The organism is Nocardioides sp. (assembly GCF_041913365.1).
Classification (GTDB): domain Bacteria; phylum Actinomycetota; class Actinomycetes; order Propionibacteriales; family Nocardioidaceae; genus Nocardioides.
Genome location: NZ_JAYSFM010000003.1, coordinates 445,030 through 491,465 on the forward strand (window position 1 = coordinate 445,030; position 46,436 = coordinate 491,465).

41 protein-coding genes and 1 pseudogene are annotated in these 46,436 nt (G+C 67.2%); 27 read left to right on the forward strand and 15 right to left on the reverse strand.

Annotated features, from left to right (window positions below; all coding sequences use genetic code 11):
• Positions 1 to 184 precede the first annotated feature (184 nt).
• The 11 genes from ACE3QY_RS10555 to ACE3QY_RS10605 all read left to right on the forward strand — a co-directional run bounded on the left by ACE3QY_RS10555 (position 185) and on the right by ACE3QY_RS10605 (position 12,938).
• The gene (locus tag ACE3QY_RS10555; RefSeq protein ID WP_374455973.1) at positions 185 to 1,273 is read left to right on the forward strand and encodes an ABC transporter permease; all 1,089 of its coding nucleotides are present in this window, start codon (positions 185 to 187) and stop codon (positions 1,271 to 1,273) included.
• A 1-nt stretch (position 1,274) separates the two neighbouring features.
• Positions 1,275 to 2,117, forward strand: coding sequence for an ATP-binding cassette domain-containing protein (locus tag ACE3QY_RS10560; protein ID WP_374455974.1), 843 nt, complete (start codon positions 1,275 to 1,277; stop codon positions 2,115 to 2,117).
• Between the two features lie 147 nt (positions 2,118 to 2,264).
• Positions 2,265 to 3,443 carry a Gfo/Idh/MocA family protein gene (locus tag ACE3QY_RS10565; protein WP_374455975.1) on the forward strand — a complete coding sequence of 393 codons (1,179 nt, stop codon included), beginning with the start codon at positions 2,265 to 2,267 and terminating at the stop codon, positions 3,441 to 3,443.
• A 138-nt stretch (positions 3,444 to 3,581) separates the two neighbouring features.
• Positions 3,582 to 4,592: a sugar phosphate isomerase/epimerase family protein gene (locus ACE3QY_RS10570; RefSeq protein WP_374455976.1), complete on the forward strand. Its 1,011-nt coding sequence runs from the start codon at positions 3,582 to 3,584 to the stop codon at positions 4,590 to 4,592.
• Between the two features lie 87 nt (positions 4,593 to 4,679).
• Positions 4,680 to 6,176, forward strand: a complete 1,497-nt coding sequence (locus ACE3QY_RS10575; RefSeq protein WP_374455977.1) for a CoA-acylating methylmalonate-semialdehyde dehydrogenase — start codon at positions 4,680 to 4,682, stop codon at positions 6,174 to 6,176.
• A 30-nt stretch (positions 6,177 to 6,206) separates the two neighbouring features.
• Complete coding sequence (locus ACE3QY_RS10580; RefSeq protein ID WP_374455978.1) at positions 6,207 to 7,073, forward strand: sugar phosphate isomerase/epimerase family protein; 867 nt, start codon at positions 6,207 to 6,209, stop codon at positions 7,071 to 7,073.
• A 22-nt stretch (positions 7,074 to 7,095) separates the two neighbouring features.
• Positions 7,096 to 8,061, forward strand: coding sequence for a 5-dehydro-2-deoxygluconokinase (gene iolC / locus ACE3QY_RS10585; protein ID WP_374455979.1), 966 nt, complete (start codon positions 7,096 to 7,098; stop codon positions 8,059 to 8,061).
• On the forward strand, positions 8,058 to 9,008 hold the full coding sequence (locus ACE3QY_RS10590) for a hypothetical protein (protein WP_374455980.1): 951 nt from the start codon (positions 8,058 to 8,060) through the stop codon (positions 9,006 to 9,008). Before iolC ends, ACE3QY_RS10590 begins: the two co-directional genes overlap by 4 nt.
• Positions 9,005 to 9,997 carry a 5-deoxy-glucuronate isomerase gene (gene iolB / locus ACE3QY_RS10595; protein WP_374455981.1) on the forward strand — a complete coding sequence of 331 codons (993 nt, stop codon included), beginning with the start codon at positions 9,005 to 9,007 and terminating at the stop codon, positions 9,995 to 9,997. The genes ACE3QY_RS10590 and iolB overlap by 4 nt, the downstream gene beginning before the upstream one ends.
• Positions 9,997 to 11,904 carry a 3D-(3,5/4)-trihydroxycyclohexane-1,2-dione acylhydrolase (decyclizing) gene (gene iolD, locus ACE3QY_RS10600; protein ID WP_374455982.1) on the forward strand — a complete coding sequence of 636 codons (1,908 nt, stop codon included), beginning with the start codon at positions 9,997 to 9,999 and terminating at the stop codon, positions 11,902 to 11,904. The genes iolB and iolD overlap by 1 nt, the downstream gene beginning before the upstream one ends.
• On the forward strand, positions 11,901 to 12,938 hold the full coding sequence (locus ACE3QY_RS10605) for a Gfo/Idh/MocA family oxidoreductase (RefSeq protein WP_374455983.1): 1,038 nt from the start codon (positions 11,901 to 11,903) through the stop codon (positions 12,936 to 12,938). Before iolD ends, ACE3QY_RS10605 begins: the two co-directional genes overlap by 4 nt.
• A gap of 159 nt (positions 12,939 to 13,097) precedes the next feature.
• Here ACE3QY_RS10605 and ACE3QY_RS10610 read toward each other — a convergent pair whose 3' ends face one another.
• On the reverse strand, positions 13,098 to 13,799 hold the full coding sequence (locus tag ACE3QY_RS10610; protein ID WP_374456016.1) for a LysR family transcriptional regulator substrate-binding protein: 702 nt from the start codon (positions 13,797 to 13,799) through the stop codon (positions 13,098 to 13,100).
• Between the two features lie 33 nt (positions 13,800 to 13,832).
• Positions 13,833 to 14,144 (reverse strand): annotated as a pseudogene (locus ACE3QY_RS10615) (LysR family transcriptional regulator); the annotation flags it as partial.
• 18 nt (positions 14,145 to 14,162) lie between these two features.
• Here ACE3QY_RS10615 and ACE3QY_RS10620 point away from each other — a divergent pair.
• On the forward strand, positions 14,163 to 14,966 hold the full coding sequence (locus tag ACE3QY_RS10620) for a hypothetical protein (RefSeq protein WP_374455984.1): 804 nt from the start codon (positions 14,163 to 14,165) through the stop codon (positions 14,964 to 14,966).
• A 25-nt stretch (positions 14,967 to 14,991) separates the two neighbouring features.
• On the opposite strand, the gene ACE3QY_RS10625 is transcribed toward ACE3QY_RS10620, so the two are convergent.
• Positions 14,992 to 15,858, reverse strand: coding sequence for a MurR/RpiR family transcriptional regulator (locus ACE3QY_RS10625; RefSeq protein ID WP_374455985.1), 867 nt, complete (start codon positions 15,856 to 15,858; stop codon positions 14,992 to 14,994).
• Complete coding sequence (locus ACE3QY_RS10630; protein WP_374455986.1) at positions 15,848 to 17,230, reverse strand: aromatic amino acid lyase; 1,383 nt, start codon at positions 17,228 to 17,230, stop codon at positions 15,848 to 15,850. The genes ACE3QY_RS10625 and ACE3QY_RS10630 overlap by 11 nt, the downstream gene beginning before the upstream one ends.
• Positions 17,231 to 17,518: 288 nt before the next feature.
• On the opposite strand from ACE3QY_RS10630, the gene ACE3QY_RS10635 reads away from it, so the two are divergent.
• From ACE3QY_RS10635 to ACE3QY_RS10660, 6 genes are all read left to right on the forward strand, one after another.
• Positions 17,519 to 18,574 carry an ABC transporter ATP-binding protein gene (locus ACE3QY_RS10635; protein ID WP_374455987.1) on the forward strand — a complete coding sequence of 352 codons (1,056 nt, stop codon included), beginning with the start codon at positions 17,519 to 17,521 and terminating at the stop codon, positions 18,572 to 18,574.
• A complete protein-coding gene (locus ACE3QY_RS10640; protein ID WP_374455988.1) occupies positions 18,574 to 19,242 on the forward strand; it encodes an ABC transporter permease in 669 nt (222 codons plus the stop codon). Before ACE3QY_RS10635 ends, ACE3QY_RS10640 begins: the two co-directional genes overlap by 1 nt.
• Positions 19,239 to 19,979 (forward strand): ABC transporter permease, encoded by a 741-nt coding sequence (locus tag ACE3QY_RS10645; protein WP_374455989.1) that lies wholly within the window; start codon positions 19,239 to 19,241, stop codon positions 19,977 to 19,979. The genes ACE3QY_RS10640 and ACE3QY_RS10645 overlap by 4 nt, the downstream gene beginning before the upstream one ends.
• A gap of 98 nt (positions 19,980 to 20,077) precedes the next feature.
• On the forward strand, positions 20,078 to 20,959 hold the full coding sequence (locus ACE3QY_RS10650; protein ID WP_374455990.1) for an ABC transporter substrate-binding protein: 882 nt from the start codon (positions 20,078 to 20,080) through the stop codon (positions 20,957 to 20,959).
• A gap of 39 nt (positions 20,960 to 20,998) precedes the next feature.
• Entirely contained in the window at positions 20,999 to 22,255 is a 1,257-nt protein-coding gene (locus ACE3QY_RS10655; RefSeq protein WP_374455991.1) for an allantoate amidohydrolase, read from the forward strand.
• Between the two features lie 149 nt (positions 22,256 to 22,404).
• Positions 22,405 to 23,535, forward strand: a complete 1,131-nt coding sequence (locus ACE3QY_RS10660) for an S-(hydroxymethyl)mycothiol dehydrogenase (RefSeq protein WP_374456017.1) — start codon at positions 22,405 to 22,407, stop codon at positions 23,533 to 23,535.
• Positions 23,536 to 23,574: 39 nt separating this feature from the next.
• Here ACE3QY_RS10660 and ACE3QY_RS10665 read toward each other — a convergent pair whose 3' ends face one another.
• From ACE3QY_RS10665 to ACE3QY_RS10675, 3 genes are read right to left on the reverse strand one after another with little or no spacing between them, the layout of a single operon-like run.
• Positions 23,575 to 24,477 carry an acyl-CoA thioesterase gene (locus ACE3QY_RS10665; protein WP_374455992.1) on the reverse strand — a complete coding sequence of 301 codons (903 nt, stop codon included), beginning with the start codon at positions 24,475 to 24,477 and terminating at the stop codon, positions 23,575 to 23,577.
• A 48-nt stretch (positions 24,478 to 24,525) separates the two neighbouring features.
• Complete coding sequence (locus tag ACE3QY_RS10670; RefSeq protein WP_374455993.1) at positions 24,526 to 25,674, reverse strand: acyl-CoA dehydrogenase family protein; 1,149 nt, start codon at positions 25,672 to 25,674, stop codon at positions 24,526 to 24,528.
• 1 nt (position 25,675) lies between these two features.
• Entirely contained in the window at positions 25,676 to 26,737 is a 1,062-nt protein-coding gene (locus ACE3QY_RS10675) for an alcohol dehydrogenase catalytic domain-containing protein (protein ID WP_374455994.1), read from the reverse strand.
• Positions 26,738 to 27,161: 424 nt separating this feature from the next.
• Here ACE3QY_RS10675 and ACE3QY_RS10680 point away from each other — a divergent pair, with 424 nt between their 5' ends.
• Positions 27,162 to 28,262 (forward strand): hypothetical protein, encoded by a 1,101-nt coding sequence (locus tag ACE3QY_RS10680; RefSeq protein ID WP_374455995.1) that lies wholly within the window; start codon positions 27,162 to 27,164, stop codon positions 28,260 to 28,262.
• A gap of 120 nt (positions 28,263 to 28,382) precedes the next feature.
• On the opposite strand, the gene ACE3QY_RS10685 is transcribed toward ACE3QY_RS10680, so the two are convergent.
• From ACE3QY_RS10685 to ACE3QY_RS10705, 5 genes are all read right to left on the reverse strand, one after another.
• Positions 28,383 to 29,045, reverse strand: coding sequence for a TetR/AcrR family transcriptional regulator (locus ACE3QY_RS10685; protein ID WP_374455996.1), 663 nt, complete (start codon positions 29,043 to 29,045; stop codon positions 28,383 to 28,385).
• A 68-nt stretch (positions 29,046 to 29,113) separates the two neighbouring features.
• Positions 29,114 to 29,926, reverse strand: coding sequence for an enoyl-CoA hydratase/isomerase family protein (locus tag ACE3QY_RS10690; RefSeq protein ID WP_374455997.1), 813 nt, complete (start codon positions 29,924 to 29,926; stop codon positions 29,114 to 29,116).
• Positions 29,913 to 30,467, reverse strand: a complete 555-nt coding sequence (locus ACE3QY_RS10695) for a hypothetical protein (RefSeq protein WP_374455998.1) — start codon at positions 30,465 to 30,467, stop codon at positions 29,913 to 29,915. Before ACE3QY_RS10695 ends, ACE3QY_RS10690 begins: the two co-directional genes overlap by 14 nt.
• Positions 30,468 to 30,772: 305 nt before the next feature.
• A complete protein-coding gene (locus ACE3QY_RS10700) occupies positions 30,773 to 32,740 on the reverse strand; it encodes a pyruvate dehydrogenase complex E1 component subunit beta (protein ID WP_374455999.1) in 1,968 nt (655 codons plus the stop codon).
• A 26-nt stretch (positions 32,741 to 32,766) separates the two neighbouring features.
• Complete coding sequence (locus ACE3QY_RS10705; protein ID WP_374456000.1) at positions 32,767 to 33,531, reverse strand: SDR family NAD(P)-dependent oxidoreductase; 765 nt, start codon at positions 33,529 to 33,531, stop codon at positions 32,767 to 32,769.
• Between the two features lie 272 nt (positions 33,532 to 33,803).
• Between ACE3QY_RS10705 and ACE3QY_RS10710 the strand changes: the two genes are divergently transcribed.
• The 6 genes from ACE3QY_RS10710 (at position 33,804) to ACE3QY_RS10735 (ending at position 39,288) form a co-directional block, all read left to right on the forward strand.
• Positions 33,804 to 35,339 carry a Re/Si-specific NAD(P)(+) transhydrogenase subunit alpha gene (locus tag ACE3QY_RS10710; RefSeq protein ID WP_374456001.1) on the forward strand — a complete coding sequence of 512 codons (1,536 nt, stop codon included), beginning with the start codon at positions 33,804 to 33,806 and terminating at the stop codon, positions 35,337 to 35,339.
• Positions 35,340 to 35,341: 2 nt separating this feature from the next.
• Positions 35,342 to 36,781, forward strand: coding sequence for a Re/Si-specific NAD(P)(+) transhydrogenase subunit beta (pntB, locus tag ACE3QY_RS10715; RefSeq protein ID WP_374456002.1), 1,440 nt, complete (start codon positions 35,342 to 35,344; stop codon positions 36,779 to 36,781).
• A gap of 62 nt (positions 36,782 to 36,843) precedes the next feature.
• Positions 36,844 to 38,184, forward strand: coding sequence for a crotonyl-CoA carboxylase/reductase (gene ccrA / locus ACE3QY_RS10720; RefSeq protein WP_374456003.1), 1,341 nt, complete (start codon positions 36,844 to 36,846; stop codon positions 38,182 to 38,184).
• Between the two features lie 10 nt (positions 38,185 to 38,194).
• Positions 38,195 to 38,440 (forward strand): hypothetical protein, encoded by a 246-nt coding sequence (locus ACE3QY_RS10725; RefSeq protein WP_374456004.1) that lies wholly within the window; start codon positions 38,195 to 38,197, stop codon positions 38,438 to 38,440.
• Positions 38,441 to 38,537: 97 nt separating this feature from the next.
• On the forward strand, positions 38,538 to 38,984 hold the full coding sequence (locus ACE3QY_RS10730) for a DUF2000 family protein (RefSeq protein WP_374456005.1): 447 nt from the start codon (positions 38,538 to 38,540) through the stop codon (positions 38,982 to 38,984).
• A gap of 112 nt (positions 38,985 to 39,096) precedes the next feature.
• Entirely contained in the window at positions 39,097 to 39,288 is a 192-nt protein-coding gene (locus ACE3QY_RS10735) for a DUF6527 family protein (protein ID WP_374456018.1), read from the forward strand.
• A 96-nt stretch (positions 39,289 to 39,384) separates the two neighbouring features.
• Here ACE3QY_RS10735 and ACE3QY_RS10740 read toward each other — a convergent pair whose 3' ends face one another.
• The gene (locus ACE3QY_RS10740) at positions 39,385 to 40,350 is read right to left on the reverse strand and encodes a DMT family transporter (protein WP_374456019.1); all 966 of its coding nucleotides are present in this window, start codon (positions 40,348 to 40,350) and stop codon (positions 39,385 to 39,387) included.
• A 77-nt stretch (positions 40,351 to 40,427) separates the two neighbouring features.
• Between ACE3QY_RS10740 and ACE3QY_RS10745 the strand changes: the two genes are divergently transcribed.
• Entirely contained in the window at positions 40,428 to 41,345 is a 918-nt protein-coding gene (locus ACE3QY_RS10745) for a LysR family transcriptional regulator (RefSeq protein ID WP_374456006.1), read from the forward strand.
• A 353-nt stretch (positions 41,346 to 41,698) separates the two neighbouring features.
• Here the strand turns inward: ACE3QY_RS10745 and ACE3QY_RS10750 are convergent, their stop codons facing one another.
• Together ACE3QY_RS10750 and ACE3QY_RS10755 are read right to left on the reverse strand one after the other, a co-directional pair.
• Entirely contained in the window at positions 41,699 to 43,213 is a 1,515-nt protein-coding gene (locus ACE3QY_RS10750; RefSeq protein ID WP_374456007.1) for a serine/threonine-protein kinase, read from the reverse strand.
• Between the two features lie 91 nt (positions 43,214 to 43,304).
• The gene (locus ACE3QY_RS10755; protein WP_374456008.1) at positions 43,305 to 44,678 is read right to left on the reverse strand and encodes a serine/threonine-protein kinase; all 1,374 of its coding nucleotides are present in this window, start codon (positions 44,676 to 44,678) and stop codon (positions 43,305 to 43,307) included.
• A gap of 72 nt (positions 44,679 to 44,750) precedes the next feature.
• Between ACE3QY_RS10755 and tyrS the strand changes: the two genes are divergently transcribed.
• Positions 44,751 to 46,016 (forward strand): tyrosine--tRNA ligase, encoded by a 1,266-nt coding sequence (tyrS, locus tag ACE3QY_RS10760; RefSeq protein ID WP_374456009.1) that lies wholly within the window; start codon positions 44,751 to 44,753, stop codon positions 46,014 to 46,016.
• The last annotated feature ends 420 nt before the right edge of the window (positions 46,017 to 46,436 follow it).

The window sequence follows — 46,436 nt, forward strand, 5'->3', positions numbered from 1 at the left end:
GCGGCGCGCCCGCCCCCACACCAACACCCCCCCGGGGGGGGCTGGGGGGGGGGCGGGGGGGGGGGGGGGGGGCCGCCCCCCCCCGGGGGGGGGGCCCCCCCCCCCCCCCCCCCCCCACCGCGAGTCCACCCGGACTCACTCCCCAGAAGCACTACTCACCATCTCGAACGAAGGGTCACCAGCCATGGCAGTCCATGCGACAGAACCCGCCGCCGGCAAGAACGACAGCCAGAAGGACGCCCCGAAGTCCAGCGGCAGCACCACGCCCACCTCGTCAGGAGTCTCGCTCGGAAACCTCATCAGGCGTCCCGAGGCCGGAGCGCTCATCGCAACGGTTGCCATCTACATCTTCTTCGCGGTTTTCGGCGGCTCGTCGTTCACCGCGAGCGAAGGCACCGCGACCTGGCTCAACCCGGCCGCCGAGCTCGGCATCATCGCAATCCCGGTGGGCCTGCTCATGATCGCCGGTGAGCTCGACCTGTCCGTCGGCTCGGTCCTGGCGTCCAGCTCGATGACCCTGGCCATCGTCTCCGGACACTGGGAGCAGCCCATCCTCCTCGGTGTCGTCATCGCGCTCGGCCTCGGCCTGGTCACCGGATTCCTCAACGGACTCATCGTCGTCCGCTCCCAGGTGCCGTCCTTCGTCGTCACCCTCGCGACCAACTTCGGTCTCGCCGGACTGGCCCTGGGCCTGACTCGCGCGATCACCGGCTCCACGAGCGTGTCCGTCGACCCGGAGCCGTGGGCGAAGACCCTCTTCGGCTCCTACTTCGGCGGTGGATTCGAGGTGGCGATCTTCTGGTGGCTGGGTGTCGCGCTCGTGGTCGGCTGGATCCTTCACTACTCCAAGTACGGCAACTGGATCTTCGCCGTCGGCGGCGACCTGGTCAGCGCCCGCGCCACCGGTATCCCCACCGACCGCGTCAAGATCGCACTGTTCATGTCCAGCGCCTTCGGAGCCGCACTGGTGGGCGTCATCCAGACGATCCTTTACAACAGCGCGCAGGTCGCCAACGGCCAGGCCTTCGTCTTCAACTCGATCATCGCCGTGGTCATCGGCGGCGTCCTGCTCACCGGCGGCTACGGCTCCGTGGTTGGCGTCGCGTTCGGCACCCTCACCTTCGCCATCGTCGGTCAGGGCATCTACTACACAGGCTGGAACCCCGACTGGGCCAGCCTCTTCCTCGGGGTCCTGCTCCTCATCGCGGTCCTGATGAACAACACCTTCCGCCGGATGGCCCTGTCCTACGGGCCGCGCAAGAAGAAGGCCTGACATGACCCAGCCACTGCTCAGCTTGACCAACATCAACAAGTCGTTCGGCACCACCGACGTCCTCACCGACATCAACCTCGAGGTGCAGCCCGGAGAGGTCCTGTGCCTTCTCGGCGACAACGGCGCCGGCAAGTCGACCCTCATCAAGATTCTCTCCGGCTTTCACGAGCCGACCACGGGCGAGATGCAGATCGACGGTCAGACCGTCGTCTTCAAGTCGCCCCGCGACGCCAGCGACCGCGGCATCGCCACCGTCCACCAGTTCGGCGGCACCTTCCCGCTCATGACGATTGGCCGGTCCTTCTTCGTCGGCGCCGAGCCGACCAAGGGCTGGGGTCCGCTCAAGCGCCTGGACAACAAGTTCGCCGGACAGGTCGCGGTCAAGGAGATGCAGAGCCTGGGCATCACCCGCATCACCGACGGCAACCGCCTCGTCGGCGGGCTGTCGGGAGGTGAGCGGCAGGCACTGGCCATCGGACGCGCGGTGTACTTCGGCGCCAACATCCTCATCCTCGACGAGCCCACCGCCGCCCTCGGCGTCAAGGAAGCCGCCCACGTCCTGCGCATCATCATGCAGGCGAGGCAGAAGGGCGTCGCCGTCATCCTCGTGACCCACAACGTCACCCACGCGATGACCGTCGGCGACCACTTCGCTGTCCTCATCCGGGGCGCGCTCGCTGCCGACTTCCGCAAGGGCGAGCGCACCCGCGAGGAGATCACCGACCTCATGGCCGGCGGTGAGGCCATGGCCGAGCTCGAGGCCGAGCTCGAGGCCTACCAGCGCGAGCACCACGGCCACCCGCCGAGTGACCCGTCCGAGCTCACCACGAAGTCCACCTCCTGAGCTCACCAGCCGAGTGGTGCTGAGACGCGGGACGACCGCCTCCAGAACCCGACGCACTCAGCGCCACTCGGCCCGCTGTCCGGAGCACGAAACGCCCGGCCCGAAACAGACATCTGACCACCTTCGTCACCACACAGGAGCACACGCATGTCCAGCAACTCCCTCGGCGTCGCCGTCATCGGCGCCGGCATGGTGGGCCGCGCCCACGCCGCCGGTTACCGCGCCGCCACCCAGCTCTACGACCTCGACCTGCCCGAGGTGAACCTCGTGGCCATCGCCGACGCCCACGAGCCCTTCGCCACCGACGCCGCCAAGCGATTCGGCTACCAGCGCGCCGAGACCTCCTGGGGGGCCATCGTGGAGGCCGACGACATCGACGTCGTCTCCGTGGCCATCGCCAACGAGCTCCACCGACCCGTCACCGAGGCCCTCCTCGCCGCCGGCAAGCACGTGCTCTGTGAGAAGCCCCTCGCTCCCACCGTCGAGGACGCCAAGGCGATGGTCGTGGCCGCCGAAGCCGCCAGCACCCAGTCCGGCGTCGGTTTCTCCTTCCGCCGCACCCCCGGCATCAACGCCATCCGCGAGCAGATCCAGCAGGGCGCCATCGGCGACGTGCGCCACTTCAACGGCCACTACTGGTGCGACTACGCCCAGAACCCCGACAACCCGATCAGCTGGCGCTACAAGGGCGGCCCCGGCACCGGAGCCCTCGCCGACATCGGCAGCCACATGATCGACCTCGGCGAGTACCTGTGCGGTCCCATCGTCTCCGTCAGCGGCGGCACCTTCCAGACCTTCACCACCGAACGCGCCGTGCCCCTCGGCGCCACGGTCGGACACTCAGGCGGCGCGGTCAGCGACATCAATGAGCCGGTGGAGAACGAGGACATCGCCACCTTCACCGCGACCTTCACCAACGGCGCCGTCGGCACCTTCTCCATCTCGCGCATCACGCACGGGCTGCCGAACGGGCTGGGCTTTGAGGTCTTCGGCGCCACCGGTGCCGCCGGTTTCGACCTCAATCGCCCCGGCGAGTTCAGCTTCGCCGACCACGGCACCGACGGACGCACCAACGGCTACCGCAGCGTCCTCCTCGGCCCCCAGCACCCCGGCCTGACCAAGGGGCTGGCGATGGACTTCCCGTCCGTCGGCTACGGCCAGAACGATCTCTTCGCCTGGCAAGCCCGCGCCTTCCTCGACCAGGCGGCTGGCCTGGGCCGCCTCGAGCCCCTCCCGTCGCTGGCCCACGGCCTCCACAACATGGAGATCCAGGCAGCCGTCACCCAGTCCGCGCTCAACGGCGGACAGGCCGTGACCCTCGCCTGAAGGTCCAGCCGAACCACAGATCCAGACACCACCCAGTTCAGACCTCCCAGACCTCCCAGACCTCCCAGACCTCCTAGACCTCCCAGACCTCCCAGACCTCCTAGACCTCCCAGACCTCCCAGACAAAGGAACGCTCCCATGAAGCTCGGCGCCTACACCGCCTGCCTGCACGACAAGACCCTCGAAGAGACCCTGAGCATCCTGCGTGACCTCGGCCTCGACAGTGCCGAGATCAACGCCGGCGGGTTCATCGGCACCCCGCACCTGCCCGTCGACGAGCTGCTGGCCAGCCCCGAGGCCCGCGAGGAGTACCTCGCCATCTTCCCCAAGTACGGCATCGAGCTCACCGCCCTGAACTGCAACGGCAACCCCCTGCACCCCGACCCCGAGGTGCACCACGGCGAAGACCTCAAGCGCACCATCAAGCTGGCTGGCCTGCTGGGCATCAAGACCGTCATCACGATGTCGGGGCTCCCGGCCACCGAGCCTGGTGCGACGCGCCCGTCGTGGACGGTCATCCCGTGGGACAGCGTGTACAAGGAGACCCTCGACTACCAGTGGAACGAGGTCGCGGTCCCCTTCTGGAAGGAGATCCAGCAGCTCGCCGCCGAGAACGACGTGCAGGTTGCCATCGAGATGCACCCGCACAACCTCGTCTTCAACCCTGCCACGCTCAAGCGACTCGTCGAGCTGACGACCCCCGAGGGCGGCACCAACCACGTCGGCGCCGAAATGGACCCCAGCCACCTGTTCTGGCAGCACATCGACCCGGTCGCCGCCGTCGAGGACCTCGGCGACCTCGTCTTCTTCGCGGCCGCCAAGGACACCCTCATCCACGAGACCGCCGCCATCAACGGCGTCCTGGACGACCGATTCGAATGGATCCCGGCCGAGGAGAACCCTCTCGGGCTCGGCGGCCACTACACCGTCACCCGCTGGCCCGCGGTCCCCGGCTGGTCGTTCGTCGCCGTCGGTCGTGGCCACGACGTCGACTTCTGGACGCGCTTCCTCGCCGCGCTCAAGAAGCACACGCCGGTCACCGCCGTGAACATCGAGCACGAGGACGCCACCTTCGGTCAGGTCGAGGGGCTCGAGTACGCCGCCAACAACCTGGTCAAGGCGGCCGAGCAGTCCGGCGTCCGGCCCTGAAGTCCGCTGGGTGGGCGCGTGCGGCGCCCACCCAGCACTTCATGTAAGAATGTAAAGACAAAGTCCGCCATCATCGAGGAGACCCTCATGCGCACGATCGAGCACTGGATCGCCGGCAAGCCCACTGCCGGTACGTCCGAGCGCACCGCACCCGTCTACAACCCGGCGACTGGAGCTCAGAGCGCCACAGTGGTCCTGGCCACGACGACCGACGTGGAGTCCGCCATCGCGGCAGCTCGTGACGCGTACGCAGAGTGGTCCCAGACCTCGGTCAGCAAGCGCGTCAAGATCCTCTTCGCGTTCCGAGAGCTGGTCAACAACCACGCCAAGGACCTCGCCGAGCTCATCACCGACGAGCACGGCAAGGTGCTCTCCGACGCACTTGGCGAGGTCCAGCGCGGACTCGAGGTCGTCGAGTTCGCCTGCGGAATCCCGTCCCTGCTCAAGGGGGACTACTCCGACCAGGTGTCCAGCGACGTCGACACGTTCTCGTTCAGGGAGAGCCTGGGCGTCTGTGCCGGCATCACCCCGTTCAACTTCCCCGCAATGGTCCCGATGTGGATGTTCCCGGTAGCGATCGCGTGCGGCAACACCTTCGTCCTCAAGCCCAGCGAGCGCGACCCCTCCGCGTCCCTGTTCATCGCCGAACTGTGGCAGCGGGCCGGCCTACCGGACGGCGTCTTCAACGTCGTCCACGGCGACAAGGTCGCCGTCGACGCGATCCTCGACTCCCCGGACGTCGCTGCAGTGTCGTTCGTCGGCTCAACCCCGATCGCCAAGTACATCCACGAGCGGGGCACCGCCAACGGCAAGCGGGTCCAGGCCCTGGGTGGCGCGAAGAACCACGCAATCGTGCTCCCCGACGCCGACGTCGAGTTCGCCGCAGATCACCTCGCCGCCGCTGCTTTCGGGTCCGCGGGCGAGCGGTGCATGGCAATCTCAGTCGCCGTGGCTGTCGGTGATGCCGGCGACCGCATCCGCGACGCGGTACGTCAGCGCGCCGAGGCAGTCAAGGTCGGCTCCGGCCGTGACGCCGACAGCGAGATGGGACCGGTCGTCACCAAGCAGGCCCAGGAGCGCATCCTCTCCCTCATCGACACCGGTGAGGCCCAAGGCGCGACGGTCGCCGTCGACGGACGCGGCTACACCGTGCCCGGACATGAGGACGGCTACTTCGTCGGCCCCACCGTGATCGACGACGTCACCACCGACATGGACGTCTACGCGGAGGAGATCTTCGGACCTGTCCTCTCCGTCGTCCGCGTCGACACTGTCGACGAGGCCATCGCACTCATCAACGCGAACCCCTATGGCAACGGCACCGCCATCTTCACCAGCAGTGGCGAAGCTGCCCGTCGGTTCCAGCGCGGGGTTCACGTCGGGATGATCGGCATCAACGTGCCCGTCCCGGTCCCGATGGCCTTCTACTCCTTCGGCGGCTGGAAGGACTCACTCTTCGGCGACAAGCACATCCATGGCCCCGAAGGCGTCAGCTTCTACACCCGCGCCAAGGTCGTCACCGCCCGCTGGCCGCACCGCAGCCACGCAAGCGACGCCTCCTTCCACTTCCCGACCTCGAAGTAGTCCCGGCCCGCCGGAACGAAAGGCACGACGATGAAGATCGCCCTCGACCCCTACATGCACCGCAGCACCCCATTGCTGGAGCTCCCCGGCCTGGTCGCCGACCTCGGCTACGAGCACATCGAGCTCTCGCCGCGCGAGGATTTCATGCCCTTCTTCCGGATGCCTCGCGCCGACGACGCCAAGGTCAAGGCGTTCAAGAAGGCCCTCGACGCAGCGGGCGTGAGCATCGCCGCGAACCTGCCTCTCTACCGGTGGTCCGGGCCGGACGAGGACCAGCGCCAAGCGGCCGTGCGCTACTGGAAGCGCGCCATCGAGATCACAGTCCAGCTCGACTGCAACGTGATGAACTCCGAGTTCAACGGGCGTCCCGAGAACGCTGAAACCAGCGAAGGCATGTTCTGGAAGTCCATGGAGGAACTCCTACCTGTCTTCGAGAGGGAGGGAGTCGAGCTGCGCCTGGAGCCCCATCCCGACGACTTCGTCGAGGACGGCATCACCGCCGTCGACATGGTGCGCGGCATCAACAGCAACCTCGTCTCCTACCTCTACTGCGCCCCCCACACCTTCCACATGGGCGGCAACATGGTCGAGATCATGGAGTACGCCGGCGACCTGCTCACCCAGGTGCACCTCGCCGACTGCTTCGACCACACCGCATCCTCCGGCCTGCGATACATCACCAACCCACCCGGCAACACGGTCCGTGTGCACCAGCACCTCGACATCGGCCAGGGCGAGGTGAAGTGGGACGACTTCTTCGCCACCTTGAACAAGCTCGGGTTCGGCTCCAACGACCGGGCGATCATGACCTCCTGCGTGTTCGCCTGGGAGGACCGCGCCGAGGAATCCAGCCGTTTCATGCGGACCACCGTCGACTCCTACGTCAGCCAGTGGTGAGCACACCATGACTGCATCTGAGATGACTGAGCTGGAGCTGCTCACCGTGGGCCGGGTGGGGGTCGACATCTACCCGCTGAACACCGGCCCGCTCAAGGACGTGAAGACGTTCCAGCGATTCCTCGGGGGTACCGCCACGAACGTCGCCGTCGGCGCGGCCCGGTTGGGACGCCGCACCGCGGTGCTGACCAAGGTCGGGCCCGACGGGTTCGGCGACTTCGTCCGCGAGGCCCTCGCCGGCTTCGGAGTCGACCCGCAGTACGTCGGCACAGCCGAGAACCTGCTCACTCCGGTTGTCTTCTGCGAGCTGAATCCGCCCGAGGACCCGCCGCTGCTCTTCTACCGACTCCCGGTCGCACCTGACCTCACGCTCGAGGCCGAGGACGTACCTTGGCAGGCCGTCGCCGACGTGCCGGTCTTCTGGGTCACCGGCACCGGACTCAGTGTCGAACCATCCCGGTCGACCCAGCTCGAGATGCTCGTGCGGCGCACCCGTCCAGTCGTGGGCTCCGGTCGCCACACGGTGTTCGACCTCGACTGGCGGCCCATGTTCTGGGACTCGCCCGAGCGTGCGCAGGCGGAGTACGCGGCGATGCTGGATCACGCGACGGTCGTGGTCGGCAACCGCGCCGAGGTCGAGGTCGCCGTCGGAACGCGACACCCCGACAAGGCCGCCGACCTGCTGCTCGAACGTGGAGTGCAGCTCGCCATGGTCAAGATGGGAGGCGACGGTGTCCTGGTCGCCACGCCCGAGGCTCGGCAGGTCGTGGCTCCCCACCCCGTCGAGGTCGTGTGCGGTCTCGGCGCCGGCGACGCCTTCGGCGGTGCTCTTGTCCACGGCCTCCTCGCCGGGTGGGAACCCGTCCGCATCGCCCAGTACGCCAACGCTGCTGGCGCCCTGGTCGCCTCACGCCTCGCCTGCGCCGATGCCATGCCCACCACCGCCGAGCTCGACGCTCTGGTGGCCACCCAAGGAGCACACGCATGACCACCTCCCCGGCACCTGCCGCCCCCGCTGGCCCCGACCTGACCGACGAGCAGTGGACGACCCTCGTCCGAGCCCGCGCCACGGACCCGCAAGCCGTCGCCAAGGCCTACGCGGCACGCACCCGCCCAGCACCGCTGCTCTCCCAGAAGGACACCCTGTTCCTGGTCGCGGCAGACCACCCCGCCCGCGGTGCCCTGCGCTCAGGTCCCGACCCGATGGCCATGGCAGACCGCCGTTCCCTGCTCGCCCGCATGGTCACCGCCCTGGACAACCCCGAAGTCGACGGAGTGCTCGGTACCCCCGACGTCATCGAGGAGCTCCTTCTGCTGGGTGCCCTCGAAGGCAAGGTCGTCATCGGATCGATGAACCGAGGCGGCCTCGACGGCGCCACCTGGACGATGGACGACCGGTTCACCGGCTACGACGCCGCGAGCATCGCAACGAACGGCCTCGAGGGCGGCAAGATGCTGCTGCGCATCGACGACCGCGACGCCGCCACAGCCGGCACGATCGAGGCCTGCGCGGACGCCGTCACCGAGCTCGCGACTCACGGACTCATGGCGATGGTCGAACCCCTGCCCTACCACCGCGAGGACGACGGCTCGCTCACCCTGCTCAAGGACACCCCCTCCCTGGCCCGCGCCGTCACCATCGCCAGCGGCCTCGGCACCACCAGCGCATACACCTGGCTGAAGATGCCCTCCTGCGACGACCCCGAGACCGTCTTCGGCGCCACGACGCTCCCGTGCGTCGTGCTCGGCGGCGTCCCCAGCCCCGACCCCGCCCAGGACCTCGACTCCTGGGGCCGCGCCCTGGTTCAGGCCACGGTTCGCGGCCTGGTCGTCGGACGTGCCCTGCTGTACCCACCCGACGGCGATGTCGCATCGGCCGTCGAGGCTGCCGCGGTCGTTCTCCGCGCCGCTCACGCAGGCGAGGACGCCGCGTGACCACACTGCACCACCCCCTGGCCGCCGGCCCGGACGCCGACACCGGCGCCCGGATCGTCGACCTCACCCCGCACGAGGCCGGCTGGGAGTACAGCGGTCTACGTGTGGTGGGCCTCGCGGCCGGCGAGTCCCGCACCCTCGGAACCGACGACGCCGAGACGTTCGTGCTACCGCTCAGCGGCGGCGTCAGCATCACGGTCCAGCACGACAACGGCGACGACCTCGGCTCCTTCGACCTCCACGGCCGGGAGTCGGTGTTCACCGCCGTGACCGACTTCCTCTACGTCGGCCGCGACAGCCAGATACGGCTCACCGCCGGCGAGACGCCCTGTCAGCTCGCCCTTCCGTCCGCCCGGTGCGACCAGCACCTCCCACCCCGCTACGGCCCTGCCGATGCCGTGCCGGTCGAGGTCCGAGGGGCGGGCACGGCGACCCGGCAGGTCACCAACTTCGGGGTCCCCGGCGTGTGGGACCACGCGGAGAAGCTGATCTGCTGCGAGCTCATCACGCCGCCCGGGAACTGGTCGAGCTACCCGCCGCACAAGCACGACGCCTCCGAGCCGTGCAGCGTCGTCAACGAGGAGATCTACTACTACCGGATCGCGGGCGAGGACCAGATCACTCCCTCACGGCAGGGGATGGGCTACCACCAGACCTACACCGGCCCCGAGCACGACAAGGCCGGTCTCGAACCGCTGGGCGTGCTTCTGGAGGTGCGTGACCACGACGTCGTCGTGGTGCCCCACGGGTATCACGGCCCGTGCATCGCCGCCCCCGGGTACCCGATGTACTACCTCAACGTCATGGCTGGCCCCGCCCAGGGCCGCGAGCTCGCGTTCTGCGACGACCCCGACCACGCATGGGTCCGCGACTCCTGGAACACCATGGACACCGACCCGCGATGCCCAGTCACCTCGGCCACCGGGCGCCTCGACGGCCTCTCCGCCGCAATCCTCACCGCACCCAGCCCACGGGAAAGGCACACGTGATGACGCAGACCGTTCGACTCACCACAGCCCAAGCGCTCGTCCGCTGGATGCTCGCGCAGCGCTCGGAGCTCCTCGACGGCACCGAGGTGCCGCTGTTCCCGGGCGTGTTCGCGATCTTCGGTCACGGCAACGTGCTGGGACTCGGAACGGCGCTGTACGACGTCCGCGACGAGCTCCCGACCTGGCGCGCTCAGAACGAGCAGGGCATGGCCCTGGCCGCCGTCGCGTACGCACGTGCCGTCGACCGTCGCCAGGTCATGGTCGCCACCACCTCGGTCGGACCCGGCGCCCTGAACATGGTGACCGCTGCCGGTCTGGCGCACGCCAACCGGCTCCCCGTGCTGCTGCTTCCCGGTGACACGTTCACCAGCCGCGCGCCTGACCCGGTGCTGCAGCAGGTCGAGCACTTCGGCGACCCGACGATCTCGGTAAACGACGCGTTCCGGCCGGTGGCGCGCTACTTCGACCGCATCACCCGTCCCGAGCAGCTCATCTCCACGCTCCCGCAGGTTGCCCGCGTGCTGACCGACCCGGCCGACTGCGGACCGGCCGTGCTGGCCCTACCTCAGGACGTGCAGGCTGAGGAGTTCGACTTCCCGGCAGCGATGTTCAAGACGACGCTGCACCGAGTGCCCCGTACGCGACCGGACACCGTCGATCTGGACCGCGCGGCTCAGGTACTGCAGGCGGCCGAGCGTCCCCTTCTCGTGCTCGGTGGAGGTGTCCGCTACTCCGGTGCCGCCGCGGAGGCACTCGCCCTCGCCGAAGCCCACCGAGTGCCGATCGTGGAGACGGTTGCAGGTCGCACCCTGGTACCGCACGACCACCCGCTCTTCGGTGGCGCGCTCGGCATCATCGGATCCACCTCCGCCAACACGCTCGCTGCCCAAGCCGACGTCATCGTGGCCGTCGGCACACGCTTGCAGGACTTCACCACGTCGTCGTGGACCGGGTTCCACGAGGCCGTGCAGATCGTCACCATCAACGCCGCCCGCTTCGACGCGGTCAAGCACGGCGCCCTTGCGGTCGTCGGCGACGCCCGCGCGACGCTCACCGAGCTCGACAGCGCGCTGAACGCTTGGACCTCACCCACGGCGTGGGCCGACCTCGTCCCGGACCTGAAGGGCAGCTGGGATGACCACGTCGACGCGCTGCGTGCCGGCGACGGCCAGCCGGAAAGCCTCCTGACCTACGCGCAAGTGACCGGCGTCGTCAACGACGTCAGCACACCCGACGACTACGTCCTCACCGCGTCCGGAGGCATGCCCGGCGAACTCCACGGCGGCTGGCGCACAGGCGAGGTCAAGCACGGCCTCGGAGCCACCTCCGGCGCCACCATGGACCTGGAGTACGGCTTCTCGTGCATGGGCTACGAGGTCGTCGCGCCCTGGGGCGCCGCCATGGCGCGCGAGCGCACCCACCCCGAGGGTCTGGTCACCTCGATCTTCGGTGACGGCTCCTACCTGATGCTGAACTCCGAGATCTACTCCGCAGCCTTCGCCGGACACCCCTACGTCGCCGTGCTCTGCGACAACGGCGGCTTCGCCGTCATCCACAGGCTCCAGACCAACCAGGGCGCCGACGGGTTCAACAACCTGCTCGCCGACTCCCGCGGCCCCGGAGCAGACGGGTCCGTGCACGTCGACTTCGCCGCCCACGCCGCATCGCTGGGTGCACACGTGGAGGACGTCCGCGACAGCTCGGATGTGGCCGCCCTTCGTGCCGCATACGTCCGCGCCCGAGAGGCGGCACGGTCCCAACGTCGCCCTGCCGTCGTGGTCTGCAACGTCCAGCAGTCCTCATGGACGGAGGCCGGTGCGTGGTGGGAGACCGGCACGCCGAAGTCCCTGTCCGGACGCACGACACTCGACGAGGCCAAGACACGTCAGCTGCGATGGCTGTCATGAACGCGCCGGTCAAGCTCGGTGTCGTCGGGTACGGCGCCGGTGGCCGGTTGTTCCACACCCCATTCATCGCCGCGGCCGAGGGCATCGAGCTCGCCGGCGTCGTCGCACGGTCCCCCGAGCGCATCGCCGAAGTTCGCGCGGACTGGCCGCAAGTTCCCGTGTTCAGCTCACTCGAGGAGATGCTCGACCACGGGGTGGACGCCGTCACCATCACCACCCCACCGAACACACACGTCGACCTGGCGGCGACCGCCATCGACCGGGGCGTTCACGTGGTGGTGGACAAGCCGTTTGCGCCCTCCGTGGCAGAGGCCAAGACGCTGATCGACGCCGCCGCCGAGGCCGGCGTGCTCCTGTCGGTCTACCAGAACAGGCGATGGGACTCCGACCTGGTGACCCTCGCCGAGGTCCTGGCATCTGGAAGGCTCGGAGAGGTCTGGCGGGTCGTGTCTCGCATGGATCAGGACAACTTCGCGTCCGTGCACCCCGGTCGCGGCAACGGACTGCTGCTCGACCTCGGCACCCACCTCATCGACCAGATGGTGTGTCTGCTCGGACCCATCTCGGCAGTGACCGCGAACCTGTACTGGGTCGACCTTCCCGGCGGCCGAGCCGAGGCAGCGTTCACGCTCACCCTTCAACACGTGAACGGCGTGTTGTCCACGGTCGAGTCCACCAAAGCACACCGGCTCGCGGCCCGTGAACTGCGTGCGCTCGGAGCAGCCGGCGCCTACTCGGCACGCGGAACTGACGTGCAGGAACGTGCCATCAAGACCGGCCTACGGCCGAAGGTCGCCGACGCGGGCTGGGGCTTCGAGCCGCCCGAGGCATGGGGAGTGCTGACCGACGCAGGCGGTGAGCACGCGGTCCCGTCTGAGCAGGGTCGGTGGCACGACTTCTACTCCCAGTTCGCGGCAGCCACACACGGCCTTGGGAAGCAACCGGTCCCGGCCGTGGAGGCGCTTCACATCTTGGAGGTCATCGAAGCTGCCAAGGCGAGCGACTCACACAAGGTAACGGTCCGCGTGGGGTAGCCCGTGACAAACGTGAACCACATTGGGACAACGACGTTCGCGTTGCAATGGCGCTCAGCTGGGCGCGATCGCGTCCGGCGATGCCTGTGCGTTCGCTATGCTGCGAAGGCCGAATACGACACTGGACTCGCGGCGGCGCCTCGACGGCTCTGATCTGCCTTACGACTCAAATCGGAATTGGGTGCCGAGCTCGGATACGACCTGTTCCAACGCACGCACGAAGCCGGACGCTGGCTCGCTCAGGGGCCGATGACGATGCCACGCCATGCCGACGATTCGAGGGCTCACGCGCCGCAGCGGCAAGATCGCCAGGCCCGCGGGCGCGGGTAGCACTGCGAGGCGGGGGAGCACCGCGGCCACATGGCCTCGTCGCACGAGGCTGAGCAGTGTGGAGTTCTGGTTGCTCCGGAAGACGATCCTGTTGCTGTATGCGGGTCTTCCCAGCCGGTTCTCAATCGCATGGACCTCACGCATCGCGCCGAACCCGACTAGCGGCACCTCCGGGTAGTCATCAAGATCGACGGCGCCATCGATCCCCGCCATGGATGAGTCCTCGGCGACGACGAGCACGTAGGGGTCCTCGATCAAGGCGTGCGACTCGAATGCCCCTGGGGCCAGCGGAAAGACCACGAAACTGAGATCCAGCTCGTCGGCGTCGAGTTGTGACATCAGTTCGCCGTCGTCGGCCAGCTCGGTCAGGACGACCCGGACATGCGGGTAGTCCTGGAGAAACGACTCGAGCGCGGCCGGCAGCAAGCTGCTGCCAACGCTCTCGAAGCACCCCACGCGCAGCACGCCTCCGAGGCCTTGCGACAAGGCGGCGACGTCGGCCGCAAGACGCTGCATCGTGGTCGTCAGCACGTCGGCATGCTGGAGAAGGACGCGCCCAGCGGGGGTGAGAGAAACCGCACGACCGCCCGAGGTCCTGTTTACGACGGGGTACCCCACCACGCGTTCCAGCCGTTGGATCTGCTGACTGACGGCGGATTGCGTGTAGCCCATGGACTCCGCGGCGGCCGTGAACGATCCGGCCCTGACAACCTCTGACAAGGCGATGAGGTGACGGACGTCGAGGCGCGTCCATAGCGGTGATGACACGCTCAAGACATTACACACTCTTTTGATGCGTATCAGATATCCGCGCTTGCCGTAATGGCAGTGGCCGCGAAAACTGGTGACACCTGGTCGCTGGCATAAGCGACCCATCCCGGAAGGATCCACGACATGGCCGACCTCGACGCCGTCAGCGACGTGATCGATCTCGATCGCTATCCCATCCACGAGCTCGACAGCGAGCGTGGGAAGGCCCTGGTCGCCTTCTGTCGAGCATCGCTGGATTTCGAGGGCGCGTGCCAGCTACCCGGCTTCATCAAGCCCGCTGCCGTTACTGCGCTCGTCGACGAGGCGCTGGCGAAGCAGGAGCAGGCCTGGCGCACGGACGACAAGCACAACGTCTACTTCGAGAAGGTCGAGGACGCGGCAACGGGCTCCACCAAGTCCCTCCTGCAGCACACCTCTAAGTCTGCGGTCGCGTGGGACCTGGTCGACCAGGAGTCGCCGCTGCGTCGTGCCTACGAATGGGACGGCCTCACCAAGTTCCTCGGAAGCGCCCTCGGCATCGATCCCCTCTATCGGTACGCCGACCCGCTGGGCGCCGCATCGCTGATGATCTTCGAGGCCGGCGACGAGCTCGGTTGGCACTTCGACCGTTCGCCCTTCGCCGTCACGGTCATGCTCCAACCGGCCGCAGCGGGTGGCGAGTATCAGTACCACCATCACCTCCGCACCGGAACGGACGAGAACGAGGCCGGAGTGGTTGCGGCGCTCGACGACCGGCAGCCCGGCCGCATCACGCTGCCGAACCCCCCAGGTGCGCTGAGCATGTTCCGCGGGCAGTACTCGATGCACAGGGTCACCCCGATCGAGGGACCGGAGCGCCGGATCAACGCGGTCCTTGCCTACTCGGAGCGGCCAGACGACGTCATGAACGAGCTCACGCAGAAGCTCTTCTACGGACGCACCGCATAGGCGTCAGTGCGTCGGGCCGGCGAGCTCACCGGTCGTCGGCCCGATGCACCCACGTGGCAACCAGGCTCTCGTGCGTCTCGAGACGATCCTGCGTCTGTGCAGGTCGGCGCGACGCAACTTGGTCGAGCAGCGTCATCACCAGCACGATGGGCGCAGGGTGAGAGTCGAAGACCTGATCGGAGTCTACCGGCGCCACCAGCACGTGGTCGGCCAGCCCTGCGAAGTCGGCCGACGCGGTGTCGACGACGAGCACGGTTCGCGCACCGATCGCCTTAGCGTATGTCAGTGACCGGACGGTCGAAGCCGGGTACCGCGGCATCGCAATTACCAGCACTGCCGCCGTTCCCGCCCGCGTCGCCCGGTGCAACGAATCGGCCGCAGTGTCCGCGTCGGTGACGAGCCGAACGTCGTCGAGGATGTGCGAGGCGAAGAACCCGACATGCGCAGCGAGCGCAGCCGAAGCGCGCATCCCGACTATCGACAGGCTGTCTGCGCCCGCGATCATAGAGGCCGCGGCATCCATGGCCGGCGAGTCGAGCGTCGCTCGTAGTCGCTCAAGACTGCTTACGGCTGCATCTACCGGGCTCGGAACGGCGTCGTCCGGCAGATCTACTGTGCGCTCACCCAGCACCACCTCGCGCAAGGTCGCCTGGAAGTGCGCGTACGTCGCGAAACCGAGCGCGGCTGCGAACCTGGTCACCGTGGGCTGGCTCACGCCTGCCCTCGCCGCGGCCTCCATGGTCGACAGGAACGCGCCGTCAGGCATCGAGTCGATGTAGAAGCGGGCGACACGTCGCTGCGATGGAGACAGGCGTTGCCGGTGGCACCTGTCCGCAAGCCACTGGCGGGCCGCGCCTTGCACCACCGTGGGCACCTCGACGTCAGATGTCATCGAGCTGTCCTGCAACAAGGTCCGTGAACAGGGCGCTGGCGGAATCCAGCTCTGGCCCGAGGATGTGGTCGCTCTCCTCGCCTGCCCAGCGTGCCTCTGCACGCCTGGCCAGACGGGCGGCCGGTACGGTGGCGGGGACGCGACCAGGTGCCATCCGCGCTCCTCTGACGGCGGCGACGAGTTCGCAAGCCAGGATCTCGGGGACGAGTCGGCAAAGATCGTCCAGCTGCCAAGTGGCCCACGTGGAGTGACTTGCGTGGTCCTCGGTGCCGAGCGAGATCACGGTCCGAGCGCTGGTCACAGGCTGGGCCGACGTTGTCGCCCGGGCCAGCAGATCGGCGACGACGTACTCCGTAATCATCAGGCCCGAACTGCCTGATGGGCCTGCGGCGAGAAACGCGGGTAGGTGGGTGACCTTGGGGTCGAGCATCGACGAGAGCCTGGCCAGTGACAACGACAGGACGGGAACCATCGCCGCCCGCAACGAGTCCACGGCCGAGGCCAGGCGCTGCGTGACGAACTGACCGTGGTGCAGCGCCGCTCCCGGAACCACGAGCGGATTCTCGGCGGCCGCGCGGACCCCGATCTCGATGACGTCGACGGCGTGGGCCGCAGCGGCCTCAGCAGCCGCATGCACCTGCGGCAGCGTCCGGAACCCGAACGGGTCCTGGACCCGGGCGGACTCTCGCGGCGGTCCGGCAAGCAGGTTCGCCATCCTCCTGGCGATGGCCGTGGCGTGGTCGTCGGAAGCGGCTGCGTGAACGCGGTGGTCGTACGCCTCCAGCGAGCCGCGGACGACCATATGGGACAGGGCGGCGACCGACTCTATGCCCCGCAGCAATGCAACGGTGCGGTCCACATGGATAGCAGCCGCTCCGAGCGTCATGGCGTTGCTGCTCAGGAAGGGCAGTGCGTCGCTCGGGTGCAGGTTCGTGGCCGCTACACCGTTCGACCGCCACGGAAGCTCCCCCACCAAGGTCAGCCCGAGCTGGGCGAGGACGGGCAGATCGGCCGTGCCGATGGAACCGAAGGCGCGGAGAGACGGCAAGGCGTCCGCGGCGAGGGCGGTCGACAGGCCGGCGACCAGATCAGGATGCACGCCGGACCCGCCTCGAAGCAGCTGGTGCAGGCGCACGAGCATGGTGGCGCGAGCCAGGCTGTCGTCGACCTCTGGACCGAAGCAGGCAGCGTGGCTGCGCCACAGGCGACGAGCATGCCCGTCCACTGCCTCCTCCTCCTCGAGGTCCACTTGCCGCAGAGCGCCGACACCCGTCGTCAGTCCGTAGACCGATCCGTGTGCCTGCGCGGCAACCAGGGCCTCGTATCCATCCGCGGCTGGCGCCAGATGGGCAGCCTCGAGTCGCAGGTCCATCCACGGAGAAGCTGGACCGCCTGCTCGTGCGAATGCTGCTATGTCGCGAACGCGCAGCCCGGTGCCAGCGATGTGCGTGGAACTCACGCCACACTCCTTCGTCCAAGTGGCTTCCAGCATCGGGCGGCCACGTTTCATCGAGATGTCGAGCGTATCTCGAATGTATTGACTCATTCATAGAGCCGGTTAATTTTGAATGATCCTATTCCCATTCGGGTGTCGACCTGCCAAGGTACGTGTCATGCCGCCGCGCTCGACGGCGTGAGATGCGCAACGAGAGGTCCCCCCATGGCGATCCAGTTCAGCGGAATCAGCAAGAAGTACCCTGACGGCACACTCGCCGTCGACGGACTGACCATGACGCTTCCCAGTCGACAGATCACCGTGCTCGTCGGACCGTCGGGTTGCGGAAAGACCACGTCATTGCGAATGATCAACCGGATGATCGACCCTACCGAGGGCACGATCTCGATCGACGGCGAGGACGTAACGGCTCAGCCGCGCGCCGTCCTGCGTCGGTCCATCGGTTACGTCATCCAGCACGCGGGACTCTTCCCCCACCGGAGCGTCGTCGACAACGTCGCAACCGTGCCCGTCCTGACAGGTGTCTCCCGCAAGGTGGCGCGTGCTCGGGCCTATGAGCTGCTGGAACTGGTTGGGTTGTCCGCAGCCATGGGGGACCGCTATCCCGTCCAGTTGTCCGGCGGACAGCAGCAGCGTGTGGGCGTGGCCCGAGCGCTCGCCGCGGATCCACCCGTCCTTCTCATGGACGAGCCGTTTTCTGCTGTCGACCCGGTGGTCCGCGATGGTCTCCAGCAAGAACTGCTGCGACTCCAGGGCGAGCTCGGCAAGACGATCGTGATGGTGACCCACGACATCGACGAGGCCATCAAGCTCGGAGACCAGGTCGCGGTCTTCGCTACCGGTGGGCGGCTGGCCCAGTTCGACGTGCCGGAAGAACTTCTGGCGCGTCCGACCGACGGCTTCGTCGCCGAGTTCGTGGGACGTGACCGTGGTTACCGAGGCCTGTCGTTCGGCACCGCACTGGAGTTGGCTATTCGTCCAGTGGACGAGGTCATCGAGGACCTCGCTCTCGAGGTCGACGCAGACGGCAGGCCGGTTGCATGGTCAGGCCCGGCGGGGAGGTTCCCGGTCGACGGCACCTTCACGTCCAACGACAGCCTCCGCGCAGTGGCTGACCTCAGCATTCTTTCGGCTTCGGGTGCTGCCGTGCGCGTGGATGCTGACGGCAGGGCTGACGGACTTGTGTCAGGCGCGGACCTCTCTGCCCACATCCGATGCCGCCAAGTGGGCAGCGCCACACGCATGGCGGTTGAGCGCTGATGAGCCTGGTCTCGGACACCGCCGAATATGTCCGCATCAACCACGACATCATCACCGAAGCGCTGCTCCAGCACGCTCGACTGGCGTTGGTCCCAGTGGTGATCGCAGTGGTGCTTGCCCTCCCGCTGGGCTGGATGATCGACCGCTTCGGGGTCGCGCGGCACGCCCTGTTGACCCTCGGCAGCGTCGTCTACACGATCCCGTCTCTTGCCCTGCTGCTCATCCTCCCGGGAATCATCGGCACGAGTGTGCTCGACCCGCTCAACGTCATCATTGCGCTGACGGCCTACAGCTTGGCGCTCTTGGCGAGGACGACCGCTGACGCTTTCGGCTCCGTCGACGAGCAGGTCCTGCAGGCAGCATCGGCGATGGGCTATCGGTCGTTTCGCCAGTGGCTGACAGTGCAGCTCCCGCTGGCACTCCCCGTCATGTGGGCAGGGATCCGGGTGGCCACGGTCGCCAACGTCAGCATGGTCAGCATCGCGGCGCTCGTCGGAATCGGCGGGTTGGGTCAGCTCTTCACGCGGGGCTTCCAGCTCGGCTTCTACCCGCCGCCCATCGTCATCGGCCTCGTGCTGTCAGTGATGTTGGCCTTCCTCGCGGATGTCCTCATCGTTCTCGCCCAGAGACTGTCCACCCCATGGGTACGTGCGGGAGCAAGCCGATGAAGTCCATCGACCTCGACTACCTGACGACCGGAAACCACTGGGCGTGGGGGGACCCCGACGGCTTCCCGCACCGGATCGCCGAGCACCTCGGCTACACCGCGCTAGCGATGAGTATCGCCCTGGTCGTTGCCGTGCCGTTGGGGCTATGGATCGGGCACACCGGGCGCGGAGCCTTCTTGGTGATTAGCCTCGGCAACGCTGGGCGAGCCCTGCCCACCCTTGGTGTGGTGATGCTCGCGCTGTCGATCGTCGGTCTCGGTGTGGCGCCCGTGACGATTGCGCTGGTCATTCTTGCTGTCCCTCCGATGATGACCTCGGCCTTCGCTGCGGTGCGGGCTGTGTCGCCGACGGTGGTAGACGCAGCGCGCGGCGTCGGTATGACCGAGCGCCAAGTGCTCCTGAGCGTCGAGCTGCCCAACGCGCTGCCGATCGTGATCGGCGGCGTCCGCAACGCCACACTGCAGGTCGTCTCCACGGCCACGATTGCTGCGTATTGCGGGATGGGAGGTCTCGGTCGATTTCTGTTCGACGGCCTCGCGCTTCGTGACTACCCGCGAGTGCTTGCTGGGGCGGTCGTCCTCGCACTGCTCGCCGTGCTCCTCGACGTCGTACTCGGTTTGCTGCAGCGGATGCTCGTGTCCCCCGGGGTCGACGGCCGGGCGGCGCATCGGGTCCGTCGAGGCGCCTCCTCGCCGGTCACCTCGCTCGTCGTTGCTGATTCGCCCAGTCGCATCTGAAGTGCTGAAGCTCGATTGCGCCGCAACACGTCAGTCCTCATCCCGAAAGGCACAACATGTTCACTCGTAGCAACCTACGCACCCCGCTCGCCCTGCTGGTGACCGCGCTGACCGTCTCTAGCCTGACCGCATGTGGCTCGGGCGACGGTGACCCCTTGTCCGCGAGCAGCGCGGACGAGGACACGATCATCGTGGGATCGGCCAACTTCTTGGAGAACGAGCTCCTCGCACAGATGTACGCGATCGCCTTGGAGGACTCCGGCTTCGACGTCGAGACCAAGCTCAACGTCGGCAGCCGCGAGATCCTCTTCGGAGCGATGGAGGACGGTTCCATTGACGTGTTGCCTGAATACAACGGCGCGCTGCTGTCGTACCTCGACGTCAAGGACAAGTCCACCACGACAGAGACCGTCGGTGCTGCCGTGGCCGAGCTGCTGCCGGAGGACATGAAGATCCTCGAGCCGTCGCCGGCCGAGGACAAGAACACCGTCGCAGTCACCCAGAAGACGGCCGACGCGAACGGGCTCGAGACGATTGCCGACTTGGACTCCATCGCAGGCTCGACGGTCTTCGGCGGCGCGCCCGAGGACAAGGAGCGCTACCAGGGCCTGGTGGGTCTGAAGGAGGTCTACGGCCTCACGTTCAAGAGCTTCCGGCCGCTAGACGCCGCAGGTCCGCTGACGATCACCGCACTCGCCAACGGCGATGTAGGTGCGGCCATCCTCTACTCCACCACCCCCGAGATCGAGGACCGTGGATTCGTCGCGCTGACCGACCCGGAGAACGTATTCGGTGTGCAGAACGTGACGCCGCTCGTGAACACGGACTCGGTTCCCAAGGAGGCCCAGGACGTTCTCGACGAGATCTCCGCTGCCCTGGACACCGAGACGTTGACGGAACTCAACGCCCGGGTGCAGATCGACAAGACCGACTCCGCCGTTGTCGCGAAGGAGTGGCTTGAGGAGAAGGGCCTGATCTAGGTCCTCAGCACATCTCACCAGGGCAGTGAGGAAGGAACGATGACCACACAGGCAGGCGAGCTGTCGATGTTCCGGGGACTGTGGGCTGAGCTCGCCCCAATCGGCAGGAGCCAACGTACCGGCGGCTACACACGTCAGCTGCTGACACAGCAGGACGAAGAGCTGCGTGAGTGGTTCGTGAGCCACGCCGAGGCGCGCGGCATGGACGTCGAGGTCGACGGCAACGGGAACCAGTGGGCGTGGTGGGGGGCTCCCGGTGACGACGCGGTCGTCACCGGGAGCCATCTCGACAGCGTCCCCGACGGAGGCGCATACGATGGTCCGCTCGGGATCGTGGCGGCCTTCCTGGCAGTGGACGACCTGAGGCGCCGTGGTGTGACGCGTCGGCGCCCATTCGCGATCGTCAACTTTGTCGAGGAGGAGGGTGCGCGGTTCGGCCTGGCGTGCCTCGGCTCTCGGCTGCTGACTGGCGCAGTCGATCCGAGGAACGCCATCGCGTTGACCGACCGCAATGGCACTCGTCTCGGCGAGGCGTTTGATGGGGCCGGGATCGACGTCCGTCGCATCGGCCCGGACATCGAGCGGGTTCGACGCATCGGGGTGTTCCTGGAACTCCACGTCGAGCAGGGCCGCCATCTCGTGGACAGGGGCGTGGCGGTAGGCGTTGCCTCCGCGATCTGGCCGCACGGTCGGTACAGGTTCGACTTTCGTGGGGAAGCAAACCATGCCGGGACAACCCGTATGCGAGACAGGTCTGATCCCATGCTGACGTTCGCCGCGACAGCATTAGCTGCAAACCGCGAGGCTCGACGTATGGGCCAACGCGCCACCTTTGGACGTGTCGAGGTCACTCCAAACGGCACGAACGCTATCCCGTCCAGCGTCACAGCGTGGTTGGACGCGCGTTGTGTCGACCAGGCCACGCTCGGTTCGCTCGTGGATGCCATTTGGAGCAAAGCGACCCTGCGCAGCCTGGGCGACGGCACGTCTGTCGAGTTCGTGGCCGAGTCAGTCGCCGATGCAGTCGACTTTCCGCGCGACCTAGCACGACGGCTCGCTCAGACCATCGGCAAGCACCCAGCGGGTAGCACGGCAGCACCCATACTGCCGACGCAGGCAGGTCACGATGCCGGCATCTTGTCTGTGGCCGGCGTCCCGAGCGCAATGCTGTTTGTACGCAACCCCACGGGAGTCAGCCACAGTCCGCGGGAATTCGCCGAGGACGCCGACTGCATTGAAGGCGTGCGGGCGCTGAGCTCTGCACTGGAGTTGCTTCTTGCGGACCTGCCCGCGTGATGGCCGTCGGGCCTAGGTCAAGTCCGTGTACCTGGTCACACGCTCAGGTGCTTGCCACCAAGACATGAGCAGCATCTTCTGAACGCTGTGATCGCGCCCTCGTTAGTCCTCAGAGGCCGCCGTACCGCACCCAAAGGAGCAACCATTTGATCCAGCAGGTCAAGGCCGTGGTCGCGCTCGCGAAGGGTGCACCGGTCGAGGTGGTCACGATCAACGTCCCCGACCCCGGCCCGGGCGAGGCCGTCGTGCGGGTGCAGGCCTGCGGGGTGTGCCACACCGACCTGCACTACCGCGAGGGCGGGATCAACGACGACTTCCCGTTCCTGCTCGGCCACGAGGCGGCCGGGGTCGTCGAGGCGGTCGGCCCTGAGGTCACCGGGCTGGAGCCGGGCGACTTCGTGGTGCTGAACTGGCGCGCGGTCTGCGGGAGCTGCCGCGCGTGCGACCGCGGTGAGCCGTGGTACTGCTTCGCGACCCACAACGCGACCCAGAGGATGACGCTGGCTGAGGGCGATCTGGCAGGCACCGAGCTCTCGCCGGCGCTGGGGATCGGCGCCTTCGCGGAGAAGACGCTCGTGGCCGCCGGTCAGTGCACGAAGGTCGACCCCTCGGCGCGCGCCGCCGCCGTCGGCCTGCTCGGCTGTGGCGTGATGGCCGGGCTGGGCGCTGCGATCAACACCGGCAACGTCGGGCGCGGCTCGACCGTGGCCGTGATCGGCTGCGGCGGTGTCGGTGCGGCAGCGATCGCCGGGTCTGCGCTCGCCGGAGCGGCGCGGATCATCGCGGTGGACATCGACGACCGGAAGCTCGAGCTCGCACGCTCGATGGGGGCGACGCACACGGTCAACTCGTCCGAGGTCGACGCGGTCGAGGCGATCCGCGCGCTGACGCCTCCGCCGGACGGGACCGGTCACGAGGGCGGAGCCGACGTGGTGATCGACGCGGTCGGCCGGCCCGAGACGTGGAAGCAGGCGTTCTACGCCCGCGACCTGGCCGGAACGGTGGTCCTCGTCGGCGTACCGACCCCGGACATGAAGGTCCCCGACATCCCGCTCATCGACGTCTTCGGGCGGGGCGGCTCGCTGAAGTCGTCGTGGTACGGCGACTGCCTGCCGTCGCGCGACTTCCCGATGCTGGTCGACCTCTACCAGCAGGGCCGGCTCGACCTGGACGCCTTCGTCAGCGAGGAGATCGGCATCGGCGACATCGAGGCGGCCTTCGACAAGATGCACGCTGGACCTGACTCCGAGACGGTGCTGCGCAGCGTGATGGTCTTCTGATCTCCACCAGGACCGGGCTGCGCGGCGGGTACGCAGCCTTTAGGCCGGGTTGGCTCCATCGAACGCCGTCGATGCGTGGGGTCGGATGAGACCCTCTTGCGCCACTGATGCGACAAGCCGCCCGTCAGCAGTGAACACGCGTGCGAAAGCCAAGCCGCGGCCTCCTGAGGCCGAGGGCGAGCGCTGGTCGTACAGCCACCACTCGTCGGCACGGAACCGGCGGTGAAACCAGATGGTGTGGTCCAACGATGCGGCTTGCAGGTTGGTGTTGCCGAGGAACGGGCCGTGGGGCAACATCGTTGCTGCTAGCAGCGGCATGTCCGATGCGTAGGTGAACGCAGCGAGATGCTGCAGCTGGTCGTCTGGGAGCCGACCGTTGACGCGAATCCACAGCCGCGAGCGAGCCGGCACCTCGCGGTCAGCCAGGCCTCCGCCGGGAGCCGATGAACCGGCGTCGCGGACGTCAAAGGCGGCCCACTCTCGTTCCCACGCGCGGGTGATGGCGGCCGACACGGCGTCAGGATCTGGTGGGCCATGCACGAGGGCGGGACAGGCCTCGGGTTCGGGCACCCCCTCGGGAAGCAGTTCGTGATGTTCGTATCCGCCCTCCGGGACCTGGAAGTTGGCTGCGGTCACAAAGATGGGCCGACCGTGCTGGCGCGCCAGCACGCGGCGTGTCGCAAACGATCGACCGCTACGCAACGTCTCGACGTCATAGACGATCGGGACGGAGGGGTCACCCGGGCGCAGGAAGTAGGCGTGGAACGAGTGCACGTCGAAGCCCGGAGGTGCCGTGCGGGTGGCCGCCACGAGGGCATGAGCGGCGACCTGCCCGCCGAAGACGCGCTGGACGTCGGTGTCAGGTTGGCGACCTCGGAACAGGTTGTCCTCGATGACTTCGAGATCCAGCAGGTTTACCAGTTCGGCCACTGAACGGGGCATGGCTGTCCTCTGAGGCAGGGTTGGGCACGGGCTGGTGTCGTGCGGTGCCTAGGAGCCCATGACCGAGCGAGCGATGACGGTTCGCTGGATCTCGTTGGTTCCTTCGCCGATCTCCAGGATCTTCGCGTCGGAGTAGAACCGCGAGATCTCCGACTCCCTCATCCATCCATAGCCGCCGTGCACCTGCAGGCTGGCGCTCGCAGCGCGGTTGGCGACCTCGGAGGCGTACAGCTTGGCCATCGCCGCGGCCTGGCCGAACGGCAGCCCGACGTCGGCCAACCACGCCGCGCGGAACACCATCCAGCGAGCCGCTTCCACCTCGGTCGCCATGTCGGCGATCTTGTGGCTGACGGCTTGGAACTGATGGATGGGACGGCCGAACTGCTCACGATCGGTGGCGTGGCGAACTGCGAGCCTGAGCGCGGCATCGGCAAGGGACAGGCTCAGCGCTGCGACGCTGATACGTCCGGGATCGAGGACCTCCAAGAACTGGCGCAGGCCGTTTCCCTCATCGCCGATCAGGTGGTCGTCGGGAATCCAGCAGTCCTCGAAGACGAGCTCGCGAGTGTCGCTGGCGTTCCAGCCGAGCTTCTGCAGCGGAGCGCCCATGGAGTACCCCTCGGTGTCCTTGGGGATGAAGAACGTGCCGAAACGCTTGGGCTCACCGGGTTCGCTCGTCACGGCCAGGATCGTCACGCCCAGGCTCATGTCAGTACCTGCGTTCGTGATGAACATTTTGTTGCCGTTGATCAGCCAGCCGCCGGCGTCGCGACGGGCTCGCGTGCGGATACCTGACGCATCCGAGCCAGCGGTGGGCTCGGTCAGCCCGAACGCCCCGATGTGCGTGCCCTCGGCCAGCGGCCGCAGCCACCGCTCCTTTTGCTCGTCGGTGCCGAACCGCGCCAAGGGCAGGGATGCGATTGTCGAGTGGGCGTTCCAGCTGCAGGCCACGGACTGGTCGGCGCCGCCGAGCTCCTGCATCGCGACGACGTAGGCGACATAGCCGGCGTCGGCTCCGCCGTACTTGGCATTGACCAGCATGCCCATCAGCCCGAGTTCACCGAGCTGCTTGAAGATCTTGGTCGGAAAGACGTGCTGCTCTGACCACTCAGCCGCGTACGGGGCGATCTCCTTGGCGGCGAAGGTGCGGCACAGGTCGCGCAGCTCGACGTGCTCGTCGTCGAAGGTGAAGTCCATGTCAGATGTCCTTTGCGGGTGAGAGAAGAATCTTGAGCTCGTCGGCGGGCCCGGCGGAGAGGTTCGCGAAGGTGTCTGGTGCCTGCGAGAGGGGTCGTACCGTTTTGACGAACGGGCCCGGATCGAGTCGGCCGGTCGCCATCAGCTGGAGCACCCGCTCGATATCGCGGTTGTACCCGAGCGAGCCGACGACCTCGCGCTCGTACAGAACCAGCTGTCGCAGCGGGAATGTGAGCGCGGAATCGGTGATGCCGGCGATGCTCAGGCGTCCTCCGCGACGCAAGGAGGTCAGTCCGAGCTCGAACGCTTCGGGCCGCCCGGTCGCCTCGATGGCACGGTCGGGTCCGACACGGCCCGACCGAAGAAACACCTCGCGACGCACATCCACCGTCAGCGGGTCGAAGACCTCGGTTGCCCCCACGTGCAGCGCGAGCTGGGCTCGTGCGGCGGACGGCTCACTGACGAACACGGCGCCCGCGCCCAAGCTGATGGCGCCGAGGAGTGAGGCGATCCCGATGGGGCCGGCGCCGGTGATGAGCACGGTGTCACCCGCTCCAACGCCGGCGCGTCGAGCGGCGTGCAGTCCGACCGCGAGTGGTTCCGCGACAGCAGCCCACACGGCCGGGACGCCGTCGGGGACGGCAATCACGTTCACTCGGGGGACCACCACGAAGTCCGCAAGCCCCCCGTCGGCAGCGAGGCCGATCGACCCGCCCTGGGCACAGATGTGGTAGTCACCTCGCTGGCAGGCAGCGCAGTCGCCGCAGCGCAGGCAGGGGTCGACGGTCACGAGCTGTCCGATCTCGAGGTCGTCGACGTGACTGCCGACGGATGAGACGTAGCCGGCGAACTCGTGACCCAAGGTGATGGGGGGCCGCGCGCCGGTGAGCGGGTGCTCGGCGGTGCGGATCATCTGCGGACCGTGGACGTACTCGTGAACGTCGGTCCCGCAGATGCCACACACTTCGACCTCGATCACCACATCGTCGGGTCGCTCCGCGGTGGGCTTGGGCGTCTCCTCGAGACGGAGGTCGCCGTTCCCGTGCCAGCGCAGTGCCTGCATTCTGCTCTCCCGCGTTTAGTGGACTGATCGGTCCAATCATCACTCACGCGAGCTCGTACGTCCAGTAGCGGGTGAAAGAACTTCCTTCTGGGTGTGCTTTCTCACTCTGTTTGGCCGCCGACAGGGCGCATCAGTCGTGCCGGATCTGGACGTCTTGAGATTCGTGAGCTGCGACATACGGCCTGGATGACGACGTGCCTGCTGTCGGGTGTGGTGCGCCCGCCCATCGCGAGCGGCGTGTCGCGAGCGCGGCTGCGGCGGCACGGTAAGGCTTGGCCATGTGACTCGACGACACCAGCGAAAGCACGATGGGAAGCCTCAGGTCCGACGACGCACCAAGCCCACGGTGACCGAGGCCCCGGGCCCTCCTTTGCGGATGGCTGTGGTGACTTCGCCGCAGAACCGGGCTGGAGGGGCGCCAACGATGCGGGGCGACGTGACTCTGGTCAAGAGCGCGCTGCTCTACGCCGACGAGGTGGAACTGCTGGGCCTAGCAGCGAGCCTGGTGTACGCGACTGGGATGGCTCCGGCGGCCTCCTCGCCCACGCTTGCCGAACTCATCGAGCTCACAGAGATCGTGAGCGACGAGGTGCGGATCACACCGGAGATCAGGACAGCAGTCGCCTACATCGAACGTGCCGAGCGCAAGGGGCAGCCTTTACCTCTCGAGTGGCGAGAGGACCTGGAGTCGGTGCGTGAGTTCAGGTCGAAGGCCGGGAAGATGCTCGTCGATTCGAGTGAGAAGATGGCCAGGAACACGGGATTGTGGGACCTCCGGCCGGCTATCGACGCGCGGGTGGTCACGGTCGCCGATCTCGGGTTGCGCCGCGCCGACACACTTCGTGCGGTCGTCGGCAAGTCCACGGGCAGTGACGCCGAGGTGAAGGCTTGGATGGACGGCATCGTGAAGCGCCTGTCGGATGCGCGAACCCACTTGCTGTTCGACCAGGAGACGGCATCGTTTGTCGATGCGATGGTTCGCGAGGGGGTCGTCGGCATCTCTAGCGCTGGACGACTGCTGCTCGGCAAGGCGGCGATGGGTGCCGGCCTGGTGGCCAAGCTTCCGACGTTCGAGGGGGCGAGTGTCGAGGAGTTGCTGGAGCTCCGTTCCGACTTGAGCATGCCGTTGACTCGGTACCGTGCGGCAGTCGTGCGCTTGTCTAAGACGATCCCAGGCATTCCGGTGACGGAGTTGGACGCTGCTGTTCAGGCCGAGTGGGAGGCGTCGGTCGCACCTGCTCTCGATGACTTGTCGACCGGGCTCATCGAACATGGCCTGGTCCATGAGCTGAGCAAGCAGGCAAGGCTCGACACTGCCGCCTACCTGACGCTTGCCTCCGGCCTCTTTGTCGGAATGGATCAGCTCACCGACCTTGGCAAGCTCGCGTCCGGGGTGGCTGCCTCGATCCCGGCCATCGGGGGAACGCTCGGCAAGGCGTCGGTTGCCGTCGGCGAGAGACGCTCAGCGTTCAAGCGCCACGACTTCTACTACCTCCACGCGGCCGACGAGGCACTCGCGAAATAGGCCGGGCATTACGCACAGAACAGCGGCCCGGAGCCGACTTGCTGGTCCGGGAGGATGACGGTGGTCGCCGAACGTCGACAGATCCGGACATCATCGTCACCTTCTTGCGAAGTGATGCATCTATGCGATCCGCTCGGAGACCAGGACCTGTCTGGCGGCCGATTCGGCCCGGCGGATCGCAGTCGGCTTGGCGCCGAAGCCGCCCATGAGGGTGGCGAAGTAGGTGGCCGACAACGTGTCAGGGTCGAGCTCGGACCCGGGGCGGGCCCACTGGTAGGTGTGGTTGTGCATGTTGAGGAACTGCAACATCAGCAGTCGGGCGTCAGCGTCCTCGATCTGGCCGCTCGTGATCGCGTCTTGCAGGAACGCGGTGACCTGGCGCTCGAACTGGTGTCGTTGCTCCAGCACCCGCTGCCGGTTCTCCTTGGAGAGATGCCGGTAGTCGTGCTCGTAGACCCAGATGTGCTCGAGCCTGCTGAAGATGACGTCCAGCAGGTGCTGAGACAGCAACCGAAGGCGCACCAGGGCGGGCTGATCCAGCAGGGCGAGACGTTCCGCCTCCTCCAGGAGCGGCCCGAGCACGCGGTTCTGGATCTCGACGAGCAGCGTCTCCTTGGAGTCGATGTAGTGGTAGAACGCACCTTTGCCGAGCCCGACCTCGCGACACAAGTCAGCTGTCCCGGTGGCGGCGTACCCGCGCGTCGCGAACAGCGCTGCGGCCTGATCGATGATCTGCTCGCGCCGGGAGTCGAACTCCGGCCCGTGACCAGGTGGGCGGGGCAATTGGGGCCTCCTCGGCGGGGTAGCGAGCGTGGATGTCCGATTCTAGGGGCGAGATCGAGCCAGAGCGTTCAAGACGTCCGGCGTCGGTTGAGGAACACAGACATTGCCGTGGAGCGATCCTCAGTGGCGAACATTCCGGCAAGGAGCGCGCGCTCGAGGGCGAAGCCCGAGGGAGCGAGAGGGGCGGCGGCGTCGACGCATGCCTTGATGGCGCGAATCGCGTAAGAGGGTGATTGCGCGATCTCATGAGCTAGTTCGAGCGCGCGCGCAAAGGACTGGCCGGGCTCGGTGACTTCATCGAGCAAACCCAGGCTGTGAGCCTCCTGGGCCGCTAGCCGCCGCCCCGACATGATGAGCAGCTTGGCCGTGCTGCGCCCGACGATCTGGGTGAGCCGCTGCGTACCACCCGATCCGGGCAGGATGCCGAGCTTGACCTCGGGGAGGCCAACGCTGCAGTCTCGGGCACCGATGCGGATGTCCGCTGCCAGGGCCAGTTCCAGACCACCGCCCAGGGCGTAACCCTCGATGGCGGCTACGACCGGCATCGGCAACTCGGCAACGGCGGTGAACGCTCCGTGAAGCCGGGCGTTCCACGATGAGATCTGCTCGTATCCCATGGCGGCGAGAGCCTTGATGTCGGCGCCGGCGGCAAAGTTCTCGCCGCCGTGGACCAAGCACACCCGGATCGAGTCGTCGTCCGCGACGTCTCGGACCGCGTGGATCAGGGCGTCGCGCATGTCGTCGTCGAAGGGGTTCATCGGCGGACGGTTGAGCTGGATGGTGGCGACGCCTGTTGCGGAGTCCACCTGTACGAGGACATGCCGTCCAGCCTGCGCCTGCACAGGCTCGTCGCGTTCCTCAACGGGGTCATGACTGGTCATCGTGCATCTCCCTGCTGATCGATTCCCTGGCCGACCGAAGCAGGGCGGCAGAGGTCTCCAATGTGGTGCCGTCCCCGGGCGCCAAAGTCAGCTTGACGGTGTCGAGCACGGCCACGGTGAGCGATCCCGAAGCAGTGGGGGAGAGTCGTGCGACCGGTGCTCCCAGCGCGATGACCGGATGTCGGCTGGGAGCGAGGGCGACCTCCTCGACCTCCAGGTCGGTGAGGTCCACGAGTTCCAGCCTCACCTCTGCCCGATCGACAGAATCCATCGTCTTGTGCTGGCGTAGGCGCTCGGCAACGGCGTCATCCGTGAGGTCCTCGATGGCCTCGATCACAACGTCGCGGTGCGCGCCTGCAAGCGAGGGAATCCTGAAGCGCACGTGGCATGGAGCAGGATCGATGTGCCGGAGCACGCGGGCCGCGGCCAGCGCCGCCCGGGCCAGTCGCCGTTCCGGTGTCGTGTCCGGTGGTAGCTGGGCACGAACGCGGAGCGAGACTGCGAGTTCACGGGCCGGCTCGCCGCCGCCCGCAATGGTCATGTTCCTCTCGCCGCGGGGGCTGAGTACCTCGGTATGACGTGCCGGCGGAGTCTGGCTGGCCTGGGCAGGTTCGCGACGTCCTGTGCTAGAGGGAGCAGCCTGCTGCTCAGCTTTGCTGATGTGCCCCTCGATGGTCGCCAGTCTGACGACATCGGGCCGATCGGAACCCTTCAGCACGGACTCCAGGCCGATGCCCGCATCTCGCATGAGTGCACGCGCGGCAGGGGTCGCGACTGGTCGGGAGAGCGAGCGGGGGGGAGGTGCAGGCTGCTCGGCCCAGCCGGGAGCGGTGGTTCTCGCAGCCGTCACGTCGTGACCACCCGTCGCACGGTTTCCACGATTGCGTCCTTCCCAGGCAGCCAGAGCCGCTCCAGGGCCGGAGCGTACGGCGACGGCATCGCGGGAGGTGCGACGCGAGCGACCGGTGCGTCGAGGTACCAGAAGCCCTCATTCGCGGCCAGGGCTGCGATCTCCGCTCCCACGCCGAAGTCCTGGACGGCTTCGTGCGCGATCACGAGGCGGTGAGTGCGAGAGATCGATTCAAGGATCGTCGCTCGGTCCAGGGGGCTGATGGTGCGCAGGTCGATCACCTCCGCACTGATGCCTGACTCCTCGAGGGCTGAAGCGGCGTCAAGTGTGGATGCGAGCATGCGCGACCAACTGACCAACGTGACGTCGGTTCCGGGTCGGACGATCTTCGCCTTGCCGAGGGGAATGATGTGGTCGGGCTCGGGCCGGGGGCCCTTCATTCCGTACTGGAGCCGGTTCTCGACGAAGACGACCGGGTTGGGATCGCGGATGGCCGCACGCATCAGGCCGTAGGCGTCGGCAGGGTTGGAAGGCATCACGACCGTGAGCCCGGGGATGTGGGCCAAGATCGCCTCGAGGCTTTGCGAGTGCTGGCTGCCCGAGGAGCGTCCCGCGCCGAACTGGGTCCGAACCACGAGGGGCATCTCCACCGCACCCCCCGTCATGAACCCGAGCTTCGCTGCCTGGTTCATCAGGCCGTCGAGGCAGACGCCGATGAAGTCCATGTACATGATCTCGACGATGGGTCGCATGCCGGCCATCGCGGCGCCCACGGCGGTGCCGATGACGGCGGTCTCCGAGATGGGGGTGTCACGAACGCGTCCGGGGTAGAGGTCGGGCATGTCGCGGAAGAGGCCGAACACGTTGCCCTGAGCGACGTCGATGCCGGCCATGAACACGGTGGGGTCGTTGTCCATCTCGTAGGTGATGGCTTCCCGGATGGCGTTCATGGTCTTGAACGTCTCGCCCCGCGGCTCGGGGGGCTCTGCGATCTCGAGGCGGGGAGCGGTGACGTAGTCGTGGAGGGACTCTGGAGCCGGGTCGGGTGCGGAGCGGGCAAACTCGACCGCCTCATCGATCTGACCGCGGATCTGGTCGTTGATTGCGTCGAGGTCGTGCTGCGAGGTGCCGAGGGAGACCAGTCGCTCCGCGGTGATCACGAGAGGATCGCGCTCCTTCCACTGGGACAGCTCCTCTGGTGTGCGGTAGCGCTCAGGGTCGCCCTCGTAGTGGCCGTGCCATCGGTAGGTCTCGGCCTCGAGGATGACCGGCCCCGATCCTGATCGGACCTGGGCAATGACCTTGCTCATGGCCGCGGCGACCTTCTCGACGTCGTTGCCGTCGACGTGCACGTACGGCATGCCGTAGGCCGAGGCCCGCTCGGATAGCGAGACGGGGTGCTGGTCATCGGCGTGCGAGAACTCGGAGTAGTGGTTGTTCTCGCAGAGGAAGATCACCGGGAGCTGCCAGACCGCTGCCAGGTTCGCGGACTCGTGGAACATGCCCTGCGCGACTGCGCCGTCACCGAAGAACGAGACAGTCACGCTGTCGGTGCCCTTCAGTTGGGCAGCGGTGCCGGCGCCAACGGCGATCGGCATCCCGGCTCCCACGATGCCGTTGGCGCCGAAGATGCCGCGCGTGGGGTCGGCGATGTGCATGGAGCCGCCTCGGCCCTTGCAGGTTCCCGACTCCTTGCCCATGAGCTCGGCCATCATCGGCACCGGGTCCAGGCCCTTGGCCAGGCAATGTCCGTGACCGCGGTGGTTGGAGGTGATCACGTCGTCATCGCGCAGATGCCAGCAGGCGCCGACCGCGGAGGCCTCCTGCCCGATGGACAAGTGGACGAAGCCAGGGACCTCCGTGGCCTTGTAGAGGGTGGACGTGCGGTCCTCGAACTCGCGGATCAACCTCATCCGTCGGTACATCTCGATCAGGTCTGACGCACTGGGGCCGGCGATCTCCACGGCCGCGTCGTCGTACTCGGTGCTGGTCACCATGCCTGCCAACCTCCATCCACGGACAGGGTCGTTCCTGTCACATAGCTCGATGCGTCGCTGAGCAGGAACGTGACGGCTCCAGCCAGCTCATGTGGTTCGCCCGTGCGTCCCATCGGCGTTCGTCGCACGATGTCGTCTCCCCAAGCGCTCTCTAGAAGACCGTGGCTCAGGTCGGTGTCGTAGTAGCCGGGTGCGAGGGTGTTGACACGCACCCCACGATCCGCCCACTCGACAGCCAGTGTGGTGGTCAGCGCGTCGACCGCCCCCTTGCTGGCTGCGTAGGCGGCGATGCGTGGGAAGCCGACGCGGGCATGGACCGAGCTCACGTTCACGATCGAGCCTGGCTCAGGCTGGCTGAGCATCACTCGGCCGGCTGCTTGCGCGCAGATGAACGTCCCGATCGTGTTGGTCTCGAGAATCTGTCGGAACGTTTCAACCTCGAGCGCCTCGCTACGGGCAAAGGACGGACTGATGCCTGCGCAGTTGACCAAGCCGTCAAGGCGACCAGCGGAGAGGATTCCGCTGGTCGCGAGGATCTCATCGACCTCGGCCTCATCGGCGACCGAGCCGGGCGCAACGATCACCTTGTGGTCGCCGTGCTCTGCAGCGAGGGAGTGAAGGGTCTCAGCGGAGCGGGCGGTCGCAACGACCGTGGCGCCGTCGTTGACCAGGCCCGACGCGATCGCTCGTCCCAGGCCCCTCCCGGCCCCGGTCACCCAGATGGTCTTCCCCTCGAGAGGGCGTTCTCCACTCGTCATCGGCACTGTCCTTGATCGGCTTTGTCTTACGGCGTCTCGCTGGAGACGCCTCCACCATAGAGTTATATGTACTGATCGGTCCACTAAACTGTACAACGAAATTGCTGGTTCCCGAACCGCCGGGGTGGGCGTGAGTGGCGTCACATGGGTTTTCATGTACCGATCGGTCCAGAAAACGTGTACGGTGCCGCATCAACGAGTCCGAAGTCACCGCACGCGCAGCGCGAATTGACGCTCACGGTGACCGCCGCCTGCAGGGAAGCGAGGCACACATGCGCATTGGAATTCTCCGAGAAGCTCGGAGGGGGGAGACGCGCGTCGCGGCAACACCGTCGACTGTCTCCCAGTTCGGCAGTCTCGGATACGACGTCGTCGTCCAAGCCGGCGCTGGCACCGCTTCCGGATTCGTAGACCTCGCCTACGAAGAGCAGGGCGCCCGCATCGGTGACCCGCTGGAAGCAGAGATCGTGTTCGGGGTCAACGCCCCCACCCTCGAACAACGTGACCGATTGAGACCAGGCACGACGCTCGTCGCCATCCTCAACGCACGCCTGGATGACGTACTCGTTGCTGATCTGGCTGCCCGACCGATCACAGCACTCGCGATGGACGCCGTTCCACGGATCTCCAGGGCCCAGTCCCTGGACGTCCTCTCCAGCATGGCCAACATCGCCGGCTACCGCGCAGTGGTCGAGGCAGCTCACGAGTTCGGGCGCATGTTCACCGGCCAGGTCACTGCGGCCGGCAAGATCCCGCCGGCACGGGTCTTCGTGGTCGGCGCCGGCGTCGCTGGGCTGGCCGCGGTAGGGGCCGCAACTGCGATGGGCGCAATCGTGCGCGCGTTCGACGTGCGCCCCGAGGTAGCCGAACAGGTCGAGTCCATGGGCGCCCAGTTCGTGACGGTCGACTTCCAAGCCCAGGAGTCCACCGACGGCTACGCCTCCCAGATGACAGCCGAGCAGCAGGCAGCCACCGCCACGATGTACGACGACGAGGCCCGCCAAGCTGACATCGTCATCACCACAGCTCTGATCCCCGGCCAACCAGCCCCCCAGCTCCTCACTGCGGAGACGATTCGCTCGATGGCGAACGGGTCTGTGATCGTCGACCTGGCAGCCGCAAACGGTGGCAATGCAGCCCTCACTGTGCCGAACGAGAGGGTGGTCACCAGCAACGGCGTCACGATCCTCGGATACACCGACCTGCCCGGCAGGCTTCCTGCGCAGGCCTCGCAGCTCTACGGCCAGAACCTGGTCAACCTGATGAAGCTGCTCACCCCCGCCAAGGACGGTGTGCTCGTGCTGGACTTCGACGACGTCGTGCAGCGCGGCATCACCGTTGTTCGTGGTGGCGAGTTGACCTGGCCCCCGCCCCCGGTCAGCGTCTCCGCCACCCCGAACCAGACGCACTCGGACGTACCGCCAGTTGTGCGCGAGCCGGCCAAGCACCGCTCGTCCACATCACCCGCCGCCAAGGTAGGCCTGACCCTTGCGGCCATCACTGCGTTCGGATTCCTGACCGCGACAGCTCCGGATCCAATCCCGCGACACCTCACCGTTCTCATGCTCTCGGTCGTCATCGGCTACTACGTGATCGGCAAGGTCGCCCACGCGCTCCATACCCCGCTGATGTCGGTCACCAACGCCATCTCAGGCGTCGTGGTCGTCGGCGCGATGCTGCAGATCCCCAGCGACGACGCACCGGTTCGGTCGCTGGCCACGCTTGCGGTTCTTCTTGCCTCCATCAACATCGTCGGAGGCTTCGCCGTCACACGCCGAATGCTCGCCATGTTCAACAAGGGAGCCTGATCATGGACGTCATCTCGATCACCGTGGCGGCTTACATCGTCGCCTCGCTGCTCTTCATCCTGTCACTGGCTGGTCTGTCGAAGCACGAGTCCGCCAAGGCCGGACTCAACTACGGCATCATCGGCATCACCGTCGCACTTGCGGCGACCACAAGCCTCGTGGTGCACCGGGCGAGCGGGTTGCAGCAGGGCTGGCTACCCATCGGCCTCATGCTGGTCGCCGTCGTCGTCGGCGGTCTGGTCGGCCTGTGGCGGGCGCGCGTCGTAGAGATGACCGGAATGCCCGAGCTGATCGCAGCCCTACACTCCTTCGTCGGCTTGGCAGCCGTCCTGATCGGCTGGAACGGGCACATCAACGGCCCGCACCTCGAGGGTGGCACCGCGAGCGATATCGCCCAACTGGTCAACATCCATGAAGCCGAGGTCGCTATCGGCATCTTCATCGGAGCGGTCACCTTCACCGGCTCCATCGTGGCCAACCTGAAGCTCTCGGCGCGGATGAAGTCCCGCCCCCTGACCCTGCCCGGAAAGAACCTCATCAATCTCGGCGCGCTCGTCTTGTTCACCGTGTTCACGGTGCTCTACGTCCTCACCGACGCTCACCACGACCGATCGGCCGACGCGCTTCTCGGCGCCGTAACGGTCGTCGCGCTCATGCTGGGCTGGCACTTGGTCGCCTCCATCGGTGGGGGAGACATGCCCGTCGTCGTGTCGATGCTCAACTCCTACTCGGGCTGGGCTGCAGCGGCATCCGGCTTCCTGCTCGGCAACGACCTCCTCATCGTCACCGGCGCACTCGTGGGATCGTCGGGTGCGTACCTGAGCTACATCATGTGCAAGGCCATGAACCGCTCCTTCATCTCCGTCATCGCCGGCGGGTTCGGCATCGAGGCGCCCGCCTCGACAACAACTGACTACGGAGAGCACCGAGAGACAGACGCAGAACGGGTCGCGGAACTGCTCAGCAATGCAAGATCAGTCGTCATCACACCTGGCTACGGGATGGCCGTTGCCCAAGCGCAGCACCCCGTCGCTGACATGACAGCGAAGTTGCGCGCCCAAGGCGTCGACGTGCGCTTCGGCATCCATCCCGTCGCCGGCCGCCTGCCCGGACACATGAATGTGCTGCTGGCCGAGGCGAAGGTGCCTTACGACATCGTCCTGGAGATGGATGAGGTCAACGGCGACTTTCCTGACACCGACGTCGTGCTGGTCATCGGTGCGAACGACACCGTCAACCCAGCGGCCGCCGAGGACCCCACCTCGCCGATTGCCGGGATGCCGGTCCTCGAGGTCTGGAACGCCAAGGACGTCGTGGTCTTCAAGCGCTCCATGTCGACTGGGTACGCCGGCGTCCAGAACCCCCTCTTCTTCCGCGACAACGCATCCATGCTGTTCGGCGACGCCAAGGACCGCGTCGAAGACATCGTCGCTGCCCTCTAACCCACCTCAGGAACTGGCTCGGCGATGCACTCGCGCGAACCATCAAATCCAGGAGTCACCCCGTGCAGAACATCCTCGAAGCCATCCAGTCCGGGAACGCCACCTCGGAGGACTTCGCCTCCCTGGAGCTCCCCGAGTCCTACCGCGCCGCCTTCGTGAAGAAGGACGAGGTCGACATGTTCGAGGGCCTCGCGGCCAAGGAGAAGGACCCGCGCAAGTCGCTCCACGTCGAGGAGGTGCCGCTGCCCGAGCTGGGTCCCGGTGAGGCCTTCGTCGCGGTGATGGCCTCGGCGATCAACTACAACACCGTGTGGACCTCGATCTTCGAGCCGGTCTCGACCTTCGGGTTCCTGGAGCGCTACGGCCGCAACAGTGAGCTGACCAAGCGTCACGACCTGCCGTACCACGTGGTCGGCTCCGACCTGTCCGGCGTGGTGCTGAAGACCGGGCCGGGCGTCACCCGCTGGAAGCCGGGTGACCGCGTGGTCGCGCACTGCCTGTCCGTCGAGCTCGAGGGCCCCGACGGCCACAACGACACGATGCTCGACACCGAGCAGCGGATCTGGGGCTTCGAGACGAACTTCGGCGGCCTGGCCGACGTGGCGATGGTCAAGGCCAACCAGCTGATGCCGAAGCCCGAGCACCTCACCTGGGAGGAGGCCGCCTCCCCCGGCCTCGTGAACTGCACGGCGTACCGCCAGCTGGTCAGCAAGAACGGCGGCGACATGAAGCAGGGCGACAACGTCCTGATCTGGGGCGCCTCCGGCGGCCTCGGCGGCTTCGCGACGCAGTACGCCCTCAACGGCGGCGCCACCCCGGTGTGCGTGGTCTCCAACGAGGAGAAGGCCCAGATCGCCCGCAGCATGGGCGCCGAGCTGATCATCAACCGCTCGGAGGAGGGCTACAAGTTCTGGAACGACGAGGGCACCGAGCAGGACCCGCGCGAGTGGAAGCGCTTCGGCGCCCGCATCCGCGAGCTCACCGGCGGCGAGGACATCGACATCGTCTTCGAGCACCCGGGCCGGGAGACGTTCGGCGCCTCGGTGTTCGTCACCCGCAAGGGCGGCACCATCACCACCTGCGCGTCGACCTCGGGCTACATGCACGAGTACGACAACCGCTACCTGTGGATGAACCTCAAGCGGATCATCTCCAGCCACTTCGCCAACTACCGCGAGTCGTGGGAGGCCAACCGCCTCATCGCCAAGGGCAAGATCCACCCGACCCTGTCGCGGACCTACACGCTGGACGAGGTCGGCCAGGCCTCGCTCGACGTCCACCAGAACGCCCACCAGGGCAAGGTCGGCGTGCTCTGCCTCGCCCCCGAGGAGGGTCTCGGCGTCCGCGACCACGAGATGCGCGCCCAGCACGAGACCGCGATCAACCGCTTCCGCGGCGTCTGAGGAGATACAGATGATGCAGATGATGCGACGAGGCGAGACCACGCCGGAGACCTGGCTGGTGGTGGCGCCTCACGAAGAGCCACCGTGGGGTTCGCAGACGCCATGGGGTCTGGCGCACATCCGCAAGGACGGCGAACTAATGACCGCCTGCGGTGTCAACACCATCGGTTGGAAGGTGTTCTGGATGCTCAGGTTCCCGCTCGGGGTGCCGACGCCGTGTCCGGACTGCCGCGAGGCCCTTGCCGCCCAGTCGTAGGTAACGAGCAGACTGGCCGTCAACCTTCAGCGGTCGCCGTCCCGGCATGCGCCCCAGCCACTCCAGCCCCGAAACCTGACACGGAGTCACTACACCTATGGACACCTCCTACACCGCAGATGGCATCGCACCTGTCCGCTTCGACACCAAGGTGGTTGTTGTCCTGGTCGACGACCTGATGGCCTGGCAGGAGCTCAACGTGACTGCCTTCCTCATGAGTGGAATCGCCACCAGCCAACCGGACCTTGTTGGGGAGCCGTATGTCGATGCGGACAGCAACAAGTACCTCCCCATGCTGCGGCAGCCCGTGATGGTCATGTCAGCCAGTTCCCAGACCCTCGCGGCGGCACGCTCGAAGGCGATGAGTCGCGAGATTCCGATCGCTGTGTACACCCGCGAGCTCTTCGCAACGGGGCACGATGAGGCCAACCGCGCGGCGGTGGCAGAAGTGGCTGCTGCCGATCTCGACCTCGTTGGCATTGCCCTCCTCGGTCCCAAGAACGCCATCGACAAGGTCGTCAAGGGCGCCTCGATGCATCGCTAAGTCTTCACTCGGCATCAATTTGCGGGAGTTCGGTATGGAAACCACGCTGCTGACCACCATCTTCGTCCAGTCCGTACCGGGACGGCTGCGAGAAGACACCTTGTATGTAGCAATGGAGCACCGGACGGCAGTCCACCTTTGCCTCTGCGGATGCGGCGCCCAGGTTGTGACACCTCTAGGTCCGAACGACTGGGTTCTTCGCTTCGACGGCACCGTTTCGCTGAGTCCTGCGGTGAGCGATGTCAGCAGGCGAGCATGTGACTCGCGCTACCTGATCCGCAATGGCCGAGCTGAGTGGCTGTAGTCAACGTTGACCGAAGGAAGCAGCGTTGCGGCTCGGTGACACCGAGAGTTCGTGGACGACGGATCGTCCACGTGCAACCGCATCCAGGGCGCAGGACTAGCCGTGTGGCACCCCGATGATCGACGCGTCCCGACGTGGGGGAGCGGGGTGGCTGACCGCGGCTGCGGCGACTATGGCGACCATCCCGATGGTCTTGAGGAACGTCATCTGCTCGCCAAGCAGCACCACAGCGATACCAGTGGCGACGACAATCTCAACGAGCGTCAATAGCGACACGGTGGTGGACGGCAGACCCGACTGAAGTCCGCCGAAGAAGAGGATGTAACCCAACACCGTTGGGCCGATCACTACCCAGGCAAACCACGCCCATCCTTCTCCAGTGGCATCGATCGCCGGCCAGCGCCGCCCCGAGGCGATGATGACTAGCGTCGTCAGCGTGCCGCCTACAGTGAAAGAGGTTGCGATGAGATTGATCGACGTCAGTCCAGGGATTCGCTGACGATTGAGCACGGTGGTCGTACCGAACGCGATGCCAGAAGCGACCGCCGCGACGATACCCACCGTGGCTTCCCCGCCAGGGGCGGGCGAGCTGGCGGTCACGTCAGTCACCAGCAGCAGCCCAGCGCCCGCAAGCGCAAGTGCGCACGCCTCAGCCGGCCTGGGCAAGCGGCGGCGCTGGCACGCAGAGACGAGTACCACGAAGCTCGGAGCCGCTCCAAGCGTGATGACGGTCGCTGTGGCCACGCCGATGCGTTGCACTGCCACGAAGTACGCCGCCGCGAATGTGGCGGCCAGGCATCCGGTGGCGAAGATGTACGAGCACGCGCGCCCCGTCAGGCGTAGTCGCCGGAGATCTCCGGTGGCGCCTGCAACCGCGAACATGAGCAAGCCTCCGACGAGCAGTCGCACTCCTGAGACATCGACCATCGAGACAGGCGATAGCGCGCTCATCTTTGCCACTGCGGGACCCATCGTTCCCCACAGCGCAGCGCCGGCAAGGACGAGAAGGATGCCTGTCTGATGCTGATGTTGCGACGCGACGTGTGGGGCATTGCGGGTCATGGTCACGTCGAAATCGTCCCGCCAATTGGCATGCAGCACAATCGAACATATCTGGATGGGGCATTAAGATCTACTGCATGCAGATCGATCCTCGGCGGCTGACCGTCCTGCTGACCGTGCATCGCGCTGGCGGTGTCATCGCGGCGGCTGCCCAGTCTCATCTCTCTCCGTCCGCGGTCTCTCAACAGATCGCCAAGCTCGAGCGTGAGTTGGGATTCCCAGTGCTTGACCGCCAGCCCTCTGGCTCGGTACTAACGCCCGTTGGCCGCCTCCTGGTCGAAGCTGCGGAACGCATCGAGGCGGAGTTGGCTGACGTTCGCCAAGCAGTGGCCGGAATGGGCGGCGAGCCGTCGGGCAAGGTCGTCATCGGGGGCTTCCGATCGGCGTTGCGCGGGCTGGTCCTTCCGCTTGTTCAAGAGCTCCGTGGACGGCTGCCGAACGTCGATGTCCATGTGCTGGAGTCGGAAACCGAGACTGGCGCCACGGAACTTCGCAACGGTGTCCTCGACTTGTTGTTGGCCGAGGCCGATGCCCCCGTCGGTAGGACCCAACCGCGAGGTACGCGGGACATCACGCTCTTGGACGACCCGTGGCTGGTCGCAGTTCCTGCGAGCATGCCAAGGCCCCGGACAACCACGGACCTCAGCCACCTGGACTGGCTCGCTGTAGACGAGAGCGCCGCTGCCCATGGGGCGACCCAACGCCTGATGTCGCAATTGGGTGTGACAACCCCAGCCCCCCACCGCTACAGCGACTATGACATCGCACTGGCGATGGTGGATGCCGGATTGGGGGCGGCTCTGCTGCCCGCACTCGCGATGTCCACTACCACTTCCATCCCGCAAGGCGTCCAAGTGGTTGCCATCCCGGGCCTCGAACGCCGGATCATCATCGCCCGACACCGATTGGGACGCTCCGGACCGAACCCGGTCACTGTCCAAGTCCTCGACGAACTTATCCAGCATGCCGCACGAGTTGCGGGAGCCCACCGGTGAACTGACCTCGGCTTATCGGACCGGTGGCCGATCGGAGTGCGCGTCGAGATCCCGAGGCCGGACCTCGCGAGCGGTGGCACCGCACTTCACCGGTTGAGGCGCGCCGATGGGTCGATTGAGCATCGGCCTCGGATATTGCTACGGAGTGACGGCCTGCTCTCGGGGGAGCTTCCACTGGGCGCGTGGAGGTAAGACAGGACTTCGGTCTGGCCGACCGGGCAGTCAATCAATCAAGCCGCGTGGGGCCGGGTCGCGATGAGGCTTGAAGCGAAGACTCGGCGGATAACTCCATGGGTGGGTCGTGGGTTCGAGCCCCACCCGCCCTACGAGCCCTTCCAGCCCCGTGTGCGTCCTCAGCCCTCGCCGGCGATCAGCAGCTGGTCGCCCTGCTGCGCGAGCTGCAGCTCGCCCTGCTCGGTCCTCGTCCTGCCTGAGGTGGTGACGTAGTCGATCGTGTAGGACGCCGTCAGGGCGGCGCGGTCGACCTCGATCGCGGAGGGTGTCGCCGACTCGATGGTGCCCCAGAAGCCGGCATAGCGGTCGTAGCCGCCGCTCTCCTCCTGGAACTCCGGCGTCAGCATGGTCCACGTCTCCTCGGGGTCTGAGGTGACGGTGGCGAAGTAGTCCTCCACGAACGCCCTCATGTCCGCAGGTGTGGTGCCCGTGACCTCCGGGCTCGGCTCCGTGCTGGCCTCTCCGGAGGGCGTGGATCCTTCGGACGGCTGCTCGGAGCCCCTGGAGTCCTTCGTCGGCGACGGTGCCTCGCTCGCCGGGCCGGAACTGCTCTCCGTCTGCGCGCCGTCGTCGGGCCGGAGCTGCCAGGCGCCCAGTCCGGCGAGCACCACCAGGGCGAGCACGGCGACCGCCCGGCCCAGGGGGAAGGATCGCGACGGCGCGTCGCCACCGTCGGCCGGTGGTCCCGGGGGAGGCGCCACCGGGGTCGCGGGGAACGACGTGGTCCGCGTCGGGGAGTCGTCCTCGTCGGGTCCGGGCGTCATCGGGACCGGTGCGGCCATGGGCGCGGTCGCCTCCGCCGTCCGATCGGGGCGCGCGGCGACCGCGGGCGCCCGGCTCGGGAGTCCGCGGGCGGCCAGGCGCAGGTCGTCACGCACCTGCTCGACGGGCCACCGCTCGGCCGGGTCCTTGGCCATCGTCACGGCCAGGAGGCCCGCGAGCGGGTGGTCCGACGGTAGCCGCGGTGGGTCCTCGTGGACGATCCGGTAGAGCCCGCCCATCACGTTCCCGCTGACGTCGTACGGCGGGCGGCCGGTGAGCGCGTAGAGGAGCGTGCCGCCCAGCGACCACACGTCGCTGGCCGGCGCCGCGGGCGACCCGGAGGCGACCTCGGGGGCGAGGTAGGCGGGGGAGCCTGTGATGAATCCGGTCTGGGTGAGGGCGGCGTCCGTGCCGGAGCGGGCGATGCCGAAGTCGGCCAGCTTCGCGTGGTCGTCGTCCCCGACCATGATGTTGCCGGGCTTGACGTCGCGGTGCACGATGCCGGCTCGGTCGGCCTGGACGAGTGCGTCAGCGGCCTGGGCCACGATCCCCGCGGCCCGGGTCGGGGGCAGCGGACCTTCCTCGGTGACCACCTGCGTGAGCGTGCGTCCGTCGACGTGCTCCATCACCAGCCAGTAGCAGTCCTCGTCCTTCACCAGGTCGAAGATCGAGACGACGTGCGGGTGGTTGATCCCGGCTGCCAGCCGGGCCTCCCGCTCGGCGCGGGCGATGTCCTGCCCGGTGGTGCCGGGGAGCAGGCCGATGCGCTTGATGGCGACGGTCCTGTCGAGCAGCGTGTCGTGCCCGAGGTGGACGGAGCCGGCTCCGCCGCGTCCGATCTCCCGCTCGAGCGTGTACCTGCCTGCGATCACGTGGGCCCCTTTCGGTGGGCTCCCGACACGCTAACCACCGCCCCGGGCACGCCTTCACACCCGTGGGGACCTGTGTCCGCGACGCCCGCGCTCAGCCCTCGCCAGCGATGAGGTACTTGTCGTCGAAGCGCTGCAGCTGCAGCCGCACGCTCTGGGTGTCCTTGCTGCCGGACTTGAAGACGTAGTCGACGGTGTAGCCCACCGTGAGGTCGGACGGGTCGCTCTGGATGTCCGCCAGCCTCGCGCTGCGGACGGTGCCCCACCACCCGATGTAGCCGTCGTAGCCGCCGCTGGCGTCCTGGAACTCCGGCGTGAGCTGGTCGAAGGCCTTGCGCGGCTGCGTGGTCACCATCGAGAGGTAGGACGTGATGAACGCGTCCATCTGCTCGCGGGTGTCCTCGGCCGACAGCGGCGGGGCGGTGCTCGACGTGGTCTCGGAGGTCGTGGGGGAGGTCGGAGTGTCGTCCTCGACCGCCTCGGGCGTCCCGCGGCCCGCCCAGACGTAGGCGGCCACGATCGCCGCGACCGCGAGGACGGCGGCGAGGGCGATCCAGGCGTACGGCGCCCGGCGGCGGTGCGGCTGCTCGGGGCCGGCGACCGGGGCGGAGCGCACGGTGGGCATCGCGCCGGTGCGTTCGCCGTTGACGCGCATCGCGGGTGCGGCCGTGACGGTCGAGCGCTGGCCCCGCGAGAGGCGGTCGAGCTGGTCGCGCACCTTGTGCATCGGCCAGCGGTTCTCCGGCTCGCGGGTCATCATCACCGACAGCAGGCCGGCCATCGGGTGGTCGCCGGGCAGCCGCGGCGGGTCCTCGTGGACGATCTTGTAGAGCGCACCGATCAGGTTGTCGCCCACCTCGTACGGCGGTCGTCCGGTGACCGAGTGGTAGAGCGTGGCGCCCAGTGACCACACGTCGCTGGCCGGCGTGGCGGACGAGCCCGACGCGACCTCGGGGGCCAGGTAGGCGGGCGAGCCGGTGACCAGCCCGGTCTGCGTGAGGGAGGCGTCGTCGGCTGACTTGGCGATGCCGAAGTCGCTGAGCTTGGCGACGCCGTCCGAGACGAGGATGTTGCTCGGCTTCACGTCGCGGTGCACGATCCCCGCCTCGTGTGCCTCCGCGAGCGCGTCGGCCGTCTGCGCGAGGTACGTCGCCGCCTCGGTCATCTCGAGAGGTCCGGACGCGCGCACCATCTCGCTGAGCGTGCGCCCGTCGACGTACTCCATGACCAGCCAGTGGACCTCCTCCTCCTCGACCAGGTCGAAGACCGAGACCACGTGGGGGTGGTTGAGCGCGGCGGCCAGGCGGGCCTCGCGGCCGGCGCGCTCGAGCGCGGCCTGCTCACCGGACAGGATCCCGATGCGCTTGATGGCCACCGTGCGCCCGAGCACCTCGTCGTGCGCGAGGTGGACGGTCCCGGAACCGCCGCGACCGATCTCCCGCTCGAGCGTGTACCTGCCTGCGATCACGTGCCGTACCTCCTCCTGCCTCGCCCTAGGCTAGTGCCCGTCCACTAACCCACCTCACCCGAAGGAACCCACGTGACGACCCCGAATGTCCTCGACGAGCTGGAGTGGCGCGGCCTCGTCGCCCACTCCACCGACCGCGACGCGCTCCGCGCGGCGCTGGGCGAGGGGAGCGTCAAGTTCTATGTGGGCTTCGACCCGACCGCCCCGAGCCTCCACATGGGCAACCTGGTCCAGATCCTGACCGCGAAGCGGCTCCAGGAGGCCGGGCACACGCCGTACGCCCTCGTCGGCGGCGCCACCGGCATGATCGGCGACCCGCGCGAGAGCGGCGAGCGCACCCTGAACTCCCTCGACCTCGTCAAGGAGTGGGTCGAGCGCGTGCGCGGCCAGATCGAGCCGTTCCTCTCCTTCGAGGGGAGCAACGCGGCCACCATGGTCAACAACTACGACTGGACCGCCTCGCTGTCGACGATCGACTTCCTGCGCGACATCGGCAAGCACTTCCCGGTCAACCGGATGCTCGCCCGCGACGTGGTGAAGTCGCGCCTCGAGGCGGGCATCAGCTACACCGAGTTCTCCTACGTCCTGCTCCAGTCCATGGACTACCTCGAGCTGCACCGCCAGCACGGGGTGACGCTGCAGTTCGGCGGCTCGGACCAGTGGGGCAACCTCACCGGGGGCGTCGAGCTGATCCGGCGCGCCGACGGCGGCAAGGCGCACGCCTTCGCCACGCCGCTGATCACCAAGGCCGACGGCACCAAGTACGGCAAGACCGAGGGCGGCGCGCTCTGGCTCGACGCCGACATGCTCTCGCCCTACGGCTTCCACCAGTTCTGGCTCAACGCCGAGGACGAGAAGGTGGGGGAGCTGCTGAAGGTCTTCACGTTCCTCACCCGCGAGGAGATCGAGGACCTGGAGCAGCAGACGGCCGACAAGCCGTTCCTGCGCGCCGGGCAGAAGCGCCTCGCCGACGAGGTGACGGCGTTGGTCCACGGGCAGCACGAGGTCGAGCAGGCCAAGGCAGCGGCCGCGGCCCTGTTCGGCGGCGGGGACCTGGCCTCGATCAAGCCCGACACCCTCGGCGCAGCGCTCCGCGAGGCCGGCGGTACGACGGTCCCGGCCGGCGAGCTGCCTGGGATCCTGGACCTCCTGGTCACCGCCGGGCTCGCCAAGAGCAAGGGGGAGGCGCGCCGGACGGTCGCGGAGGGCGGGGCCTACCTCAACAACGTCCGCGTGGAGGACCCCGAGCTGCAGCCGACCGAGGCCGACCTCGTGGCCGGCTCCTGGCTGGTGCTGCGGCGCGGGAAGAAGAACTTCGCGGGCATCGAAGTGGCCTGATCGGAGCTCGCCAAGGCCTGACTGCTGGGGTCGTGCCGGGCGGGCGACGCGCCCGTCCGACACGCCCCACCCGTCACAACAGGCCTCTGACCTGCGGAAACGTCAGTGTGCTCGCGGTCACAGCGCCTCGATTTGCGCGTTGTCATGAGTACGCATACTGTTCTCTCTGTCGCCAGGGAGCGGCGGGGAGCAAGACCGGTCAGGTCGGGCTCCCGGCCCCGGGCAGGACAACCCGAAGCGGTCATCGGTCACGGTGACACCAGTGGGTCAGAGCGAAACAGCCCGCGATTTGCGCGGACAGAAAGTCGCTCGCTAAGTTTGACCAGTTGCCTCACGCAACCGAGATCCTCACCGGATCGCGATGTGGGTGCGTCTGATTCTTGAGAACTCAACAGTGTGTTTGATTAGTCGACGAATTAG

Excerpts from the sequence above, each read along its gene's own strand:
- ACE3QY_RS10555 (WP_374455973.1), top strand. The coding sequence starts at position 185 with ATGGCAGTCCATGCGACAGAACCCGCCGCCGGCAAGAACGACAGCCAG.
- ACE3QY_RS10560 (WP_374455974.1), top strand. The coding sequence starts at position 1,275 with ATGACCCAGCCACTGCTCAGCTTGACCAACATCAACAAGTCGTTCGGC.
- ACE3QY_RS10565 (WP_374455975.1), top strand. The coding sequence starts at position 2,265 with ATGTCCAGCAACTCCCTCGGCGTCGCCGTCATCGGCGCCGGCATGGTG.
- ACE3QY_RS10570 (WP_374455976.1), top strand. The coding sequence starts at position 3,582 with ATGAAGCTCGGCGCCTACACCGCCTGCCTGCACGACAAGACCCTCGAA.
- ACE3QY_RS10575 (WP_374455977.1), top strand. The coding sequence starts at position 4,680 with ATGCGCACGATCGAGCACTGGATCGCCGGCAAGCCCACTGCCGGTACG.
- ACE3QY_RS10580 (WP_374455978.1), top strand. The coding sequence starts at position 6,207 with ATGAAGATCGCCCTCGACCCCTACATGCACCGCAGCACCCCATTGCTG.
- iolC (WP_374455979.1), top strand. The coding sequence starts at position 7,096 with ATGACTGAGCTGGAGCTGCTCACCGTGGGCCGGGTGGGGGTCGACATC.
- ACE3QY_RS10590 (WP_374455980.1), top strand. The coding sequence starts at position 8,058 with ATGACCACCTCCCCGGCACCTGCCGCCCCCGCTGGCCCCGACCTGACC.
- iolD (WP_374455982.1), top strand. The coding sequence starts at position 9,997 with ATGACGCAGACCGTTCGACTCACCACAGCCCAAGCGCTCGTCCGCTGG.
- ACE3QY_RS10605 (WP_374455983.1), top strand. The coding sequence starts at position 11,901 with ATGAACGCGCCGGTCAAGCTCGGTGTCGTCGGGTACGGCGCCGGTGGC.
- ACE3QY_RS10620 (WP_374455984.1), top strand. The coding sequence starts at position 14,163 with ATGGCCGACCTCGACGCCGTCAGCGACGTGATCGATCTCGATCGCTAT.
- ACE3QY_RS10625 (WP_374455985.1), bottom strand. The coding sequence starts at position 15,858 with ATGACATCTGACGTCGAGGTGCCCACGGTGGTGCAAGGCGCGGCCCGC.
- ACE3QY_RS10630 (WP_374455986.1), bottom strand. The coding sequence starts at position 17,230 with ATGGACCTGCGACTCGAGGCTGCCCATCTGGCGCCAGCCGCGGATGGA.
- ACE3QY_RS10635 (WP_374455987.1), top strand. The coding sequence starts at position 17,519 with ATGGCGATCCAGTTCAGCGGAATCAGCAAGAAGTACCCTGACGGCACA.
- ACE3QY_RS10640 (WP_374455988.1), top strand. The coding sequence starts at position 18,574 with ATGAGCCTGGTCTCGGACACCGCCGAATATGTCCGCATCAACCACGAC.
- ACE3QY_RS10645 (WP_374455989.1), top strand. The coding sequence starts at position 19,239 with ATGAAGTCCATCGACCTCGACTACCTGACGACCGGAAACCACTGGGCG.
- ACE3QY_RS10655 (WP_374455991.1), top strand. The coding sequence starts at position 20,999 with ATGACCACACAGGCAGGCGAGCTGTCGATGTTCCGGGGACTGTGGGCT.
- ACE3QY_RS10665 (WP_374455992.1), bottom strand. The coding sequence starts at position 24,477 with ATGCCCCGTTCAGTGGCCGAACTGGTAAACCTGCTGGATCTCGAAGTC.
- ACE3QY_RS10670 (WP_374455993.1), bottom strand. The coding sequence starts at position 25,674 with ATGGACTTCACCTTCGACGACGAGCACGTCGAGCTGCGCGACCTGTGC.
- ACE3QY_RS10675 (WP_374455994.1), bottom strand. The coding sequence starts at position 26,737 with ATGCAGGCACTGCGCTGGCACGGGAACGGCGACCTCCGTCTCGAGGAG.
- ACE3QY_RS10680 (WP_374455995.1), top strand. The coding sequence starts at position 27,162 with ATGCGGGGCGACGTGACTCTGGTCAAGAGCGCGCTGCTCTACGCCGAC.
- ACE3QY_RS10690 (WP_374455997.1), bottom strand. The coding sequence starts at position 29,926 with ATGACCAGTCATGACCCCGTTGAGGAACGCGACGAGCCTGTGCAGGCG.
- ACE3QY_RS10695 (WP_374455998.1), bottom strand. The coding sequence starts at position 30,467 with ATGACCATTGCGGGCGGCGGCGAGCCGGCCCGTGAACTCGCAGTCTCG.
- ACE3QY_RS10705 (WP_374456000.1), bottom strand. The coding sequence starts at position 33,531 with ATGACGAGTGGAGAACGCCCTCTCGAGGGGAAGACCATCTGGGTGACC.
- ACE3QY_RS10710 (WP_374456001.1), top strand. The coding sequence starts at position 33,804 with ATGCGCATTGGAATTCTCCGAGAAGCTCGGAGGGGGGAGACGCGCGTC.
- pntB (WP_374456002.1), top strand. The coding sequence starts at position 35,342 with ATGGACGTCATCTCGATCACCGTGGCGGCTTACATCGTCGCCTCGCTG.
- ACE3QY_RS10725 (WP_374456004.1), top strand. The coding sequence starts at position 38,195 with ATGATGCAGATGATGCGACGAGGCGAGACCACGCCGGAGACCTGGCTG.
- ACE3QY_RS10730 (WP_374456005.1), top strand. The coding sequence starts at position 38,538 with ATGGACACCTCCTACACCGCAGATGGCATCGCACCTGTCCGCTTCGAC.
- ACE3QY_RS10735 (WP_374456018.1), top strand. The coding sequence starts at position 39,097 with ATGGAGCACCGGACGGCAGTCCACCTTTGCCTCTGCGGATGCGGCGCC.
- ACE3QY_RS10740 (WP_374456019.1), bottom strand. The coding sequence starts at position 40,350 with ATGACCCGCAATGCCCCACACGTCGCGTCGCAACATCAGCATCAGACA.
- ACE3QY_RS10745 (WP_374456006.1), top strand. The coding sequence starts at position 40,428 with ATGCAGATCGATCCTCGGCGGCTGACCGTCCTGCTGACCGTGCATCGC.